Consider the following 56,940-nt stretch of genomic DNA (forward strand, 5'->3'; position numbering starts at 1 on the left):
ACATCCACCGCCGTGGCGGTCAGCGTGTGCCCGCCGCTGCCCAGGGTGGTGCTGATGATGCTCCAGCTTCCGCTGCCGTTCGCCGTGCCGCTGCCGACGGCGATGGTGCCGTCATACAGGGTGACGACGCTGCTGGCTTCCGCCGTGCCGGTGACCGTGGGCGCAACGACGTTGGTGATGCCGTCGCTGCCGCTCGCCCCGCTGTCGGAGCCCGAGGCCAACGCCAAGCCGGTCGGCGCCACGATCGTGCTGTCGATGGTGACGGTCAACGCCGTCGACGAGGTGGCCGTGTTGCCCGCCGTGCTCACGGCGGTTGCGGTCAGCGTGTGTGCGCCCTCGCTCAGCGTGCCGACAATCGACCAGGAACCGTTCGACGCGGCCGTGCCCGACGCCAGGACCGTTCCCCCTTCATACAGGGTGACGGTGCTGTCGGCCTCGGCCACGCCAGTCAGGGTCGGGGCCGTGACGTTGGTGATGCCGTCGCCGACGGTCCCCCCGTCGGAAGCGGCGTCGAGGAAGGGACCGGTCAGGGAGCTCTGGGTCAGCGTGATGCTGTCGCCGGACACAGAGAAATTGCCGGGAGTGTAGAGGCCGTCCAGCGTGATGATGCGGGTGGCGGCACCGGTGCCGGTGCCCGTGTTGATGTAGAGGGTGGTGGTGCCTCCGGAGGAGGAGAGCTGAATGGAACCCGCGGCAACGGCGCTTCCGGCACCGTTGGTGACCGGCCCGGTCAAGGTCGTGCCCTTGACGCGGATCACGTCTTCCTTGGCGAATCCGACGAGCGCGGTGGTCCCTTGGACACTGGAATCGAAGGCGAACACGTCGCTCCCGGCACCGCCGATCAGCGTTTCGATGCCGGATGCGAGGATCGTGTTGCCGGTGGTGCTCAGCGTGACGACGTCCACGCCGGCCCCTCCGACCAGCGTTTCGAGTCCCGACGCGGCAATCGTGTTGCCGCCGCCGCCCAGCGTCACGGCATCCGTGCCGACAGCGCCGATCACCGTTTCAAAGCCGATGGCCAGCATCGTGTTGCCGGCGCTGCCCAGCGTGACGACATCGAGGCCGGCGCTGCCGGTCAGCGTTTCCAGCGCCGATGCCAGGACCGTGTTCCCGCCCGACGACAGCGCCACCACGTCGATGCCGGCGCTGCCGATCAGGGTTTCGATCCCGCTGACCACGAGGCTGTTGCCCGCCGTTCCGGCGAGCGTGAGCGCATCGGCGGCGGAACTGCCGAACACCGTCTCGATGGCGCTGATCCGCAGCGTTCCGCCCGCAGCGCCGATCAGCAGCACGTCGGTGCCGCTGTCGCCGCTCACCGCCTCCAGACTGGACACCGACACGGTGTTGCCCGCCGCCCCCTGGAGAGCGATCACGTCGCTGCCGGCGGCGCCAATCAGCGTTTCGAAGCCGACCGCCAGCATGGTGTTGCCGGCGCTGCCCAGCATGACGACGTCCGTGCCGGTGCCGCCGAACAGCGTCTCGAGCCACGACGCGAACACGCTGTTGGAGGATTCGGTCAGGATGACGACGTCCGTGCCGACGCCAAGCCCCTGGATCGTCTCGATCAGCGACAGCGAGGTGTTCCCACCCGTCATCAGGCCGATCTGATCGACGCCCGCGCCGCCCGTCAGCGTCTCGATCCCGCCGACGGCGACGGTAACTCCGCTGATGGACGTCAGCACGTCGGTGCCGATGCCGCCGACGATCGTCTCCAGGCCGCTCACCAGCATCGTCGTGCCGATGCTGCCCAACATGATCAGGTCGTTCCCCACATCGCCGACGAGGGTTTCGATCCCCGTCACCGTCATGGTCTCACCGGCGCCGAGGGTCAGCGCCCCCCCCAAGACCGCCATCGCCTTGTTCGAACCGTCGCCCATCAGGAAGATCAGGTCATCGGAGGCCGAACTGCCGATCAGCGTCTCGACCCCGCTGATGTAGGTCGATTGCCGGCGGAGCGTCGTGGTGTAGGTGCCGCTGGCGAGATTGATGTACGGGGCATCGCCGAGAGTGATGACGTCGTTTCCGGTGCTGCCCCACAGATGTTCAACCACATGAGCAGTGATCGTGGACCCGTTGGGATCCAGGATTTTCCAGTAATCGGAAGACCCGTAAAATCCCGTAGTCGTCAACCAATAATGGTCGCCCATGATCTCCTCGACCCCCAGGACGCCCTGGAGATCGGATGAGCCGTTGCTGTTGGAACCGACACCACCGGGGTACTGCGCCCGATTCGACTTGATGACGAAATCATGCCCGTCGGTCCCCACCACGGTGTCGAAGAAGGACGTGGCGATCGTATAGCCGGGGCCGTCCAAATAGAGGATGTCGGTCTGGTAGGCGCCGATGATGGTTTCCACATTGGAAACCCGCACCGTGGCTCCGACCTGGACCGTCCCCGACGGCAGGAAGAGGGACATGAGCCGGAAGGTGTCCTGCCCGCTGCTTCCGAGGATCGTCTCGATGTTGGCGAACCCGCCCCCCGCCGTGGCTCCATTCGTGAACAGTGGTGAAAAAGAGGGGTCCAGAGCCTGGAGGACATCAACGCCGGTGCTGCCGTAGATCGTATTGACCCCGATCAGCGCGGTTGTGCTGCCAGTCTGTCCAACCGTGTAATCGATGAAGTAGACATCTTGTGCATTAGAGCCAAGGATTGTCTCGATGCTGGTGATGTGCGCTGTGGTTGCGACACCCGAGCTGAATTTGATGCTGCCGACATCCTTGGTCACATCAATGACGTCGTTGCCGCTCGATCCGAAGATCGTGTCGACGGCACCGATGGCCATGGTGTTCCCGGAACTGCCCAGCATATAGAGGACGTCCCGGTTATCAAACAGCAGACCAAGAACCGCCTCGACGCCGGTCACGCCGGTGTTGAGCGGGCTGGGGCCGCCATAGGAATTGATGATGTCCAGGCCGCTGTTGCCGATCACCGTATCGATGAGCGACACGACCATCGTCGTGCCCTTGGTCGAACCGATCTGCGCGACATCGACGCCTGAACCGCCGAGCAGCGTGGAGATGTCCTGAACCGAGATCGTGCTGCTGGCATCGGCCAGGGAGATCACCTCCGTTCCGGCGCCGCCGATGATCGTTTCGACGAGCGACACCCGCAAGCTGCTGCCGGTGGTGTAGAGGGTGCCGGAAGGGACGGCGCCCGTGTAGAGGGTGTTGCTGCTGAGAGTGCCGGCAACAATGCCGTTGCCGATGTAGACGACGTCCTTCGCCGTGCTGCCGATAATGGTGTCGATCCAGTCCACCAGGATCGTGTTGCCGCCGGTCCCCACCAGAATGATGTCTTCGACGATAGCCTTCGTGGTGCCGGTCAGCGTCTCGATCAGCGACACCGCCATCGTCGTCCCGACGGTGCCGTTGCGGATCAGGTCCAGGCCGGAACCGCCGACGAGCGTCTCCAGCGACTGCACCAGGGTGGTGTTGCCGCCGCTGCTGAAGGTGATGACGTCGCTGCCGGTGCTGCCGAGGAGCGTCTCGAGCGCCCGCACGGTGGTGGTGTTGCCGCTGTTGCCGAGGGTGACGACGTCCACCGTCGTGCTGCCGATGATGGTGCTCGGCGACGTCGTCGTGGTGAGCGTTCCTGAAGCGGTAACGGTTCCAGCCATAATATCCTCGCACGCGGCAGATCGAGAGGTTCGGTGAAGACGACGACGGCAGGCCTGGGCAAGCGGGGCCTAACCGGGGACGAGGCTATCGGACGAGCGACATGGCAGGTTCTCTGACATACAGAAGCATGGATAGGACGCCGCAGCAGGTTTGGCTAAGCCAATGCCGGCTTCGATAGTGACTGGGCACGGATGGGAAATCATTGCTTGAGAAGAAGAATGCAGAGCGTCTTATGAAAAGAAATATCGAGAAGCCGCGCACATCCACAGCGGCGCCTGATCGTATGGCTCTGCTTACTGGCAGGAAATTATACTGTTGTCTCGCCATGCCAATCCTCGGATCGATTCTCTTTTCTTATTCGGATTAAATCAACGCGGCCGATTTCCGCATAGGTTGCGTCACATTACGAAAGTAGTACTCCAAATGATACGGGCATATTAGCGTGGAAACAATCAACGAATTCCCTCGGGAATCCCCTACCCAATGTGGCTTTTGGTCACTTTTGGCGGCCGGTCACTCCACCGGCCCTGACGCATCGGCGCACGCGGTGTAGAGTGGGTTGGGCTGCTCCAACTTTGTCTGCGATGGCCAGCTTCCGGAGATCCTATGCGCGACACGCGGATCCGACCGCCCGCCCACCCGGCGACATCCTCCGTGCGGCGCTCGCTCGCCGACGCGCCTGCAAACGCAGAGGCGTTGCGCCTGTTGTGCGCGCTGCGTTGCGATGCCGGTGCGCTGGAGGACGCCCTGGTTTTCCTGCGACGCGCTATGGCGGTCGGTCCGGCAAGCGACGATGCTCACCACCGTGACGCGACCGCGCGCCTCCACAACGCCGGCGTGGCGCTGTTGCGCCATGACGAGCCCATGCGCGCCGCGGGGATCTTCAAGGCGCTGGTCGCGCTGGTGCCCGATCAGGAACCGTCGCGCCAAGCCTATCAGGCCGCGCTGACCCGGATTCATGCCCAGGCCTTCGGGTGCGTCGCCAGCGGCCAGCCGCGCGACGCCTTGCGCCGCTACGCCGCGCTTCTGGCGATAGCACCGGCGGCGCCCTCCATCCGCCAGGGGTTCGCCGGCCTCACGGCGCGCATTCTGGCCGACATCCCGCAGTTCGTCCAAAAGCGCGGCATGGCCGAGGCGCGGCGGCTCGTCGAAGCCGTGCTGGAGATCGAGCCGGCGCACGGCCGCGCCCTTATGTCGGAGGCCGCGCTGGTTCTCCAGGCCGACCGGGTCGGCGGCTGGACGCGGGCCCTGCGGCTGGCCCGCCGGGTCGCGGTGCTCGACCCGCAGAACAACGCCCTGATCCAACAACTGCGGCACTGGTGCCTGGAGGCGGCCGAATGCGCGCTCGCCCGCATCGGCGAGGGCGACCACGGCGCCGCCGCCGCCATTCTCGACGCCATCATCGTCGCCACGCCCGACCGGCATGCCGCCGCGCACCTCCAGGCCCTGCGCGCCGATGCCCGGACCGGCGCCGGATCGGCGAACACCGCGGTGGAGGTGCTGCGCTGGCTCGCCGCCCGCCACCGCGAGGGGGAACGCTACCGGGACGCCACCGACTGCCTGGAGCGCGCCCGCCAGCTGTCGCCGGACGTGGCCATCCTGGCGGAGCTGGCCGACGCGCTGAGACACCGCACCGTGCAGGACGCGACGGCCGCCGCCTGGACCTACGCCCAGCTCGTCATCCAGGGGCGACCGGCGCCGGCCGGCCCGGCGGAGCCGTTCCACACGCTGTCACGCTGCGCCGAAGCGCTGATCGCCAGCGAGAACATCGACCACGCGGCCCGCACCCGCTGCTGGGCGACCCTGCTCGGCGCCCGCGCCCTGGTGGGCTACACCGAAGCGTTCGGGCAGAACCCGCTGAACCCGCCGGCGGCGCCCAATCCCTTCCTGGTCCCCGCCGCGCCGCGCCAGACCCAGGGCCGGCGTCGGGTCTTCGACGGCTTCACCTTCTTCGACGAGGTCGAGTTGCTGGAGATCCGGTTGCACGAACTGCACCCGGTGGTGGAGGCGTTCATCGTGGTCGAGGCCACCCACACCCACACCGGCGCCCCCAAGCCGCTGGTGTTCCAGCAGTGCCGGGAGCGGTTCGCCGCCTACGCCGACCGGATCGTCCATGTCGTCACCGACCTGGGCGCCGGTTCGGGGGAGCCGGCGTTTGCGTGGCAGCGCGAAGCACGCCAGCGCGAGGCCATCCTGGGCGGCCTGACCGGGTGCCGCGACGACGACCTGATCATCGTGTCCGATCTGGACGAAATCCTGCGCCGCAGCGTCGTCGAACGGCTGCGCGAGGGCGAGGCGGCGGTGGATGGCGTGCTGCGGCCGGAACTGGAGCTGTTCTTCCACCGCCTCAACCGCCGCGCCCGGCGGACCTGGCTCGGGGCCGCCGTCGCGCCCTACCGCATCGTCCGCCGCCTCGGCACCAACCTGATGCGCTACCTGGCCAAACAGCAGGTCGGCCATGTGATCCCGGACGCCGGCTGGCATTTCACCTGGATGGGCGGGGCCACCCGTGTCCTCGCCAAGGCCGAGGCCTACGCCCACGAGGAAAACCGCACCGGCATGGTCCTTGCGCTCACCCGGGACGGCACCTTGCCGCATGGCGCTCCGGGGGTGGGCGAGCCGTGCGACATCGTCCCGGTCGACGACCGCTTCCCCGCCCTGGTCCGCGCCGAGGCCGACCGCCTGCGCGCCATGGGCTGGATCGCCTGAGCCGCCGCCTCCCCCGCGGTCAGCGGACGGCGACGTCCCCGTCCACCGGGATGGCGACGAGGGCCCTGTGGTGGGCGTGGATGCTGTCGATGATGCCCTGCCCGCGCTCCAGCAGGTAGCGTCGCAACTGCGCGTGCACCGGCAGCAGCGGCAGGCTGCGCCGGTGGGCGATGTACCAGGAGCGCATCAGCGGCAGCCCCTCCACGTTCAACTCCCGCAGCAGCCCCAGCGCCAGTTCCAGACCGATGGTGTGGCGGGACAGCAGCGCCACGCCGATGCCGGCCATCACCGCCTGCTTGATCGTCTCGTTGCTGCTGGACGTCATGACGACGCGCGGCGTCAAGCCCCCGGCCTGGAAGAACCCGTCCATCAGCGCCCGCGTGCCGGCGCCTTCCTCGCGGGTGATGAAGTCGCTGCCGGCGAGATCCGGCAGGCGCAGCCCGGTCGCGCCGGCCAGCGGGTGGGTGGGGGCGCAGATGATGACGCTGGGATGGCGGGCGAAGGGCTCGGCCAGCACCTCCGCGTCGTCCAGCGGGCGGCCCATGATGGCGAGGTCGACCTCGCCCTTCGCCACCATCGCGTTGACCTCGCGCCGGTTGCCGTCCCGCAGGTGGATGGACACGCCCGGCCGTTCCGCCTGGAAGCGGGACACCATGTGCGGCGCGATGAATTTGGCCGTGCTGACCAGACCGATGGTGACGTTGCCGCCGGTGACATCCTTCAGCGCCTGCATCCGCCGGTCCGCGTCGTCGAGCGCCTTGAGGATGACCGCCGCGTGCTCCTGCAGGTCGTGCCCGGCCTGCGTCAGGACGACGCCCCGCCCCACCCGCTCGAACAGCGGAAAGCCGCAATGGCCCTCCACCTGCCGGATCTGGAAGGACACCGCGCCCGGCGTCAGGCCGAACTGCTCGGCCACCCGGGCGAAGGAGAGCGTCCGGGCGGCGGCGGCAAAGATCTGAAGCTGCCGCAGCGTGGCGTGCTGGATGGTCATCGGCCGCACCTGTCACGAGGAATCCCTATCCATAACCTGCTGTATATTTGAATTTTCCTCAACAGTTTATGCGGCTAGCGTTTTCACCGGAAACGAACCAACCGGCACCGGCGAGGTGAAGACGATGAATTACGTATCCGCACCCCCCTCCACTGAGCTTCAAACGGCCGATCTCAAGCCGGGCGACCTGAAGGCCCGCTACAAGCCCGGCGTCCTGAAGTACCGGCAGATGGGCTATTGGGAGCCCGACTACGAGCCGAAGGACACCGACGTGCTCGCCCTGTTCCGCATCACGCCGCAAGACGGCGTCGATCCGGAGGAGGCCGCCGCGGCGGTCGCCGGCGAAAGCTCCACCGCCACCTGGACCGTGGTGTGGACCGACCGGCTGACCGACTTCGAACGCTACCGGGCGAAGGCCTACCGCGTCGACCCGGTGCCCGGCACCCCCGGCCAGTATTTCGCCTACATCGCCTACGAACTGGACCTGTTCGAGGAAGGCTCCATCGCCAACCTCACCGCGTCGATCATCGGCAACGTCTTCGGTTTCAAGCCGCTGAAGGGGCTGCGGCTGGAGGACATGCGGATCCCCGTCGCCTACCTGAAGACCTTCCAGGGGCCGGCCACCGGCATCGTGGTGGAGCGCGAACGGCTGAACAGCTTCGGGCGGCCGCTGCTGGGCGCCACCATGAAGCCCAAGCTGGGCCTGTCCGGCCGCAACTACGGCCGCGTGGTCTACGAGGCGCTGAAGGGCGGGCTGGACTTCACCAAGGACGACGAGAACATCAACTCCCAGCCCTTCATGCATTGGCGCGACCGCTACCTCTACTGCATGGAGGGGGTGAACCGCGCCATCGCCGAGACCGGCGAGATCAAGGGCACCTACCTGAACGTCACCGCCGCCACCATGGAGGACATGTACGAGCGGGCGGAGTTCGCCAAGGAACTCGGCAGCGTCGTCATCATGATCGATCTGGTCATCGGCTACACCGCCATCCAGTCGATGGCGAAATGGGCACGCCGCAACGACATGATCCTGCACCTGCACCGGGCCGGCCATTCCACCTACACCCGGCAGAAGAGCCACGGCGTGTCGTTCCGGGTGATCGCCAAGTGGATGCGCATGGCCGGCGTCGACCACATCCACGCCGGCACCGTGGTCGGCAAGCTGGAAGGCGACCCCAACGTCATCCGCGGCATCTACGACACCTGCCGCGAGACGCATGTCCCGCAGAACCTGCAGCACGGCATCTTCTTCGACCAGCCCTGGGCGGGGCTGAAGCGGCTGATGCCGGTGGCGTCGGGCGGCATCCACGCCGGCCAGATGCACCAGCTCCTGACCTATCTGGGCGAGGACGTCGTCCTCCAGTTCGGCGGCGGCACCATCGGCCATCCCGACGGCATCCAGGCCGGGGCGACCGCCAACCGCGTGGCGCTGGAAGTGATGGTCAAGGCGCGCAACGAGGGCCGCGACATCTGGAACGAGGGGCCGGAGATCCTGCGCGACGCCGCGCGCTGGTGCGCGCCGCTGCGGGCGGCGCTCGACACCTGGAAGGACGTCACCTTCGACTACGCCTCGACCGACAGCGTCGACTACGTCCCCACCCCCACTGCGGCGATGTGAGAAGGAGAGCACCCGATGCATGCGACCCCGATGAAGCTGACACAGGGCCAGTTCTCCTTCCTGCCCGACCTGACCGACGAGGAGATCACCAAGCAGGTGCAATACGCCCTCGACCAGGGCTGGGCCGTGGCGGTGGAGTTCACTGACGACCCGCACCCGCGCAACAGCTATTGGACGATGTGGGGCAACCCCATGTTCGACCTGCGCGACGCCAAGGGCGTGATGATGGAGATCGACGCCTGCCGCAAGGCCAACCCAGACCTCTATGTGAAGGTCCTCGCCTTCGACAGTTCGCAGGGGTTCGAGACGGTGCGGATGTCGTTCCTGATCAACCGCCCGGCGGTGGAGCCCGGCTTCGAACTGGTGCGGTCGGAGGGGCCGGGGCGGCGCATCGACTACACCGTGCGCAGCTACGCCACCGCCCTGCCGCCCGGCCGGCGCTATGGCGGGGAGGCGGGCCATGGAGCGTGAGCAGCGCGAGGCCGGGGATGAGGGCGGCTGTCTGCTTGCCCCGTCCATCCTCTCCGCCGACTTCGCCCGCCTGGGCGAGGAGGTGGAGCGGGTGGTGGAGGCCGGCTGCGAGGTCATCCACATCGACGTGATGGACAACCATTACGTTCCCAACCTGACCATCGGCCCGCTGGTCTGCGCGGCGATCCGGCCGCGGACGCGCGCCACGCTCGACGTCCATCTGATGGTGCGGCCGGTCGACGCGCTGATCCCCCTGTTCGCCAAGGCCGGCGCCGACATCATCAGCTTCCACCCCGAGGCGTCGGACCATGTCGACCGCAGCCTCGCCCTGATCCGCGAGCAGGGATGCCGCGCCGGGCTGGCGCTGAACCCGGCGACGCCGCTGGATCACCTCGACCACGTGATGGACCGGCTGGACCTGATCGTCGTGATGTCGGTCAACCCCGGCTTCGGCGGCCAGTCCTTCATCCCCTCGGCGCTCGACAAGATCGCCGAGATCCGCCGCCGCATCGACCGTCATCGGGAGCGCACCGGCCGCACCATCCGGCTGGAGGTGGACGGCGGCATCAAGCCCGGCAACATCCGCGCGGTCGCCGATGCCGGCGCCGATGTCTTCGTCGCCGGCTCCGCCATCTTCGGCGCCCCCGATGCCGACGGCGGCTACCGCGATGTCGTCGGCCGGATGCGCGCGGCCCTGGCCGCGACGGCGGAAACGGCGACGGCAACGCCGGAATGGAGGGCGGCATGAGCGACGTCACCGACACCCTCGACCGGCCGGCCGACGACGCTTCGGTGGATTTGGACGCGCTCTACCGCGACTCCGGCATCGCCGAGATGCTGGCCGGCATGGACCGCGAATTGGTCGGGCTGACGCCGGTGAAGACCCGCGTCCGCGAGATCGCCGCCCTGCTGCTGGTGGAACGCGCACGCCGTACCCTGGGCCTGCGGGCGGAGCCGCCGTCGCTGCACATGTGCTTCACCGGCAATCCCGGCACCGGCAAGACCACCATGGCGCGGCGCATGGCGGCGCTCCTCCACGGGCTGGGCTACATCCGGCGCGACCATGTCGTCAGCGTCACCCGCGACGATCTGGTCGGCCAGTACATCGGCCACACCGCGCCCAAGACGAAGGAGGTGCTGAAGCGCGCCATGGGCGGCGTGCTGTTCATCGACGAGGCCTATTACCTCTACCGGCCGGAGAACGAGCGCGACTACGGCCAGGAGGCGATCGAGATCCTGTTGCAGGTGATGGAGGACAACCGGGACGACCTCGTCGTGATCCTGGCCGGCTACCGCGACCGCATGGACGTGTTCTTCAAGTCCAACCCCGGCATGGCGTCGCGCATCGCCCACCATGTGGACTTCCCGGATTACCAGTCGGACGAGCTGCTGGAGATCGCCCGGCTGATGGTGGCGGGGATGCAGTACCGCCTTGCCCCGGAGGCCGAGCGGGCGATGGGCGACTACATCACCCAGCGCATGGCCCAGCCGCGCTTCGCCAACGCCCGCTCCATCCGCAACGCGCTCGACCGCGCCCGCCTGCGCCAGGCCAACCGTCTGTTCGAGGCGCGCGGGACCGCCATCGGCACCCGCGAGCTGCTGACCATCACCGAGGAGGACATCCGCAAGAGCCGCGTCTTCACCCAGTAGTTCCGCGAGACGCGGATCCACAAAAGGCAGACTGGCAAAAAGCCGGCCGCACAACAACGAGAGAGGGGGACCGCTATGCCACACCGTCGCACGACCTTCAGCAAATTCATCATCGAGGACCAGCGCCGCCACGGCGGCCCCGACACCGACCTGACGGCCTTGCTCAACGACGTCCAGACCGCGTGCAAGTTCATCGCCAGCGCGGTCGCCCGCGGCGCGCTGAAGCCGCCCGCCGGCCAGCCCGCCGCCCCGGTCCCCACCCCCGGCGTCAACGTCCACGGCGAGGTTCAGAAGCCGCTGGACCTGATCGCCAACGACATCATGCTGCGCACCTGCGAATACGGCGGCAAGCTCTGCGGCATGGCGTCGGAGGAGATGGAGGAGCCCTATCGCATCCCCCAGGAGTATCCGCGCGGCCGTTACCTGCTGACCTTCGACCCGCTGGACGGCTCGTCGAACGTCGACGTCAACCTGACGGTGGGCACCATCTTCTCCATCCTCAAGGCGCCCGACGGCGTCGAGGAGCCGGAGGTGGAGCATTTCCTCCAGCCCGGCACGCAGCAGGTGGCGGCGGGCTTCGCCCTCTACGGACCGACGGACATGATCATCGCGACCCTCGGCAAGGGCGTGCACGGCTTCACGCTCGACCGCGAGATCGGCGCCTACACCCTGACCCACCCCGACATGCGCATTCCCGACCGGGTCTGCGAGTTCGCCATCAACAGCTCCAACGAACGCTTCTGGGAACCGCCGGTGCGCCTCTACGTCGAGGAGTGCATCAAGGGCAGCTCCGGCCCGCGCGAGGCGGATTTCAACATGCGCTGGATCGCCTCGCTGGTGGCAGAGGTCTACCGCATCCTGATCCGCGGCGGCGTCTTCCTCTACCCGCGCGACGCCCGTCCCTCGCACAAGCCGGGCCGGCTGCGCCTGCTCTACGAGGCGAACCCGGTCGCCATGCTGGTGGAGCAGGCGGGCGGCGCGGCCAGCACCGGGCGCGAGCGCATCCTCGACATCCAGCCGCAGAGCCTGCACCAGCGGGTGCCGGTGATCCTGGGATCCAAGACGGAGGTGGAGCGGCTGGCCGCCTACCACGCGGCCTACGACCGCGGCGAGGATTTGAGATTCCACGCCCCGCTGTTCGGCACCCGCTCGCTGTTCCTGACGCCCGAATCCGCCACCCTGGCCTGAGGAGGGCCGTCCCATGTCAGCCCGGCATCCGATCATCGTCGTCACCGGCTCCTCGGGAGCGGGAACGACCACCGTCACCCGCACCTTCCAGCAGATTTTCCGCCGCGAGGGCATCAGCGCCGCCATCGTCGAAGGCGACAGCTTCCACCGCTACGACCGCAAGGAGATGCGCGCCAAGGTCCAGGAGGCGCAGGAGAGCCGCCACTCCACCTTCAGCCATTTCGGCCCCGACGCGAACCTGTTCGAGGAGCTGGAGGACCTGTTCCGCAGCTATGGCGAAACCGGCAGCGGCCGCAGCCGCAAATACCTGCACGACGAGAAGGAGGCCGAGCCCTACGGCCAGGAGCCCGGCACCTTCACCCCCTGGGAAACCATCGAGCCGGACACCGACCTGCTGTTCTACGAGGGCCTGCACGGCTGCGTGCGCACCGACACCGTCGACATCGCCCGCCACGCCGACCTGAAGATCGGCGTCGTGCCGATCGTGAACCTGGAGTGGATCCAGAAGATCCACCGCGACCGCAACCTGCGCGGCTATTCGGAGGAGGCGATCGTCGACACCATCCTGCGCCGCATGCCGGACTACGTGAAGTACATCTGCCCGCAGTTCAGCAGCACCGACGTCAATTTCCAGCGCGTGCCGACGGTGGACACCAGCAATCCCTTCATCGCCCGCGACATCCCGACCTCGGACGAGAGCATGCTGGTCATCCGCTTCACCCGGCCGAAGGGGATCGACTTCCCCTATCTGCTGTCGATGCTGAAGGACAGCTTCATGACGCGCCCCAACACCATCGTCTGCCCGGGCGACAAGATGGCGCTCGCCATGCAGCTGATCTTCACGCCGATGATCTGGCAACTCGCCGACCGCAAGAAGAAGGCGTTCTGAGGGACGCCCGAACACCAACACCGGGGAGGACACCAACCATGACCGCGAGCATGATCGCGACCGTCGAGGTCCGCGAACAGGACCCCCTTGCCGTGCCGCCGGCCGACCTGATCTCCAGGCACGGCCCCGAACGCCGCATGCTGGCGAACGCGCTGCGCGTGCTGGCCATCGACGCGGTGGAGGCCGCGAACTCCGGACACCCCGGCATGCCGATGGGCATGGCCGACATCGCGGAGGCGCTGTGGCGGCACCATCTGCGCCACAACCCGGCCGACCCGCTGTGGCCCGACCGCGACCGCTTCGTGCTGTCGAACGGGCATGGTTCCATGCTGCTCTACGCCCTGCTCCACCTGACCGGCTACGACCTTCCCATGGATGAGTTGCGGCGGTTCCGGCAGTTGGGCTCCCGCACGCCGGGGCATCCCGAATACGGCGTCACGCCGGGGGTGGAAACCACCACCGGGCCGCTGGGCCAGGGCATCGCCAACGCCGTCGGCATGGCGCTGGCGGAACGGCTGCTGGCGACCGAGTTCAACCGGCCGGGACACCGGATCGTCGACCACCGCACCTTCTGCTTCGTCGGCGACGGCTGCCTGATGGAGGGGATCAGCCACGAGGCCTGCTCGCTGGCCGGCTCGCTCGGGCTGGAAAAGCTGGTGGTGTTCTACGACGACAACGGCATCTCGATCGACGGCCCGGTCTCCGGCTGGTTCACCGACGACACGCCGCAGCGGTTCGAGGCCTATGGCTGGCGGGTGATCCGCGACGTCGACGGCCATGCCCCGCAAGCCCTGGACGCCGCCATCGCGCAAGCGTTGCAACCCGGCGGCAAGCCGACCCTGGTCTGCTGCAAGACGGTGATCGGCTATGGCTCCCCCAGCCGGGCCGGGACGCACGAGGTACACGGCGCGCCGCTCGGCGCCACCGAGGCCGCGGCGGCCAAGGCCACGCTCGGCTGGACGGCGCCGCCGTTCGAGGTGCCGGACGACGTGCGCGCCGCCTGGGACGCCCGCGGCCGCGGTGCCACGGCCCAGGCCGACTGGCAGGCCCGCTTCGACCGCTACGCCGACGCCCACCCGCAGGCCGCGGCCGAGTTCCGCCGGCGGATGCGCGACGACCTGCCGGACGGCTTCGCCCAGGCGGCCGACGCCTGGATCGCCGGGGTGGCGGAGCGGACCGACGCCATCGCCACGCGCAAGGCGTCGCAGCAGTCGATCCAGGCGCTGGCGGCCCTGCTGCCGGAGATGCTCGGCGGCTCGGCGGACCTCACCGGCTCCAACCTCACCGACTGGCCGGGCTGCGGCGAGCGCCACCGCCATTACGGCGTGCGCGAGTTCGGCATGACCGCGCTGATGAACGGGATGGCGCTGCACGGCGGCTTCCTGCCCTTCGGCGGCACCTTCCTGGTCTTTTCCGACTACGCCCGCAACGGTTTGCGCCTGTCCGCCCTGATGGGCCTGCGGGTGGTCTACGTCTTCACCCACGACAGCATCGGCCTGGGCGAGGACGGCCCCACCCACCAGCCGGTCGAGCACGCCGCCAGCCTGCGGCTGATGCCCAACCTCGACGTCTGGCGCCCGTGCGACGCGCTGGAAACCGCGGTCGCCTGGCGCGCCGCGGTCGAGCGGGCCGACGGCCCGACCGCCCTGCTGCTGTCGCGCCAGAGCCTGCCGGCGTTGGCGGACAGCGACCGGGCGCACGCCGCCGCCCGCGGCGGCTATCCGCTGGCGGATGCGGATGGACCCGACGTCGTGCTGATCGCCACCGGGTCGGAGGTCGCCATCGCGATGGAGGCCCGGCGGCTGCTCGCCGGACGCGGGATCGGCGCCCGCGTGGTGTCGATGCCCTGCTGCGAGGCCTTCGACCGGCAGGACCCGGCATGGCGCAGGGCGGTGCTGCCCGACGATGTGCCCCGGCTGGCGGTGGAGGCCGGAGCGACCGGGCTGTGGCACCGCTACACCGGGCTGACCGGCGCCGTCGTCGGCCTCGACCGTTACGGCGAGTCGGCGCCCGCCGGCGACCTCTACCGCCATTTCGGCATCACCGCCGAGGCGGTGGCGGAGCGCGCGCAGGCGCTTTGCATCCCCCGTTCCTCCCTGTCCTGATCCGGAGGCGTTCCGATGGCCCTGATCTCCCTTCGCCAGCTCCTCGACCACGCCGCCGAGCACGACTACGGCGTGCCGGCCTTCAACATCAACAACATGGAACAGATCCAGGCGATCATGCAGGCGGCGGACGACTGCGCCAGCCCGGTGATCCTCCAGGCCTCCGCCGGGGCGCGCAAATACGCCGGCGAGCCGTTCCTGCGCCATCTGGTGCAGGCGGCGGTAGAGATGTGGCCGCACATCCCGGTCTGCCTGCACCAGGACCACGGCGCCAGCCCGACCGTCTGCCAGCAGGCCATCCGCTCCGGCTTCACCAGCGTGATGATGGACGGCTCGCTGCTGGAGGACATGAAGACGCCCGCCACCTACGACTACAACGTCCAGGTCACCCGGCGGGTGGTCGAGCAGGCCCACGCCGTCGGCGTGTCGGTGGAGGGAGAGCTGGGCTGCCTCGGCTCGCTGGAAACCGGCCGGGCGGGCGAGGAGGACGGCTCCGGCGCCGCCGGCACCCTGTCGCGCGACCAGCTGCTGACCGATCCGGAACAGGCGGCCGATTTCGTGCGGCAGACCGGGGTGGACGCGCTCGCCATCGCCATCGGCACCAGCCATGGCGCCTACAAGTTCACCCGGCGGCCGACCGGCGACGTGCTCGCCATCGACCGCATCCGCGCCATCCACGAGCGCATCCCCGACACCCATCTGGTGATGCACGGCTCGTCCTGCGTGCCGCAGGAGTGGCTGGAGATCATCCGCGCCCACGGCGGCAGCATCCGGGAAACCTACGGCGTGCCGGTCGCCGAGATCCAGGAGGGCATCCGCAACGGGGTGCGCAAGGTCAACATCGACACCGACATCCGCCTCGCCATGAGCGGCAGCCTGCGCCGCGTGATGATGACGCGGGCCGAGGAGTTCGACCCGCGCAAGTTCCTGGCCGAAGCGACCAAGGCCGCCCGCGAGCTCTGCCGCGACCGCTTCGAGGCGTTCGGATCGGCCGGCCAGGCGGAGCGCATCACCCCGCTGCCGCTGGAGCGCATGGCGGCGCGCGCCGCCGCCATCGACTTCGCCGCGATCGAACGGCGGTCCCCGGTGCCGCCAGTGGTTCTGGCACCGGCCTGATGGTGGGGGATGCCATGCCGGCGCCGGTGATCTTCGACCTGGACGGCACGCTGATCGACAGCGCGCCCGACCTCGGCCTCGCCCTCAACCGCCTGCTCGGCGAGTGGGGGCGGCGGGCGGTGACGGACGCCATGGTCCGCAGCTTCATCGGCGACGGCGCCCCCCGGCTGGTGGCGCGCGGCTTCGCCGCCACCGGGGGGGCCCTGCCGGCGGCGGAGAGCGGGGCGGCGCTGGCGCGCTTCCTCGACCTCTACGCCGCCCTGCCCGCCGATCCGGCCTGCGTCTATCCGGGCGTGCCGGAGACGCTGGATCGGCTGGCCGGCGCCGGCCACCCCATCGGCCTGTGCACCAACAAACCGCTGGCGATCACCCGCACCCTGTTGGCCGACCTCGGGCTGCTGCCGGTCTTCGGCGCCATCGTCGGCGGCGACAGCCTGCCCCAGCGCAAGCCGGCGCCGGAGCCGCTGCTGGCGGTTCTCGCGGCGCTTGGACGACCGCCCGCCGGAGCGGCGATGGTGGGCGACGGTCCCAACGACGTGGCCGCCGCCCGCGCCGCCGGGCTGTTGTCGATCGCCGTGTCCTACGGCTACCCGCAAGGCGACCCGGCCGACCTGCCCGCCGACCGCGTGATCGACCGCTTCACCGACCTGCCGGGCGCGCTGGAGGCGCTGGTTCAGAGCAGAATCTCGGCGTCCCAGGGATCGTAGGGCACCAGCGCGCCGCGGTCGCGGTCCGGGCGCACGAACCGCCGGGCGGTCCGGTTCAGCAGGCTGGCCGCGAAGGAAAAGGTGCTGTTGGAGATCGCCACCACGTCGGCGACGCACAGCGCGTGGAAATCGGTGAAGAACTCGGCGCCGGCCAGCGGCTCGCCGAGATCGGGCGCGAGGATCGGGGCGAACGGGGCGAAGGCGCCGGCCAGCTCCGGCGCGTCGGTCGCCAGATAGAGGACGGGCGCGTCCAGCTCGGGCCACAGCCGTTCCAGCCATTCCCGGTACCACGCCTCCGGCGCGATCCAGAACCGCCCCCAGCCATAGTCACCGCGCCGCAGATGCAGCGCGACGACCGTCCGTCCCCGCGCCCGCAAACGGTGCTCGATCGCGGCGGCCCGCGGCCACAGATGCCGGCCAGGGACGAAGAGCGCGCGGAACTCCGCCCGGTGGGGCGCCAGCGGGGCGGTGTGGCGGCAGAAATAGCCGGTGACGTCGCACTCCGCCCGGACCGGCGCCGCGTCCGACAGCGCGGCGAAGAAGTCATGGTCCTCTTCCGAGACACGGGGAAGGGGCGTGCCGGGCAGCGGGTCGTCGCAATCGTACAGATACCGCCCCACCCAGTCCGGCACCTCCAGATCCAGGTCGTGGCGGGCGGCGTAGAGGTGCAGGACACCGTATTGCAGCAGCTGGTTGCCGAACCGGCCGTTGCACCCCAGCTCCGTCGCGGCAAGGCGCCGGCCGGGACGACCGGCCGCGGGACGCGGCGGCGGCGCGCGCCAGCTCTGCCGCAGGTGCAGGGTGGCGCGCCGGGTGAACGCCTCGCCGAAGCCGGGGTGGCAGCGCACCGCGCGCTCATACGCGGTGAGCGCCTCGGCGGTCCGGCCTTCAGCCTCGGCCGCGGCGCCGAGCACCAGGTGAACGTCGTAACGCTCCGGGATCAGCGCCGCCGCCCGCCGGCCGTGGCGGATGACACCCTCCCACCGGCCGCAGTCCCGCAGCGCCAGAGCCAATTCCGCCCCGATCTCGGCCATGGCGGGCGAGTCCGCCGGCTCCAGCCGGGCCGCCCGGTCGAGGAGCCGGCAGGCCGCCGCCGCCCGGCCGGTCCGCCGCGCCACCCGGCCGAGTTGAAACAGCGCATAGCCGCGCGCCGGTTCCAGCGCCAGGGCGAGCCGCAAGCTCGCCTCGGCCGGCGGCCAGCGACCGGCGTCGAACAGCACGTTGCCCAGGTTGACGTGGGCGGATGCCACGTCCGGCAGCAGGCGCGCTAATCGCCGGAACGCCGCGACCGACGCCGCCGGTCCCTGCGCGGCGTGGATCGCCATGGCGAGCGCGCTCCACCCCTCGACGCTGCCGGGGGCGAGCGCCAGCGCCGCGCGCAGCGCCGTGGCGGCCCGGTCGGGCTGGCCGTCATGGGCGCAGAGCCGGCCGAGATCCAGAACGACCCGGCCGAGGTCGGGCGCCAGCGCCGCGGCACGGGCGAACAGCGCGATGGCGGGACCGAGCGCCCCACGCCGCAGCGCGACGTGACCGAGGCCGAGCGGACCCGCCGGCTCCCCGGGGCAGAGCGCGGCGAAGCGGCGGAACAGCGCCGCGGCGACGTCGATCCGGCCGCTTCCGAGCGTCCGGTGCGCGTCGGCCAGGACATTCACCGGGTTTGGGGCCACCCCCTGCCCCGCCATCACAGCTCGATCATCCGCCCGCCCCGGTCGGGGAGAATCGGCGGGCCGTCCCAGCGCAGCCCGCGCTTGGCCTCCAGGGCGTAGAGCCGGCGGCGGATCAGAAGCTCCGCCGCCATGTGGACGGGTTCCGGCGGCGCCCCCTGGCCGGGCGGGCGGCCGGTCAGCATGTCCGCCTTCAGCCGGTCGAGGACATTCCCGTCGCGAAGCGTGTAGCACACCGTCGGTTCGGCGGTCTTCGCCCCGGCGAACAGGCTTTGCAGGGCTCGGCTGTAGGCGACGTCCTCCGGTCCGGCGGGATTGAACGGCTCCTCGTCGGGGAAGCCGCCGATCAGGTCGTGGCAGGCGCGGCGCACCGCCAGATTGCAGGGGTAGGTCGCTTCGGAGGCCGCGCGCCAGACCGGGGTGATGTCGCGGTCGATGCGGTCGAAGCGGATGCCGGTGCGCACGAAGCCGATGTCCGGATGGCGGTCGAGCGCCGTCGCCGTCACCCAGAGATGGCGGTCGAGGAACCAGTCGTCGGCGTCGAGGAACCACAGATACGGCCCCATCGCCAAGGACGCCCCGAGATTGCGCGACCGCCCCGCCCCGCCGTTGCGGCTGTTGGCGATCAGCGACAGGCTGTGGTCGGGATGGGCCCGCGACCATTCCCGGACCACCTCGACGGTGCCGTCCGGCGAGTGGTCGTCGACCACGCAGAGATGGACGCGGGCGTGCCGGTTGCCGCTGGCCTGCCGGTAACAGCGCACCGCGGCGTCCACGCTGTCGAGGGCACGCCCGATGCAATCCTCCACGCGATAGGCCGGGATCACCACGGTGCCGACGACGTCATGATCCTCGCGCCGCCGCTCCAGCGCGCGCAGGGCGCGCTCCAGCCCGGCCTCCGGCACCGGGGCGGCACCGGCCAAGCCGGACGCCTGGGCGAGCAACGCTCCGGCCTCGGCGTCGGCGCCCTGGATGAAGCGGGCCAGCGCCAGGATGCGCAGCAGGGCACGGTGCGGCGGCAGAGCCGCCACCAGCCGGGCGAGCGCCGCGCCGGCCTGATCGACCGCCCCGTTCTCCAGTTGGACCGAGAGCCGCTGCGCGGTCACCGACAGCATGACCTCGCGCAGCCGTTCGAAGGCGGCATCGCCGGTGGACAGACGGGCGACCCTGGGCAGCCAGCGGACGGAGCCACCGTCCTGCGCCTCGGCCAATGCGATCAGCAGCACCACCCCCGGGTCGTCCGGGGTCAGGCACAGCAGTCCGGCATAGCCGCGCATCGCCTCGGCAAGGCGCCCCTGCCGATGGGCGTCGATCGCCCGGCGAAGGGCGGCCTGGGCACCGGCCTGGGCACCGGTTGGAGCGTCTGGCATCACGCGGGAACTCGACGGGTCGGAAAAGCGGCGCAAGGGGCGCGCGGCGCCACTCTACAGCAGGAGGCCCACCGATGGGACCATCTTGCGGCCGCGCCCGTCCCGGCTAGGATGGCGGGACGCCAACCGGTGGCACCCCGACGACGGAAAGCCCATGCCCGCCCTCCCCGACGACCCGGCGACGGCCCCCCAGCAAAGCCCGGAGTTCCTGGCCGGCCTGCTCGCCTCGCAAAAGGGCGACCGGACGGCGGCCTTCGCGGCGTTCGCCCGGGCGGCCGCGCGTTTCCCGGCGCATGGCCCGATCCACGGCAACCTGGGCACCCTGGCGGGCCAGCTTGGGCACGGTGCCCTGGCCGCGCGCTGCTTCCGCCGCGGACTGGCGGTCGACCCCGGCCATGCCGAACTCTGGTCCAATTTCGGCAGCCAACTCCGCCGAACCCACCGCGACGTCGAGGCGGTCGCGGCGCTCAAGCGCGCGTTGTGTCTGGCGCCCCGCCACGCCAACGCCCTGTGCAACCTCGGCGCCATCCTGTTCGAGGCCGGCCACAGCGCCAGGGCGGAGGCCTGTTTCCGTCAGGCGCTGGCGCTGGCCCCCCATCTGGCGGAGGCGGCCAAGAATCTCGGCTTCGCGCTGCTGCGCCGGGGCGAGCTGCGCGCCGGGTTCGGCTGGTACGAGCAGCGGCATGCGGTCGCGCCGCTGCCGCCGCCCGCGCTCGACACCCCCGTTCCCCGCTGGCAGGGCGGGTCGCTGGACGGCCTCTCCCTGCTGGCGGTCGCCGAGCAGGGCGAAGGCGACACCATCCAGTTCGTCCGCTACGCCAAGCTGGTGGAACGCGGCGGCGGTGCGCTGACCCTGCTCTGCTCGCCGGCGCTGAAGCGCCTGATGACGCGCGCCGAGGGGGTGCGCCGGGTGGCGCTGGAGGGGGAACGGGTGGCGGGGGTCGACGCCTGGGTCCCCCTGCTGAGCCTGCCGCACCTGCTGGGCACCGACCGCGGCAGCGTGCCCGGCGGCATCCCCTATCTGCACCCCGCGCCGGAGGATGCGGCGGCGTGGCGCGCGCGGCTGTCCGGCGCCGCCGGCCTCAAGGTCGGGCTGGTGTGGGCCGGCAACCCCGCCTTCGACGGCGATCATCGGCGGTCGCCGCGCTTTGCCGCCGTCGCGCCGCTGCTCGACCTGCCGGGCGTGCACATGGTCTGCCTGCAGGTGGGGGACGGGCGGCGGGACCTCGTGGGGCGTGGGTTGGCCGGGAACGCCACCGACCTCGGTGCCGAGATCCACGACTTCGCCGACACGGCGGCGATCATGGCCGGCCTCGACCTGGTCATCACCTCCTGCACGGCGCCGGCGCATCTAGCCGGCGCGCTGGGACGGCCGGTCTGGATCATGCTGCCGTTCGCCGCCGACTGGCGCTGGATGGAAGGACGGACGGACAGCCCCTGGTACCCGACGGCAAGGCTGTTCCGCCAGCCGGCCCCGGGGGACTGGACCAGCGTCGTCGCCGCCCTGTCCGCCGAGCTGCAGGCGGTCGTCGCCGGCCGCCGCCCGCTGGATGGGCTGGTGTGATCCGGGCCGCCGGCGGGTTTCGATTAGCAAAAGGTTAAGCCTGGGCACGCTAGTCTTTGCGTCCTGGCCGATGGCCGTCGTTTGGGTTTGCCTGGGAACACACCGCTTTGAACGCGAGCAGCGAGACGCCGGGGACCGGTCACGCGCAGCCGGGATGGCCCGCCAGCCCCCCCACCGGCAGCCTTCTCAAGAGCGGCATCACCTCCCACCGCGGCGGTCGCCTGACCGAGGCGGCCGGGATCTATCACGCGTTGCTCGCCCTCGAACCGGCCCACGCCGACGGCTGGCACCTGCTGGGCCTGACCGAGCTGCAATCGCAGCGGGAAGCCGGCGCGCGGGCGCTGTTCGACCGGGCGTTGCAGGTGACGCGCGACCGCGCCGAATACCACAACAGCGTCGGCGAGGGGCTGCGCACGCAGGGCGACATGGCGGCGGCGGCGGCCAGCTACCGCCGGGCGGTGGCGTTGCGCCCGGACTACGCCGAGCCGGTCATCAACCTCGCCCGCGCCCTGCAACTCCTCGGGCAGCCGGACCAAGCGCACACCAGCGGCCGCCGCGCCATCCTCCTGGCGCCGGAGCGGATCGAGAGTGCGCTCAACCTTGCCCACGCCCTGCTCGACCTCGGCCGTTTCACCGAGGCGCAAGCGCTCTACCGCCGGGTGCTGGTGCTTCAGCCCGACCATGCGGAAGCCATCAGCCACCTGAGCCGGGTTGCGCGCGGGTCCGGCGACGCCGGCACGGTCGAGACCACCCTGCGCCGCGCTATGCGCATGGAGCCGCTCAACATCGATCACCCCCAGGCGCTGGGCGACCTCCACATCCAGCGGCAGGATCTCGCCACGGCGGAGCTGTTCTACCGGCGCGTCATCGCGCTGAAGCCCGAGCATCCGGAGGCTTTGAACGGGCTGGGCAGCGCCTGTCTGATGCAGAAGCGGTTCGCGGCGGCGAAGCCGCTCTACCGCCGGGCCATGCTGCTGCGGCCCGATTATCCAAGCCCTCACAACAATCTGGCCAACGCGCTGTGGGAACTGGGGGACGCCGCCGCCGCCCGCGCCCGCTACCGCCAGGCGATCGCGCTGAAGCCGGATCACCCCGACGCCTACGCCAATCTCGGCCACGCGATCCGCACCCGCGCCACGCGGATGGCCGACTATGACGAGGCCGAGACCGAGTGCCGACGCGCCCTGCGCCTTGCGCCGGGCAACGTCGCGGCCGGCAACAATCTCGGCATCGTGCACCTGTCCCGCAACGAACTCGACGCGGCGCAGCGCTGCTTTCGTCAGGTCCTGGCCCGCAGCGCCGAGAATGCGGACGCCCACTTCAACCTGTCGCTGACTCTGCTGAAGGCCGGCGCCCTGGCGGAGGGCTGGGAGCAGTACGAGTGGCGGTGGCGCACCGGCCAGCTTCCGCTGCCGAGCCTGTCCCGCCCGCGCTGGCAGGGGGAGCCGCTGGACGGCCGGACCATCCTGGTCTACGCCGAGCAGGGTCACGGCGACACCCTGCATTTCGTGCGCTACGCGCCGATGCTTGCCCAGCGCGGGGCGCGGGTGATGCTGGTCGCCCAGCCGGGGCTGGTCCGTCTCTTGGAGCGCATGCCCGGCATCGCGTCGGTGCACGCCATCAACGACCCGGTCGCGGATTTCGACATCCACACCCCGCTGCTGAGCCTGCCGGGCGCCTTCGGCACGACGCTGGAGACGATCCCGGCGGACACTCCGTACCTTGCCGCCGACCCGGCCGACGTGGAAACGTGGCAGCGGCGGAATCCGGTCCATGGCGGGATCCGCATCGGTCTGGTGTGGGCGGGCGATCCGCGGCCCCACATGCTCCACGCCAACGCGACGGATCAGCGACGCAGCATGACGCTGGCGCGGCTGGCCCCCCTGGCCGCGGTGCCCGGCGCCGTCTTCTTCAGCCTGCAGAAGGGGGCGGCGGGCGAGCAGGCGCGCAGGCCGCCGCCGGGCATGGCGGTGGTCGACCTGATGGACGCGGTGAACGACTTCGCCGACACCGCGGCGCTGATCGCCACCCTGGACCTCGTCATCTGCGTCGACACCTCGGTGGCGCATCTGGCGGGCGCGCTGGGCAAGCCGGTGTGGGTGCTGTCGCGTTTCGACGGGTGCTGGCGCTGGCTGACCGGACGCCAGACCACCCCCTGGTACCCGACCATGCGCCTGTTCCACCAGACCGAGCCGGGCGATTGGGCCCCGGTGGTGGAGCAGGTCGCCGACGCGCTCCGGGTCTTTGTCGACGAACGTCTCGCGGCGCTGCGCTGACAAGCCCCTTGCGGTCCGGCCACAGGACCGGTGGCGCCATTTCGCGCTTGCACGAAACGTAATGATATAACATTACTTATGCGGTTCCTCCGTCCTCAGAGGCCGCATGCACAGCCTTCCCACCCTTTCCGTCCGCGCACGCCCCCGCTCGCCGCTGGCCGCCTCCGCCCTGGCGCGGGTCGCCGTCGCCGCCCTGCTGTGCGTCGGCCTGTGGCTGACCGTGGCCTGGGCGCTGGATTGGGGGGCCGTGGATTGACCCCGGCATTCCCCGATGCAGCGGCGGAGACGCTGGTCCGCCTGACCGACCTGACGCTGGGCTACCGGCGGCATCCGGCGGTCCATCACCTGTCCGGCGGCTTCCGCGACGGCTCGCTCACCGCGGTGGTCGGCCCGAACGGCGCCGGCAAGAGCACGCTGCTGAAGGCGGTCGTCGGCGCCCTGGCGCCGTTCGGCGGGCGGGTGACCCTGCATGGCCTCGGCGCCGGCGACATCGCCTACCTGCCGCAGCAGGCCGAGGTGGAGCGCGATTTCCCCATCGACGTGCTCGACACCGTGCTGCTCGGCCACTGGCGCCGGGTCGGCCTGTTCCGCGCCGTCGGCCGCGCCCTGACCCGGCAGGCGGAGGAGGCGCTGGCGGCGGTCGGCCTGTCCGGTTTCGAGCGGCGCCCGATCGCCGCCCTGTCGGCCGGCCAGTTCCAGCGCGTGCTGTTCGCCCGCATGCTGGTGCAGGACGCCCGCCTGATCCTGCTCGACGAGCCCTTCACCGCCATCGACGCGCGGACCACCGCCGACCTGCTCGACGTCGTGCGGCGCTGGCATGGCGAGCGGCGCACCGTGGTCGCCGTGCTGCACGACCTGGAGCAGGTCCGCGCCCATTTCCCCGACACGCTGTTGCTGGCGCGCGAGCCGATCGCCTGGGGCCGCACCGCCGACACGCTGACCGCCGCCAACCTCGACCGCGCCCGCGCGATGGCCGAGGCGTGGGACGACAGCGCCGCCCCCTGCCGGAGGGCCGCGTCATGACCGCCTTCGACGCGCTTGCCGGTCCCTTCCTGGAGTTCGCCTTCATGCGCCGGGCGCTGGCCGCCTGTCTGGCCCTGTCGCTGGGCTGCGGCCCGGTGGGGGTGCTGCTGGTGCTGCGGCGGATGAGCCTGATGGGCGACGCCATGTCCCACGCCGTGCTGCCCGGCGCCGCCATCGGCTTCCTGGCCGCCGGCCTGTCCCTGTGGGCGATGAGCATCGGCGGCTTTCTCGCCGGGCTGGCGGTGGCGCTGCTCGCCGGGCTGGTGTCGCGGGTCACGACCCTGCGCGAGGATGCCAGCTTCGCCGCCTTCTACCTGATCTCGCTGGCCGGCGGGGTGCTGATCGTGTCGCTGCGCGGCAGCAACGTCGACCTGATGCATGTGCTGTTCGGCACCATCCTGGCGGTGGACGACGGCGGCCTGCTGCTGGTCGCCGGCATCGCGACCGTCACGCTGCTGACGCTGGCGCTGCTCTACCGCCCGCTGGTGGTGGAGTGCTTCGACCCCGGTTTCCTGCGCGCGGTCGGCGGGTCGGCTCGCGGCGGGTCGGCCGGCGGCGGGCTGGGCAGCCGGCTGGGCGCGGCCTGCCACCTGATCTTCCTGGTGCTGGTGGTCCTCAACCTCGTCGGCGGCTTCCAGGCGCTCGGCACGCTGATGGCGGTCGGGCTGATGATGCTGCCGGCGGCCTCCGCGCGCTTCTGGGCGGAGCGGGTCGCCACCCTGGCGCTGACCGCGATGACCATCGCCTTCGCCTCGGGCGTCGGCGGGCTGCTGCTGTCCTTCCACCTCAACCTGCCGTCGGGACCGGCGATCGTGCTGGTCGCCGGAACCGTCCACCTGCTGTCGCTCGCCCTCGGGCCGGTCGGCAGCCTGCGGACGCGCTGGTTCCCCGGCCGGCACCTGACCGCCTGACCAACAGCGTTTTCCCAAGGAGACCCACCCATGAAACGCAGATTCGCCGCCGCGCTGGCGGCGGCGCTGGCGCTCGTCGCGCTGCCGGCCCTGGCCGAGCCGGTGACGGTGGTCGCCACCTTCACCATCCTCGGCGACATGGTCCGCCAGATCGGCGGCGACGAGGTCGCGGTGACCACCCTGGTCGGCCCCGATGGCGATGCCCACGTCTACGAACCGACCCCGGCCGACGCCCGCGCGCTGGGTGCCGCCAAGCTCGTCGTCGTCAACGGGCTGGGGATGGAGGGCTGGATCGACCGTCTGGTCAAGGCGTCGGGCTACAAGGGGCCGGTCACCGTCACCAGCGCCGGCATCACGCCGATCGCCGGCGAGGAGGAGCATGGCGGCCACGACCCGCACGCCTGGCAATCGGTCGCCAACGCCAAACTCTACGCCGACAACATCCTGAAGGGCCTCATCGCCGTCGATCCGGCCAAGGCCGATGCCCTGCGCGCCAACCACGCCGCCTACCGGGCCAAGCTCGACGCGGTGGAGGCCGAGATCAAGGCGGCGCTGGCGCCGATCCCGCGCAAGGACCGCAAGATCGTCACCTCGCACGACGCCTTCGGCTATTACGGCAAGGCCTACGGCGTGACCTTCCTGGCCCCGGTCGGCCTGTCCACCGACGCCGAGGCCTCGGCCGGCGACATCGCCAGGATGATCCGCCAGATCAAGAAGGAGAAGATCAAGGCGGTCTTCGTCGAAACCATCGCCGATCCACGCCTGCTGGAGCAGATCACCCGCGAAACCGGCGCCCGCATCGGCGGCCGGGTCTATTCCGACGCGCTGTCGGCGGCGGGCGGGCCGGCGTCGACCTACATCGGCATGATGCGCCACAACCTGGCCCAGTTCACCAAGGCGCTGGCCCCGGCCTCCTGAACCCCGCGCCGGGCGGGAGGTCCCCCCTCCCGCCCGGCGATCCGGTTCATTGCAGGACGCGGGGCGAGGGCGGGCCGTACATCTCCCGGACCAGACCTTCGAGCAGGCGCCCCATGCGCGCCCGCCCATGCAGAGCGGTCAGCCGGTCCACCGCTTCGATCATCATGGCCCAGGCGATGACGCTTTCCGGGATGTCCGGCTGGCTCCACAGGCCGCGCACCAGGGCCAAGGCATTTACAAACGCGGCGGAATCGCCCGCGTCATTGACGTCGCTGTCGTCGATGCTCATCAATCGCCCCGGTGCCTCGTCCCTAATGTGTAACGGTATAACATATCTTTCTTGCCGTATGCACCCGTCTTGCGGCCTCCAATGCTATGTTATAACGTTCTTCATCGCTTCGAAGGTCGGACCATCAACCATCACGGGGCAGAGGACGGGACATGGATACGGAGATGCGACCGGCGGGCTTGCGGCGCCGGGATGTGCTGTACGGTCTCGCCGCGGCCGGGGTCTGTCTGGCGGCGGGCACGACGGCGCAGGCCTTCACCGCGCAATCCTCGTCGGATTACGGCGCCATGCTGGACAATGCCTGCGGCGCGTCGCTCGACCACAAGCGCCAGATCGCGACGATCGAGCGGACGCTCGGCATGCCGCTGTCCGACGACCGTCTGGTCAAGCTGCTGCAACGGACGACCTGCCCGGCCTGCGGCTGCCCGCTGATGCCGCCGGGGACCGCCTCCGCCGCCTTCTGACGGCGCTGCCTACACCAACGGCCGCCGCCGCCAGAATCCGGCGTCGGGCCAGCGGTCTTCCCGGCCGTAGAGATGCTGGCGCAGGCGCAGGTAGTCGGTGAAGCGCGCGAAGACACCGTCCTGGTAGGCCAGCAGCGGCGCCTCCCCGGCACCGCCGAGCGTCTCCGCCACCGCCTGCCCGGCGGCGGCGCCGTCGGTCAGCGCCTTGATGATGCCCTGCGCGGTGATCGGGTCGTAGCTGGACGCGGCGTCGCCGACCGCCAGCCAGCCCGGCCCGGCGACCCGGCTCAGGATCGCGGAAGGGGCGGCGACGGTCCGCAGGACCGGCGGTCGGGCCGGCGTGCCGGCGCGGTCGAGCAGGGCCGCGACATGGCGGGTGGCCCGCAGGGCGGCGGTCCAGGCGGCGGGATCGGTCAGGCCACGCTCCGCCACCTCCTGCCGGTCGGTCGACAGCGCCACGATCAGCCGGTCCTGCGGCAGCTTGGCGGCGTACCACCAGCCGGCCTCCGCCCCCTCCAGCAGGGTCTGGGCGGCGATGGCGCCGGGGCGCTCCAGGTCGAGAAGCGCGTAGACGACGGTCAGGCAATCGACCTCGTTGCGGGCGACCCCCAGCCGCCGGGCCGCACCGGCTGCCACCCCGCTGGCGTCGACCAGGACATCGGCCCGCAAAGTGCGTTCGTCACCCGCCGCCGGGGCCAGCGTCAGGGCGAAGCCACCGCCCGTCCGCGGCTCCACGCCGGCAAGCCGCAGGTCGCGCCGCAGCGGCACGCCCATGGCCTGCGTCCGCTCCGCCACCATGCCGTCGAAGCGGGCGCGGTCGAGGTGCCAGCCGTGCCCGTGCGGGTCGAACAGGAAGTCGTTGTGGCCCAGCTCCGCCTTGCCCCAACTGGCGGCGCTGCCGGGACAGGGCTCGTGCCCCTGGGCGGTGAACGCCTCCCACAGCCCGAGCTGGCGGAGCAGCAGCCCGGTGGCGGGAGGCACGGTTTCCCCGACCCGGAAGGCGGGGGTGTGCCCCGCCTCCACGATCACGGCGTCGCGCACGCCGCGCTGCGCCAGGGCGATGGCCGTGGCGCAGCCGGCGACGCCGCCGCCGATGATGGCGACGGCCACCCGGTCCGGAACCGGCATCGCCGCGATCAGGTGGCCGGGGCGACGGGCGCCGCCGGGACGTTGGCGGTCGGCCAGGGCTGCACCAGCGGCCCATCCTCGGTGAACAGGCTCTGCACCTCCAGGAACAGGTCGGGACCGTAGGACGGCTTGTCGCCGCTGGCGATCTGGGTGCCCTGGATGACGAAGCCCACCCGGTGCCAGTTCTTCACATAGTCGCTGTAGGACTGGTAGCGGCCGGCGTTGGCGGGATAGTCGGTCGCCGTCCCGTCGCCGCGCACCGAGAAGGTCTGGCCGCCCAGGGTCCAGGTGCCGGCGTCCGCGTCGTAGCGGCACAGCCGGGCCGGATGGACCTGCACCGGCCGCTCCGCCGGCCAGGACCAGAACAGCGTGTTGTTCGGGTAGCTGGTCGGCGTGCCGTCGGGGTTGGTGCCGCCGGTCGGCAGGTTGGGGTTGGGGTCGGGCAGATGCACGGCGCACGAGTTGTAGTCGGTGTGCCAGGGCACCGACATGAACTTCGACACGTCGCCCGGCTCCACCATCGCGTCGCGCTGCGGGGTGTAGCCGGCGGTCAGGAAGGGCCGGTCGGCCACCGCCGTGGCGTAGTCCAGCGGCTTGGCGTTGATGCGGAACGGGCCGCAGCCCGACGTCCGCCAGTCGGTGGCGTAGAGGTGGGTGTCGCGCACCGGGAAGGACACCTCGATGCCCGGGCTGTAGCGTCCGCCCAGGCAGTTGGCCAGCGAGACGTAGTCGAGCCGCTCGCCGGGACCCAGCGCCGGGCCGGGGCCGGGCTGGTAGGCCTTGGCGTGCCACTGCGTCAGGAAGAAATACTGGGTCTGGCTGACCGTCAGGAAGCTCTTCTGCATGTCGCCGAGCGACAGCGGCATCAGCGGCGAACCGGTCTGGATTTCCTCCGCGCTGCCGTTGGGGTTGCGGATCAGCCGGGTCAGGTCGGGGATCTTCATGGTGGGATCGTCGGTCGGCTTGATCGACCCGATCATCGTGTGCGCCTTGATGGCGCCCTGCGGCAGGTTGGTGTTCCAGCGCTGCAGCATCGCCGCGTGGAAGATCGGCAGCACGTCGTCGCTGAAGGACGGCCGGTAGCCGGTGTTGAAGCCGCCGCCGTCATACAGCGCGGGCAGCAGGTTCAGCGACCGCACCCAGACGTCGAACACGTCGTCCCAGGCCGACACCACGTTGCGGGTCTGCGGGGCGTAGCCGGGATCGCCGGTGACGACCCAGGCGCCATGCACCGCCAGCCGGCTGTAGGCTCCGGTCGCCTCGTCGCGCAGCACCAGCACCGCGTCGACCGGCCCGTCGGAGGTGTCGTCGAACCACAGCCCGTTCTCGGTCGCCTCGTTCAGCGGCGGCGGGTTGCCGTCGGTGAGGACGCCGGCCGTCTTGCCGAAGCCGCCGGCGACGATCAGCCGGCCGGTCTCCGGTTCAACCACGACGTCGCCCAGGCTGTCGAGGGGGCCGAGCGGTTCGTACAGCGCGTGATGGTCGGCGGGGAAGCTCTTGGGGTAGGCCGGGACCGGGACGATCTCGCCGTTCGCGTCGGCGCAGGTCGCCGGCGTCGCGGCGTCGAAGGCGACCGGCGCGCCGGCCATCCGGGCGGCCGAAACCGCCCGCGGTCCCGGATCGATCACCAGTTCGGTCCGGCGGGTCGGGTCGTTCAGGTCGTTGGGCGTGTTGCTGTAGTTCTGGTTGCGGATTGCCGGCAGGGCCGGCGGGGTGTAGCCGTCCAGCCCAAAATCGTTGATCGCGTAGTTGTTCAGCTTCTTGTTGGCGAGATGGACCGTCCAGACGATGTCGACCACCCTCTTGCCGTCGACCATGCTGTTCAGCGTGACCTCGGTCCCCTGGCCGTTGGGGTAGGCGGCGGCGCTGTCGGCCGGGTACTGGTAGATGCGGAAACGGGCCGCCTGCCGCTTGACCTTCTGGTCGGCGTCGCGGAAGTCGGCGTCGGTGATGCCGGTGTCCTCCGTCCCCGCCTTGATCGGCAGGCCGCCCATCAGCCCGTCGCTGCCGACCGGCTCACCGGCCGCCGTCTCCGGCGCCAGATAATATTCGGGGCTGTTGCCGACGCGCGCGATGCCCACCGCCGGATGAACGCGGAAAATGCTGCTGCTCATGACTGTCTCTCCCCAAGAATCCCGATTGCCTGGAATGCCGGCTGACCGTCCCGGTCACTTCTGTTGAAGGCGGAAATACAGGTTGTTGAAGATGTGGCTGATGTTGGCGTCCTTGCCGGGCAGCGGGTTCTGGGACGGGTCGGCGGGGAAGCGCTGCAGGGTGTGGTGGCAGCTGAAGCAGCTGTCCATCGTGCTCTGCGACTGGGTGAAGGTCTCGATCACGCTGTTGGACAGGTGGGTGGAACCGGTGATGACGACGCCGCAGCGCAGCGATCCCGGCTGGAAGTTGCAGTTGGGCTGAAGCGGTTCGCCGCCCCCGTCGCTCTTGTTGGTGTTGAACCAGGTCGAGCCCAGCTCGAAATAGTTCTTCCACACGCCCGCGTCCTGCGACTGGACCGAGGCGTTCAGCGACTTGATGTTGTCGGCGTTGGCCTGCTTGTCGGGGCCGCTGCCGTAGGGGTAGAGGCGGCAGACCTGGGTGACCGGCGACATCCGCTGGGTCGCCTCGTCCAACGTCTGGGTGGGCGAGCCGGCCGGGTTCACGTTGCAGTCCTTGAACGGGGTCTTGGCCTTGTAGAAGGTCCAGTTCCGCTCGGACACCACGTCGGCCGGCTGCACGCCGGACAGGTTGGCGACGTCGGGGGCGTTGTCGTTGTGCTCGAACGACGCCCAGATCATTTCGGCATGGTTGGCGACGGTGCCGGCGATGTGGAAGCCGACCAGCGCCACCGTCACCTCTTCCGTCCGCGACGGGTCGATGACGAACTTGCCGTCCTTCTTGACCAGCGGGTTGATCTTGGCCTTGCGGCTGTAGAAGCCCGCCGGGTTGTCACCGGCGCCGACGATCTTCCAGGCCGCCTTCAGCGACAGGGTGCCGGGCGGGAACGGCGTGTTGGGATCGAGCGCCAGGATGTTGGCGGCGCTGGTCAGGTTGTTCCTGGCGAAGAAGCCGCTGAACACATCGTTGATGTACATCGAGTAATAGACGATGCGACCATTCTGGTCGACCAGGATGCCGTCCGGCCCGGCCTGCAGATACTCGTTGATCGCCTTGCTGTCGGTCAGCTTCAGCCCCGGCAGCAGCGCTCCCGGCGTGACCCCGGTGGAGGCGGTCGGCGTCAGGCTTTCCGGACCGGGAAAGGTCTCGAACCGCAGGAGGCCGGTCTTGGCATCCGGCTCCATCAGCCAGAGGAACATCTGCCAGGACCACAGATGGAAGTCGCAGTTGCTGGCATCCGGCTTGAAGGCCATCGGGTCGGGCATCGTCACCGGCTGGGAGAACCATTCCTTCGGTGCGACGCAGCCGTCCGCCAGCGCCGGCGTGGCGCTGAGCGCGCACAATGCGACGGCGGCGGCCCCCACCGTCCTGGCAATCGCGGCGGCGGCTCTCCTGACCATGGCTGTCATGCAATTCTCCTAAAGAGGGATGTGGTTTCAATCGTCATCCGTGGGTCGGGATTTGTGGCCGCTGGATGTTATGAATGCGTGTGCGACGAACAGTATTATCAACCGTCCTAAATTTCAACTTATATGCCTTTTCCCCGATGACCCATGGCACGGGGCGGTCATCACACGCCACCATGATGCCGTTGTATAATTGCATTTTCCGCATTGATCTCAACCAAGATAATCCGCGCGGCTGACCCGTAGGCCGACTCGGCGGGCGCGTGTGGGCGTCGCACCGACGCGGACAGCGATCACAAGCCAGCGCCGCCACCCGGCCCCTTCAAGCGGCCGAGTGGCGACGAGCGGGAGCAGCCCGGAAAATTTTCGATGCGGTCCGAATAGGGCGCCGACCTCGGGTGTTCTCCGCGCGCTTTCCCATCCCAAGCCGCCAGGAAACCGCTCATGACCACCCGCAACGCCCTGTTCGTCTCGCTGCTCGCCGCCAACCTCGGCGCCGGGCTGCTGTGCTCCGCCCCGGCCTTCGCGCTCGGCAGCGACAGCGACACCACCCCGACCTGCAAGGCCGGCGAGGTCTATGACAAGAAGACCAAGACCTGTGTGAAGCAGAGCAGCGCCAACCTCAGCGACGCCGACCTCGCCGCCTACGCCTACTCGCTGGCGAAGGCCGACCGTCATCAGGAGGCGTTGGCCGTCCTCGACACGGTGAAGAACCAGAACGACCCGGTGGTCCTGAACTACCGCGGCTACGCCACCCGCAAGCTGGGCCGGACCGACGAGGGCATTTCCTACTACCTGCGCTCCGTCGCCGCCGATCCTTCCTACGCCAAGGTCCGCGAATATCTGGGCGAAGCCTATGTCATCAAGGGCCGCCTCGACCTCGCCCGTGAACAGCTGGCCGCCATCCAGGCGATCTGCGGCACCGGTTGCGAGGAGTATCAGGACCTGAAGGAGGCCATCGGCGCCCCCGCCAAGGGCTGAATAGACGGCCGACGGGGCCGGCACGCCGCGGCGCGTCGGCCCTGCCCTCACCCTTGGGGAAGACGGAACATGGCTATCCTCCAGGATGCCGGTCCGGCGTATGGTTGGTCACGGCCGGCGGCGCGCGCGGCCGGCCGGGCACCGGTCACGGGAGGCGGCACCATCGCCAGCGAAGCAGAGGTCAGGCAAGGGCTGTCCGCCAATCTGGCGCGTCTCTGGCGCTATGGGCTGGTCCTGTCGCGCCAGCGCGACGTGGCCGACGATTTGGTGCAGCAGACCTGCCTGCGGGCGCTGGAACGGCACGCGCAGTTCAAGCCGGGCTCGCGGCTCGACAACTGGCTGTTCGCCATCCTGAATTCGATCTGGCTGAACGAGGTCCGCTCCCGGCGTGTCCGCCTCGGCCAGGGATTCGTGGAGGCCGAGACGATCCTGGAGATCGACGGCGCGCAGGCGGCCGAGTCCCGTGTGATGGCGAACCAGCTGTTGCGGCGGGTCAACGACCTGCCGGAGGCGCAGCGCACCGCCGTGTTCCTGGCCTATGTCGAGGAACTGTCCTATCGCGAGGTCGCGACGATCCTCGACATCCCGATCGGGACGGTGATGAGCCGGCTGGCCGCCGCCCGGGCCAAGCTTGCACAGGCGACGGCCGAAGGAGTGGCACGATGACCGACGACACCCCGACACCAACCGCACAGCCGTCGGATGAGGAACTGACCGCCTTCATCGACGGCCAACTGGGCCCGGAGGACGAGGCCCGCCTGATCGCGCGGATGGAGCACGACCCGACGGTTGCCGAACGGGTCGAGTTCCTGTCCCGCGCCAGCCTGCCCTACCGCGACGCCTTCCAGCCCCTGCTCGACACCGCGCCGGAGGCCGCGTTGCAGCGCATGCTGGCCGGCATCGCCCCGCCATCGGTGCAAGAGCCGCCGCGGGCCCTGCCGCGCCGCCGTCTGTTCGGCGCGTTGGCGGCCTCGCTGGCGGTCGGCGTGGTCGGCGACCGGCTGTGGCTCGCCCTGCGCGACCGCGAGGGGGATGACGACGAGGAACGCCGCTGGCGGACGGTGGTCGCGCAGTACATGGCGCTCTACACGCCCGCGACCCTGGAGGGCACGGCACCGGACCATGACCAGCAGACGGCCCAACTGTCCGTGCTCAACCACCAGCTCGGCCTGTCCCTGACACCGGAGGCGGTGGCCATCGCCGGGGCTGAGTTCCGGCGCGCCCAGATCCTGGCCTATGATGGACAGCCATTGGCCCAGATCGCCTATCTCGACCCGCGGACCGGGCCGCTGGCGCTGTGCATCCTGCGCCGGCCCGGTGCCCCGGCCGGTGTGGCGCAGGAGGAACGGCAAGGCCTGAGGATCGCCTTCTGGTCGGGCCGCGACCATGCCGCCCTGCTGATCGGCTCCACACCGGCGCGGCAGCTTTCGGCACTGGCGGACAGCGTGCAGCAGCGCGTCCGGATCTGAGCGGCGCCGCCGGCAGGCCCGGCGGAGCGTCAGGCGATGTGCTTCTGGTCGTCGCCGTCGTCCTTCAGGCCGGCCTTGAAGGACTTGATGCCCTTGGCAAAATCGCCCATCACGCTCGGCAGCTTGCCGGCGCCGAACAGCAGCAGGACGATCAGCAGAACGACGGTCCAATGCAACAGGCTGAAGCTTCCCATGACGATGTCCCAAACTTTCGATCAGAGAGTGACGAGGATCAGGCCGGCAGCCGCAGGACGCGGCCGTCGCGGTGGGTGAAACGGGCGGTGACGCCCGGATAGGCGGCGAGGATGCCCGGCACCCGGTCCTCCGGCACCACCGACAGGGCAGTGGACAGGGCGTCGGCGGTGGTGGCGTCGGCGGCCTCGACCGTCACCGCCAACCACTGCGCGGCGCAGGCGCCGCTTGCCGGGTCGAACAGGTGGGTGAAGCGGCCGGCCGGATCGAATTGGGTGCCGTAGCCGCCGGAGGTCGCCAGCGCGCGGTCCGCCAACCCCACCGTTTCCGCCGTGCGCTCGGGCGCAGTCGGATCGGTCAGCCCGACCGTCCAGGGCCGGCCCGACGGATGATGGCCGAGCGCGCGCAGCTCGCCCATGTCGACCAGCACGCGCCCCATCCCCTCCGCCTTCAGCCGCTCGGCCACCCGGTCGGTGATGTAGCCTTGGGCGATGCCGTTGAGCGTCACCGCCATGCCGCGCCGGGCGAAACCGATGCGCTCGGGGTCGACCCGCAGCGCCCGGACATCGACCAACTCGCGCGCCGCCCGCACCGCGGCGGCCGGAGGACCGGCGGGATCGGCGCCGGGCCGGTCGAAATGCCCGGCGTAGAGCTGCCACAGCGGCTGCACCGTCGGGTCGAAGGCGCCGCCGGTGGCGTGGGCGACCGCCACCGTCTCGGCCAGCAGGCGCACCAGATCGGTCGGTGGCCCGTCGAGCGCACCGTCGCGGTTGAGCCGGCGGAGGGCGCTGTCGGCCTGGTACAGGCTGAACACCCGCTCCAGCCGCGCCACCTCCTCCAGGCTGAGCGCGATCAGGCGGTCGGCCTCGGCCGGGTCGGGATGGGCGATGGTCAGACTGGCGTCCGCCCCCAGCGCCACGCCGCGCCACGTGCGAAGCGGCACGCCATCCGCCCGCAGGGCGGCGGGCAGCAGCGACAGTCCGGCGGCCGCGGCGCCGATGGCGAGAAAACGACGGCGGGAGAAGGGCGCGATCATCAGTGGACTCCCTGGCCATGCCCGTCATGGCCCGACGGTGGCGGCTCCTCGGCCAGCGCTGCGGAGGCCGGCGGCGTCAGGATCTGGTCCTCATGCACGTCGGCGAAGCGCACCACCGTTCCGCCGTTCACCGCGGCGAAGCCCCGCGCCGCCGCTTCCTCGGCGAAGGGGAAGGGCTCCGCGTCGCCCATGCCACCACGCTGGCGGCTGCCCAGCACGTACCAGGCCCGCCGCGCCTCCACCCAGGCCGACAGGTTGGGCGACGCCGGGTCGGCGGCCTTGCCCATGTCGGTGACGTAGATGGCGCGGATGTCCTTCGGCTCTTCCGGCAGCATGGTGAAGGCGAAGGTGTCGCGCACCGACGACAGCCAGATCGGCCGTGCCTCGCCCGCCACCAGGATTTGCCCCTTCGGGCCGGGATGGTCGGCGAGGACCATGCCGCAATAGTGACCGACCGCGTCGGCGGTCAGCGCGACGGGCGGCGGCGGGGCGACCTCCGCCCGCTCCTGCTTGCAGGCGGACAGCGGCAGCAGCAGGGCAGTGGCGAGCAGCGCCGCGCGGGTGACGATGAGGGTTCGCATCAGATCTGCTTCCTCGAAAAGAGGGCGGTGGCGAGCGCCAGCGGGGCCGCCACCCAGGCGGCCAGCACGGCCAGCAGCAGCGGGACCGAGACGTTGGCGTGGGCCGCCAGCCCGGCGGTTCCGGCGAAGGCGCTGACGCTCTTGAAGCCGGTCAGGTTGAACAGGCGGTAGGCGTCGGCCGGGTTGGCGAGCAGCAGCCAGTTCAGCGCCTCGACGCCGATGCCGCTGCCGCCGCCGGCGACCAGCATGCCGAGCAGCGCCATGTCGTAGAGCAGCACGAAGCCCAGCCAGATCGCCACCGCGATGCCCGCCGCCGTGCCGCGGTCGCGCACCAGGGTGGAGGCGAGGTAGCCGAGCGCGGTGAAGGCCGCGCCCAGCAGCACGCTCGACCCGATCATCGAGGCGAAGGCGCGCCAGCTTTCCTCCGCGATCGGCGTCCCGCCGCTCGCCAGCGCCACGCCGGCGGCGCCATAGCCGACCACGGTCGCCAGCGCGATCACCGCGGCGTGGCCCAGGAACTTGCCGAACAGCACCTGCCAGCGCGCCACCGGGTAGGACAGCAGCAGGGTCATGGTGCCGCGGTCGATCTCCCCCACCACCGCGTCGAAGGACAGCAGCAGGGCGATCAGCGGCAGCAGGAAGATGGTCAGGCTCGACAGGCTGACGATGGTGACCTCCACCGGGCCGACGCCGACCGTGCCGGTCGGGGCCGCCCCCAGGAAGCTCAGCGTCAGGGCGAGCGCCGCCATCAGCAGGGTGGTGGCGACGACCCAGCGGTTGCGGACGGCCTCGCGCACCTCCTTGGAGGCGATGATGAGCAGCGTGTTCATTCCGCAGCCTCCCGGCGCAGGAAGTGGGCGTACATCTCGTCCAGGCTGGGCTGGACGATCTCGATGTCGTCGACGGCGGGGCCGTCGCAGGCGATGCGGCGGACCAGATCGACCTTGTCGTCGTTGGCGCAGGCCAGCTCGACCACGCCACCGGCCAGGCGGGTCAGCGCCGCGCCCTCGCCGACGCGACGGGCGAGGTCGGCGATGTCGTCGGTCGGCAGGGTCAGGCGGATGCGCACCGGCAGCCGGGCGAGGCTGCGCAGGGTGGCGAGCGACCCGTCGGCGACCTTGCGGCCGCGGTTCATCACCACGACGCGGTCGGCCTGCCCCTCCAGCTCGGTCAGGGCATGGCTGCACAGCAGCACCGTGGTGCCGGCGTCGCGCAGGGCGGCGACGATGGCGTAGAAGCTCTGGCGCAGCGCCGGGTCGAGGCCGGTGGTCGGCTCGTCGAGGAACAGCACCTTCGGGCCGCCGAGCAGCGCCTGGGCCAGGGCCAGACGCTGGCGCATGCCCTTGGAGTAGGTGCCGACGCGGCGCTTGACGGCGGCGGGCTCCAGCCCGACCCGCTCGAACAGGGCGTCGTTGTCGCGGCGTGGCGCGCCCTTCAGCCGGGCGTAGAAGTCCAGCGTCTCGCGCCCGGTCATGTTGGGATGGAAGGCGACGTTCTCGGGCAGGAAGCCGACCTGCCGGCGGATGTGCGAGGCGGCGGCGCTGGACGGATCGCCGCCCAGCAGGCGGATGCGGCCGGAGGTCGGCGTGGTCAATCCCAGCATCAGCTTGATCAGCGAGCTTTTGCCGGCGCCGTTGTGGCCGACCATCGCCACGCATTCGCCCGGCGCCATCGTCAGGTCGACTCCGCGCACCGCCTCGGTCTCGCCGTAGCGTTTGGTCACGTTTTCAACGCGGATGGTGGCCTCGGTCATGGCTGTGTCCTTTCGGCCGTCCGGATGCCCGCCGCCACAGGCGGCGGGGTCATCAGGGGGGCGCTGTCGATCACGCCGCCGGGATGCAGCGACGGAAATTGCTTCTGGGCCCAGCGGATCACCTGGACGCCGGGGCTGTTCATCAGCAGCTTGGCCGCCGGGTACGCCCACATCACGCGGTCGACCACGTCATTGGGCCGGTAGGGTTCGTCGGCGACGCCGTCGCCGTTCAGGTCGAAGGCGGCGTTGTCCGACCAGTAGTTGCCGCGCCCGTTCTCCGACCAGTCGAGGAAGCGGGTGCCGACATACTTGACCTGGGTGCGGTTGCCGATGAAGGCGTTGCCGGTCAGGCTGTTGCGCTCCGACCCGGCGGTGAAGTGCACGCCGATCTCGCAGCCCTCGAACCGGTTGCCGGTGAAGCGGTTCTTGTTGGCGTTGTAGATGAAGACGCATTTCCAGGTGCCGCTGCGCAGCCGGTCGCCAACCGATTCGCTGTCGCGCGGGATGTCGGCGTCGACGACGGTCTCCGCCGCCTCGCCCTCGCCGGTCGCGAAGCGGCCCTCGATCACGTTGCCTTCGATGCGCGAGCCGTTGGCGTTGTTCAGCATCAGCCCATGCTCGCGGTCGGCCCGGGAGCGGTTGTTGCGGATCACCAGATTGTGGGACGACATCACCGCGTAGCCGACGGTGTTGCCGATCGAGACGTTGTCGGTCAGCTCGGAGTCGTTCGTGTACATGTAATGGACGGCGAACCGAACATGCTCGAACCGGTTGCCGGAGAAGACGTTCTTGCGGGACGAGGTGGTGAACAGCCCATCGCGCCCCTCGCGCACGCTGTTGTCGAGCACGCGGGTCCCCGGCGCGTTCCACAGCTGGATGCCGTTGCCGCGCTCCGACACGCGCAGGTCGGTGCGGCCGACGATGTCGTTGCGGCGGACCAGGCTGTCGGCGGCGCCCCAGACATAGACGCCGATCAAATTGTCGCGCAGCCGGTTGTCCTCGACCGTCGCACCGCGCGCCTCCTTGCCCAGGAAGATCCCGGCGTTCTGGTCGATCAGGCTGAGGCCGGAGTTGCGGATCTCAAGGCCTCGCACCGTGACGTCCGGGGCAAGCACGGTCAGGGTGCTGGCCTCGCCGCGGCCGTCGATCACCGCCCCCGGTTCCCCGGTCAGGGTGACCGGGGTGCGGACCGTCAGCGGACCGGGATGGACGCCGGCGGCCAGCACCAGCGTGTCCCCCGGCGCCGCCGCGTCCAGCGCCGCCGCCAGCCCGCCGGGCGCCACCGTCACCGTGGCGGCAGCCAGCGGACCGGACGCCAGGGCGAGGGCGGTGGCAAGGACTGTCGCGGTGGGGAAACGCATGGCGGGACCTTTGGTTGAGAGTTCCCCCTCACCCCGACCCTCTCCCCAGGGGGAGAGGGGGGGTTAGGGGAGATGGACTCAGGTGGACGACGGCTCGACGATCATGCGGCCGGCCATCTCCATGTGCAGCGCGTGGCAGAACCACTGGCAATAGTACCAGTGCACGCCCGGCCGGTCAGCGGTGAAGGTCACCGACGCGGTGGCCTGCGGTCCGACTTCCATGCAGATGCCGTGGTTGGTGACGCTGAAGCCATGGGTCAGGTCGTCGATGTCATCCATGTTGGTCGCATAGATGGTGACCTCGTCGCCCTGCTTGACCGTGAAGTCCTCCAGGCCGAAGGTCGGCGCGCGCAGCCACATGTAGACGCGCACCTTCTTGCCGTCGCGGATGACCTTGGCGTCCTCCTCCAGCGAGACACCGTCCTTCTTCGCCTGCTGCCGGGCCTCTTCCCACATCGGGTCGTTGCGGTCGTAGACCGACTTCGGGTTCACCTTGGACCGGTGGACGATCAGCGTGTCGTGCGGCTCGGCGAAGGTGGGGCCGTCATGCACCAGCTTCATCACGTCGCCGGAGATGTCGATCAGCTGGTCGTTCTCCGGCTTCAGCGGGCCGACGTTGAGGAAGCGGTCCTTGGAGAACTTGTTCAGCGAGATCAGCCACTTGCCGTCGGCTTCCTTGGTCTCGCCCATCGAGGTGTGGTTGTGGCCGGGCTGGTAGTGGACGTCCAGCTTCTGGACGATCGGGTCGACCTTCTCGCCCTTGAACGCCCGGCGGGCCTTGTCGATGTTCCACTTCACCAGCTGGCTGTCGAGGAACAGCGTGGTGTAGGCGTTGCCGCGGCCGTCATAGGCGGTGTGCAACGGGCCGAGGCCGAGCTGCGGCTCGGCGACGACGACGTCGCGCGGCTTGATCTTGTCGTCGAACAGGTCGTCCAGCAGGCGCACGTCGAACACGGTGACGGTCGGCGACAGCTTGCCGTTCACGGTGACGTGGATGCCGTCGGGAGCGGCGTTGATGCCGTGCGGGTTGGCGGGCACCGGGATGTAGCGGGTGTAGGCGCTGCCGTGACGGCCGTCGACCACCGGCACACCGTTCACCACCTCGACCTTGCCGGCCTTCACCGCCTCTTCGATGCGCTTCAGGTTGAAGACGACGATCCAGTCCTGCTCGGCGCTGGTCATCTCCGCCGCGGTGACGCCCTCTTCGGAGTCGTAGCAGGTGGAGAAGGCGTATTTGCCCTGATAGTCGGCGTCGGTGTTGTCCAGGTTGCCGTCGACCCAGACCTGCCAAGCGATCTTCATCGTGTCGCCGTCGACCGCGGTGAAGTGCGACTTGTACTTCTTCGGGTTGGTCAGGTCGCGGCCGTCGTTGGGGGTCGGCACGCGCTGTTCGCCGTTGGCGAAGACGTAGCCGGTGCGCGGGTAGCGCTGCGGGCGCAGACCGTGGATGGCGGCGGCGTTCGGGATCTCGATGATCGTGTCGGTCTTCATGATGTCGCAGCGGATGCGCGCGACGCGGGTGTTGGCCTTGTCGTTGATGAAGATGTAACGGCCGTCATAGGTGCCGTCGGTGAAGGACATGTGCGGGTGGTGGGCGTCGCCGTTCAGGTAGATGCCACCGCGCGACGCCAGGAACTTCTTGGTTTCCGGCAGCATGTGCTCGGTCAGGATCTTCCGGCTCTCGTTGGTCAGACCCCAACCGGTGGCGGAGCAGCGGTTGAACACCGGAATACGCATCAGCTCGCGCATCGACGGCAGGCCCAGGATGCGGACCTCGCCGGAATGCCCGCCGGAATGGAAGGCGTAATACTCGTCGAGGTCGCCGGGCTTCACCTCGGTGCTCTGGTTGCCGGGCTGCGAGGTTGCAGCCTGGGCGGTAGCGGCGCCGAACAGCGCGTTTCCGGCGATCCCGCCAGCCGCACCGCCACCGACGGTCCCGGCGAGACCGGCAAGCGCCGCCGCCTTGGCCGTACCACCCAGAAGCGCACGGCGGTTGACGCCCTCCGGATTCATCTCGTTCGACATGCTCTGCTCCTTCGATGACCCCCGTTCAGGGGGCTTACAGGGACCCACGGCGACGGGGGTCCGGTGATGGGGGGAAGACGGTGGCGGTCAGGATCCGTGCGGCCGGAGGCTCAGCGTGCCGGTGACCGGATCGGCGGTCGCCGTGGCGGCGCGGGGCTTGGCTTCGGCAGCGGGGGCGGCGGTGGCGCCGGCCTCGCGGCGTTCGCGCTTCAGCCGCTTCTGGATCACGACCGGGCATTTCTGATCGTGGTGGTAGAGCACCTGGCAATGCAGGCACTGGATGCATTCGTTGGGATTGATCGCCCCGTCGGGGTGGATCGCCTGCACCGGGCATTCGTTGGCGCAGCGCCGGCACGGGTTGCCGCATTCCTTGTAGCGCAGCAGCCAGTCGAACATCCGCATCCGGCCGGGGATCGCCAGCGCCGCCCCCAGCGGGCAGAGGTAGCGGCAGAAGAAGCGCTCGATGAACAGCCCGGCGGCCAGCAGCGCCACCGCGAACAGCACGAACCACCAGTCGCGGACGAAATGCAGGATGATGGCGGTCTTGAACGGCTCGATCTCCGCCGCCTTCTCGGCCGTCGCCAGCGAATAGAGCGACAGGCCGAACAGCAGCAAGAAGATCATGTACTTGATCGGCCACAGCCGCTGGTGCAGGCCGAACGGCACCGTGATCTGGCGGATGCCGAGCTTCTTCGCCACCTTCGAGGCCAGCTCCTGCAGGGCGCCGAACGGGCACAGCCAGCCGCAGAAGGCGCCGCGTCCCCAGAACAGCAGCGACGCCGCCACCGAGAACCACAGGATGAACACCAGCGGGTCCATCAGGAAATAGTCCCAGCGGAAGTCGGTGCGCAGCGCGTTGGCGAAGGTCAGGACGTTGACGACCGACAGCTGCGCCGTCGCCCACCAGCCGAGCCACAGCGTCGTGAACAGCAGGAAGCCCAGCCGCACCCGCTCGTAGAGCTTCGGCCGCCGCACCAGCTGGTCCTGGAAGAAGAAGATCCCGGTCAGCAGCAGCAGGGCGGTGGACAGTACGGCGATGTCGACCAGCCGGTTCTGCCAGATGCGCTGCCACAGCGGGGTCTCGCCCGTCTCGGCCGGCTCCACCGGGTCGGCGGCGACCGTTGCGGAAGCCGGGGCGGCGGTCTGGCTCGCGGTGGGCGCCGGGGCGGCGACGCGCTCGATCTTCAGGAACTTGTCGGGCGGCTGGTAGCCGAGGTCGAAGGTGACGAACACCTTGTCGAGCGCGGCAATGGCCCGCTGCACCAGCAGTTGCAGGCGCCACGGCTCGGCCGGGTCGAACTCCGCGTTGTCCGGCAGGACGAACAGGCCCACTTCCGGGAAATCCGGCGCGCCGGCGGCGGCGACGCCACCCATCCGCTTGTGCATCTTGTCGCGGAAGCGGACCGAGGACTCGTGCTGCACCAGTTCGATGCGGTCGAAGATGCCGCCACGGACATAGCCCGAGCCCTTGAAGGAATAGCGCCCCTGCCCGGCGACCAGGACGGCCTGCTGCCCCGGCTTCAGCCGCGCGGCCAGCGTCTCGTACTCGGCGTCGCCCAGCAGCGAGCGGCCGATGGTCGGGATCGTCACCAGCGCGGCGTAGAGGTCGATGAAGGTGTCGTCGGGATTGCCGGGCTCGGCGCGGGCGATCGCCTCAGCCTTGCCGGTGCGTTCGAAGGCGGCGTTGACCTCGCCGACCGTCAGCGTCAGGCGGCGGACGGAGCCGTCGCCGATCAGGGTCGCCCAGTCCTCCACGCCGGTCTTCGACAGGTTGATGCTCTTGCTCACCGTCGGCGCGGCCTCAGCGGCGGCGCTGCTGCCCAGCGCCTGCATCACCTTCTTGCCGGAACGGATGATCGAGTCGCCGATGACCATCACCGTCACCGTCGCGCCCGACACGATGTCGACCGGCGGGCTGGCGGCGCTCTGCGAGGCCAGCTCCAGCACGTTCTTGCCGACGTAGCCGTTGATGAAGCCGTTGATCCGGGCGGGCGGAATGCCGATCAGGACGATCGGCTCATGGTGGTCCATCAGCTTGGCGCCAGCCACCACGCCGTCCGGCTTCAGCCCGACCAGCACATCGATGGGGCGGCCCGAATAGCCGGTGGTGTTGACGAAATCCGAGGTCAGGTAGGCGTGGCCCAGCAGGGCGTCACCCTTGTAGACCGGCACCACCGGAGCGGTCGGTGGAACGGCGCCGAAGCGGTCGGCACCGGGAACCAGATCAGCCGGCTGAACTGCAGACAGATATTGCTGCAGCTTGGTACTGCCGCCCGCCGCCTCCGCCCCGGCCGCGCCGGCGAGCAGAAGAACAACGGCCAGCGTGACCGAGCGTACCCATCCATGAAAGCGTCCTGGCATCACCGCTGCGTCCCCGCATCCGACCTTGACGTCGATGCCGGGATGAAAGCGCGTCGCGGCCGGGAGCGTCTTGATCTCGATCAAGCCGAGTGGAGTCGATAGCGGATTATTATCCGTGCACGATAAAAAAGCCTCTGCTCCAAAGACCTTGCCAAAAACGACCCGACGCGGGTCGGTCATCTCAAACACGCCGGAAGGGGATCGGTCATGCCGCTGCTGACGCACGAACCATTGCACCCGGTCACCACCGCGGACGAGCTTCTCGGCATCGCCCTGGCGCTGGAGGAGGAGGCGGTGCGCCGCTACACCCAGTTGGCCGCCCTGATGGACCGGCGGGGCGAAACCGGTGTCGCCGCCACCTTCCGCGCGCTGATCCTGGAAGAGGAAGGCCACGCGGTGGCCGTGCGGCACTGGGGAGCGTCGCTCGGCCTGCCGGAGGCCGACCCCAGCCGCTTCGTCTGGCGCCTGCCGCCGGACATCGCCGCCTCGTGGGACGAGCTGACCGACCGGACCAGCCTGTCACCCTATCAGGCGCTGTCACTGGCCGTGCTGAACGAGCAGCGGGCCTTCGCCTTCTACAGCTACATCGCCGCCCACGCCGAGGCCGAGCCGGTCCGCCGCAACGCCGAGTCGCTGGCCGGGGAGGAGTTGCGCCACGCCGCCCTGCTGCGGCGCGAGCGCCGCGCCGCCTTCCGCCGGGAGCGCGGTCACGGTGCCGGCCAGCCCGAGCGGGTGACCAGCGTGGAGGATCTGCAACGGGTGACCGACGCCCTGCTGTCGGCCGCGGCGGCGGAGCTGGCCGGCCTCGCGGCGCGCCTGCGGGCGCTGGGCGATGCCGACGGCGCCGCCCTGACCGACCGGATCGCCGAGGCCGCGCAATGGGCGGTGACACCATCCGCCGCCATCACGCCCGCCCCAAGCCCGGCAGGCTCCATCCCGGCCGGCCACTCCAGCGCCACCGACGCGCTGCGGGCCGCGCTGGCGGTGACGGAGCGGGTGGCGGAACGCTTCTCCGACATCGCCGCGCAGGCCGACGACGAGGCGGTGCTGACCGAGGCGCTGCGCCTTCAGGAACTGGTGGTCGGCCACCTCGCCCTGCTGGCCGAACGGCTGCACGGCCGGAGCTGACGGCGTTCCCCGCCGTCAGTCCTCGGCCAGATTGGTGTAAATCTGCTCCAGCGTGGCGTTCAGCTTGGAGATTTGCGTCTCGGTCAATCCCTCGAAGCTGCGGGTGAACAGCTTTTCGGTGGCCTCCTGGATGCGCTGGACCATGTCGTGGCCGGCCGGGGTGATCGTCACCTCGGTCACGCGGCCGTCCTCGGCGTGGGTGCTGGTGTCGACCAGCCCCTCCGCCTTCATGCGGTAGACGATGCGCGTCATCGTCGACAGCTTGACGATGGCGTGGGTCGAGATCTCCGAAATGCTCGATTTGCCGTGGGTCTTCAGGATGAACAGGACACGCCAGCTGGGAATGTCGGTGCCGACCCGCTTCAGCGCCTTTTCCATGTGCTGCAGATAGACGCCCTGGACGCGGGCGAGCCAGTAGAAGGGAAACTCCTCGTACCGGAACTCTTCGCTGGAGGGGATGTAGCGACGCAGCTTCTTCGCGATGGCCATGGTGCGCGTGTGTCCGTGTGCGGTCCGCAAGAGCAGGGCACCGTCCTCCGCCCCACCGCCAGGGTGGCCAGGGCGGGCGATGCGATCCCGGACCGCACTTGTAGCAACCCTACGGTTGTTTGCCAAACGGCTTGGGCTCACCAGCCGGGGCCGCGCGCCGCGCGCATCTTGCGCACCATGGCGCTGAAGAACTTTTCGGCGAAGCCGTCGTCGCGGATCAGCATCGCCGTCAGGTCGGCGCATCTGGTCCGCACCTCGTCCGACAGCGGGGTGTCCTCGCCGCGCATGGAATCGGCCAGGCACTGGATTTCCGCCGCGCGCTGCACCGTCCACAGCAGGAAGACCGTCTTGGCGATGCTGGCCTCGCCGACCGCGATGCCGTGGTTGCGCAGCACCAGGATGTGCTTGTCGCCCAGGCTTTCCAGCATGCGCGGCTTCTCGTCGGCGAACAGGGTGATGCCTTCGAAGGCGTGATAGCCGACCCGGCCGAACAGCTGCGCCCCGTAGAAGTCGTTGTGCGAGAAGGCGCCCTTCTTCTGGACGATGGCCGACACCTGGGTGGTGTGGGTGTGGATGACGCAATGGATGTCGTCGCGCGCCTCGTGGATGGCGCTGTGCAGGGCGAAACCGGCGGGGTTGGCGTCGTAGGGCGACGGCTCCAGCTTTTCGCCGGTCAGCCCGACCTTCAGCAGGTTGGCCGGCGTCACCTCGGTGTAGTTCAGCCCGAAGGGGTTGACGAGGTAATGGTGCGCCGGCCCCGGCAGGCGGGCCGAGATGTGGTTGAAGATGGTCTCCGTCCAGCCGAGGTAATCGACCAGATGGTAGCAATCGGCCAGCTGGCAGCGCAGCGCCCATTCCTCGTCGCTGCACCAGTCGGGCTGCCCGTCACGGAGCTGAGCCCGATCGGGCTGGGTGACGCGGGCGGCGGACATCGCGGTCATGCTCATCGGGCACCTGTCTCCTGGATTGGTTGGCCGGCCGCCTGCGCGCTCTTGAAACGGGCGAGGCTGGCGATGGTCTTGGTCAGCGGCATCGGCAGGTTGTGAAGCTCGGCCAGCTCGATCACCGCGTCGCAGATCGACGACAGCTCCAGCGGCAGGCCCTTTTCGAAATCCTGGAGCATGGAGGTCTTCACCGCCCCCATCCCCGCCCCCATCGCCAGGAAGGCGGCGGGATCCAGCTCGACCCGCGCGCCGTGCGCCGCGGCGGTCAGCAGCGCCTCGTCCAGCAGTTGGCGGGCGATGTGCGACAGCTCGGCCGCGCCGTAGATGTCGCGCAGGGTGGCCCCGGCGACGACCGACAGCGGGTTGGAGGTGAGGTTGGCGATCACCTTGGTCCACAGCGGGTCGCGCAGCCGGTCGCTGACCTGGGTGGCGATGCCGCAGCGGCCCAGCGCCGCGCCCAGCCGCTCGGCGCGGGCGGTGCGGTCGTGGGTGATCTCGCCGATGATCATGCGCAGCGGGTTGGCGGTGTGCGCCACGCCGGGGGCCAGCCGCTCCGCCGTGATGAAGGCAACGGCGCCGATCACCCGGTCGAGCGGCAGCAGCGCCTTCAACCGGCCGTCGGGGTCGACCGCCTGGACGGTCCGGCCGCCGTTGCGCCCGCCCACCCCCTCGAAATACCACCAGGGGATGCCGTTGACGATGGGGACGACCAGGGTGTCCGGCCCGATCATGCCGCCGGCCGCGGTGGCGAGCGGCGCCAGATCCTGGGCCTTGGCGCAGAGAAACACCACGTCGCGTTCACCCAGCTCCCCCGGCCCGCCGGCCTCGACCCGGACCTCGTGGGTGCCGTCGAGGTCGGTCAGCCGCAGCCCGTTCCGGCGAATGACGTCGAGCGTGCCCCCGCGCGCCAGCACCCCCACGGCGTGGCCGCTCAGCGCCAGCCGCACCGCCAGGGTGGTGCCGATGGCGCCCGCACCGGCGATGCCGATGCGCCAGGAGGGGTCGGTCATGACGCCAACATCTCCTGATGCTTGCCGCCCATGCCGAGATAGGCGGCAACCACCCGGGGATCGTGGGCGAGCGTGGAGGCCGGCCCCTCCATCGCCACCTTGCCGAGTTCCAGCACATAGGCGTAGTCGGCGACGCGCAACGCTGCGCGGGCGTTCTGTTCGACCAGCAGGATCGACACGCCGGCACGCCGCAGCTCGGCGATGATGCGGAACACTTCGCGGACGATCAGCGGGGCCAGCCCCAGGCTGGGCTCGTCGAGCAGCAGCAGCTTCGGCCGCGCCATCAGCGCGCGGGCAAGCGCCAGCATCTGCCGCTCGCCGCCCGACAGCGTCGCGGCGGTCTGGGCGCGGCGCTCCTTCAGGCGGGGGAACAGGGCGTACATCTCCTCCAGCGCCGCATCCTGCTCGCGCCGGGGCCTGGCGTGGAAGCGGAAGCCGCCCAGGCGCAGATTGTCCTCGACGCTCATGGTGGCGAACAGGGCGCGGGTCTCCGGCACCAGCCCCATCCCGCGGCCGATCATGTCGGCGATGGCGGGCGAGCGTTCCTCGACCCCGGCGAAGCGGATGGTCCCGCGCGACGGCAGGATGCCGGCGATGGCCGACAGCAGCGTCGTCTTGCCCGCCCCGTTGGGGCCGATCACGGTGACGATCCTGCCCTGGTCCACCCGGATGGCGGCGTTGCTCAGTGCCTCGATCTTGCCGTAGGACACGCAGAGATCGCGGACTTCCAGCAACGGCGCGGCACCGGCGGTGATGGTGGCGTTCCCGCTCATTCGACGCCTCCCAGATAGGCCTCAAGGACGGCCGGGTTGGTTTGGATGGTTTCGGGCAGGCCCTCGGCGATGCGCTGGCCGAACTCCATGACGAAGACGCGGTCGACCAGCCCCATGACGAAGTCCATGTCATGCTCGACCAGCAGGATCGCCATGCCCTCGTCCCGCAGGGTTTCCAGCAGGGTGGCGAGCGCCTGCTTTTCCAGATGGCGCAGCCCGGCGGCCGGCTCGTCCAGCAGCAACAGGCAGGGGTCCGAACACAGCGCGCGGGCGATCTCCAGGATGCGCTGCTGGCCGAGCGCCAGACTGCCCGCCTCGACGTGCAGCAGGTCGCCCAAGCCCACCCGGATCAGCTGCCGCCGGGCCTCCGCCAGCAGGCGGGCCTCCTCGTCGCGGTCGAGCCGCAGGGCGGCGGCCACCACCCCCTTGGTCCCGCGCCGATGGGCGCCGATGGCGACATTCTCCAGCACGGTCATGGTCGGCAGCAGCTTCACGTGCTGGAAGGTCCGGCTGAGGCCGGCGCCGGCCATGTCGCGGGCGGTCAGCCCGTTGATTGCGTGGCCGCGGAAGCGGATCTCGCCGGAGGTCGGCGTGTCGACGCGGGAAAGCTGGTTGAACAGCGTGCTCTTGCCCGCCCCGTTGGGGCCGATCACCCCGAGGATTTCGCCGGCCTTCACGGTGAAGCTGATGTTGTTGTTGGCCGTCAGGCCGCCGAACTTGCGGGTGACGCGCTGGACCTCCAGCACCAGCTCGCCCGGTTTGGGCAGGGTGCGGCGGGGCAGCGGGTCGGCCGCGGCCGGCACCGCCGGGGCGTTCCGGCGGCGGTGCGAGCCGAGGCGGCCGGCCAGCCAGCCGGCGATGCCGCCCGGCGCCCACTGCATCAGCGCGACGATCAGCAGGCCGAAGACGATGCTTTCGAAATTGCCGGTGCGGCCCAGCAGATGCGGCAGCCAGTCCTGCAAGCCCTGCTTCAGGACGGTGACCGCGGTGGCGCCGATCACCGCGCCCCAGACATGGCCGACGCCGCCGATCAGCGCCATGAACATGAAGTCGATGCCGGCCTGCAGGCTGAAGGGCGCCGGGCTGACGAAGCGCTGGGTGTAGGCGTAGAGCCAGCCGGCGACCGAAGCGAAGGCCGCGGCGACCAGAAAGGCGGTCATCTTGGCACGGAAGCTGTTCACCCCCATCGATTCCGACATGCGCTGGCCGCCGCGCAGCGCGCGGATGGCGCGGCCCTCGCGGGAATCCAGCAGGTTCAGCGTCACCAGCACGGCGACCAGCAGCACCGCCCAGATCAGGTAGAACAGCCCTTCGGCGCGGTCCAGGGCGATGCCGAACAGCGACAGCGCCGGCATGCCCGACAGGCCGGTGTGGCCGCCCAAGAACTCCAGATTGCCGAACAGGTAGGACAGCGACAGCCCCCAGGCGATGGTGCCGAGCGGCAGGTAATGGCCCGACAGCCGCAGCGTCAGCGCCCCCAGCAGCGCGGCGACCGCCAGCGTCAGCGCCAGCCCGACCAGCAGCCCGCTCCACGGCGACCCGCCGAGCCAGGCCAGCACCGGCGGCAGATCGACGCCGACGGCGAAATAGGCGGTGGTGTAGGCGCCGATGCCGACGAAGGCGGCCTGCCCGAAGCTGGTCATCCCGCCGACCCCGGTCAGCAGGATCAGCCCGAGCGTCGCCAGCGAGAAGATGCCGATGTTGTTGGCCAGCGTGATCTGGTAGGTCGGCAGCACCAGCGGCAGCGCCGCCAGGACCGGAACCAGCGCCAGGAGGATGCGCGCGGTGTTGGACAGCTTGGCCATGGTCATTCCTCGTCCTCCGCGCCTTTGTGGGACACCGACCGCCAGAGCAGGACGGGAAGGATCAGCGTGAAGACGATCACCTCCTTGTAGCTGCTGGCCCAGAAGGTGGAGAAGGATTCGGCCTGCCCGATGAACAGCGCGCCCAGCGCCGCCAGCGGGTAGCTCGCCAGCCCGCCGATGATGGCGCCGACGAAGCCCTTCAGGCTGATGATGAAGCCGGAGTCGAAGTAGATGGTGGTGATCGGCGCGATCAGGATGCCCGACAGGCTGCCGATCAGCGCGGCGAGCGCGAAGCTGGCCTTGCCCGCCAATTCCGGCGAGATGCCGACCAGCTCCGCCCCCAGCCGGTTGACCGCCGCCGCCCGCAACGCCTTGCCGTACAGGCTCTTGCCGAAGAACAGGTAGAGCGCCACGATCAGCAGCAGCGACACCGCGACCACCCACAGCGTCTGGCTGTTCAGCATCACGCTGCCGAGCTGGAGGCCGCTGTCGGAAAAGGGCTCCGTCCGCGCGCCCTCCGGCCCGAACATCAGCAGCCCGACGCCGACCAGCACGACGTGCACGGCGATCGACACGATCAGCAGCACCAGGGAATGGGCGCCGGCGATCGGCTGGTAGAAGACACGGTAGAGCGTCAGCCCCAGCGGCACGATCAGCGCCACCGTCAGCGCCGCCTGCGCCGCCGCGCCGATGCCGTCCAGCGGCAGCAGGGTCGTCGCCGCGGCCAGCACCGCCGCATAGACCGGCATGACCAGCGCCCGCGCCGCGAAACGCCGCCGCCCGCCGGGCCGGTAGGCCGCGTAGAGGTCCATCACGACCCCGCCCAGCGCCAGTGCCAGCAGCAGCCAGCCCAGCCGCACCGGCGTTCCTCCCTGCATCGCCGCCATGGTCAGCGCGGCGAAGGACACGAATTCGCCCTGCGGGATCAGCAGGATGCGGGTCACGGTGAAGACCAGCAGGATGGACAGGGCCAGCAGCGCGTAGATGGCGCCGTTGGTCAGGCCGTCCTGTCCCAGCAGCATGACGATCTGAAGGTTCATTCCCGGTCTCCGTGCGCCGCGCCGGGGGCGGCGGGGCCGCTCCGGCATGGCCGGGATGGGGCGGGCACGGTGGCCCGCCGCCAAAGGTGAGAGGATGTCATGGTCGGAACGATGCCCCGGCGGCGGTAGGGATGGGGTCGGCGGTTCGGCCCGGCGCTTACTTCACCAGCGCCCACTTGCCGCCGGACACGGTGATCAGCTCGCGCCCGCGCTCGTCGAAGCCGCTGTGGTCGGCGGCGGTCAGGTTGTAGACGCCCTGGGTCGCCGGCAGCTCCTTCACCTGCTCCAGCGCGTCGCGCAGGGCGGAGCGGAAGGCGGGCGACCCGGGTTCGCCGCCCTTCAGCGCGACCGGGATGGCGCGCTCCAGCAGCAGGCCGGCGTCGAAGACGTTGGCGCCGAAGGTGGCGGGCTTGGAGCCGTTCAGCTTTTCGTAGGCCGCCACATAGTCGGTCGCCGCCTTCTTGGACGGGTGGCTGTCGCTGACCTGATCGAGCACCAGCATCAGGCTGGCGGCCAGGATGGTACCCTCGACCTTCTTGCCGCCCAGCTTCAGGAAGTCGGGCAGCGCCGCGCCGTGGGTCTGGTAGATCTTGCCGCGATAGCCCTGGTCGTACAGCGTTATCTGCGGCAGCACCGAGGAGCTGCCCGGCGCCGCGATCAGCACCGCGTCCGGCGCCGCCGACAGGATCTTCAGCCCCTGCGCGGTCAGCGAGGTGTCCTGGCGCTGGAACCGCTCGCTGCCGACCAGCTTGATGTTCCTCTTGGCCGCGCCCTCGCCGAACACCTTCAGCCAGTTGTCGCCGTAGGGATCGGCGGTGCCGATGAAGCCGACGGTCTTGATGCCGGTCTTCGCCATGTGGTCGATCAGCGCCGCGGCGATCAGGTCGTCGTTCTGGGTGGTCTTGAACACCCATTTCTTCTGCTCGGTCATCGGCAGCACGACGGCGGCGGTGCCGACCGGGGCCAGCATGGGCACGCCGGCCTCGGCGACGAACTGGATCACGCCCATCGCGTTGGGCGAGCCCGACGGCCCGATGATGGCGTCGACCTTGTCCTCGGTGATCAGCTTCTTGAAGGCCGACACGGTCGCCGTCGGATCGCTGCCGTCGTCGAGGGGGATGTATTGGATGGTCTGTCCGGCGACGCTGGTGGGCAGCAGCGGCACGCTGTTCTTCTGGGGAATGCCGACCAGCGCGATCGGACCGGTCGAGGAGGAGACCACGCCGATCTTCACCTGGGCCAGCGCCTGGGTCGAGGCGCCACCGGCCATGAAGGCGCCGAGAAGCAGCGAGACCGCAAGATTCTTTGCAAACACGACAACCTCCGTGGGAATGGGCTGGTCACGGGATTCCAAGGGGGAATCCCAAGCAAGGCCGAACGACGTTCCGCCGAAATCAAGCAAGCCCCAAGCCAGTCGAAACCCCGCACCGGATCGGCAAACGGCGGCAGCCGCCGGGATTGCGCACGGATTGGGGAAGCACGACGGCATTTCATGGCGACCGGGGCATCGGACCTCCGCGAGGGGCTGGTCTTGCGCATCCCGGCATGGCGGATGAACCGCAACGATCCTGGCCGGGTAACGCAGCGTCCTTGTCGCCCATTAAGCCAGAACTCCTTGAAGGTGCAATCAATTTCTCGAGGCTTTTTGCCCATTTTTTGATGCCATCCTGCCCGTCTATTGAGCGTTTCAAGCGATGTTGCAGCAGCGAACAGCTTCCACAACTTTCTTGCTGCAGCGCGCAAGATGTCGGAAAAGCCTTTGATTTGCTTGAACCTATGTGTCTGAAACCGCTGCTTTGGACCCGGCGCCGTTCGTGTTGCAGCGCAGAAAACCCTGCCCTCATTTTCAGCATTTCGCGCAAAAATTATTTTGCCGAACTCAATTGACTATTCACGTATTTTGCCGCTAGGTTTTTAGCGTCTCATCCACCCGCCACACGCTTCCGACGCCGCCCGCCCATCGCTGGACGCGTCGCTTGCGATGGTTGTCCGGCACGGCCGGAATAAGGGGTTGCCATGACCATCTTCGTGCAAAATCTGGACATCGCCGGCGTCGGCGGACAGCGCGGGCCGGCTGGTGCCGTGCCGGCCTCCGTCACGCCGGCTCACGTCATGCCGACCGTCGCGATCAAGGACACCATCGACATCGCCGGCTGCCCCACCCGCGCCGGCAGCCGAGCCCTGGCCGACACCGCCCCCGCCGGGGAGCATGCGGAGGTCGTGGCGGCCCTGCTGGCCAAGGGCTGGCGCATCGTCGGCAAGACGACGATGCACGAGCTGGCCTTCGGCACCACCGGCATCAACCAATGGGCCGGCACCCCGACCAACCCGCATTTCCCCGCCTTCGTGCCGGGCGGCTCGTCGAGCGGGTCCGCCGCCGCCGTCGCCGCCGGGCTGGCCGACGCGGCGCTGGGCACCGACACCGGTGGTTCGGTGCGGATTCCCGCCGCCTGCTGCGGCGTCTTCGGGCTGAAACCCAGCTTCGGCCGGGTCAGCCGCAAGGGCGTGCTGCCGGGGCGGACGACGCTGGACTGCGTCGGCCCCTTCGCCGCGACGATGGAGCGTCTGGTCGCCTGCATGGCCGCCATCGACCCCGGCTTCGGCACCCTGCCGGACCCGTCCGGCCTGACCATCGGCCTGGTCGCGGTGGACGCCGATCCGGCGATCGCCGCCGCGGTGCGCCGGGCGGTGGAGGCCTGCGGCCTGCCGGTGCGCGCGGTCCGGCTGACCGGCATGGCGGCGGCCTACGACGCCGGGCTGTCGGTCATCAACGCCGAAACCTGGGCGGCCTGTGGGTCGCTGGTTGCCGGCGGGCTGGTGGGTCCGGACGTGGCGCAACGGCTGCTCGCCGCCTCGCGTACCACCCAGGATGCGCTGGACGCCGCCGAAGCCGTGCGCACGTCCTTCACCGCCGAGGTCGACGCCCTGCTGGAAACGACGCCGATCCTGGCGCTGCCGACCATGGCCGGCCCGCCGCCGCAAATCGACAACGCCGCCGACACCAGCCGGCTGGTCGGCATGACCACGCTGGTGCGGCCCTTCAACCTGTCCGGGCACCCGGCCATCGCCATTCCGCTGCCCGCCATCGACGGCGCCCCGGTCAGCCTGCAGCTCGTCGCCGCCAAGGGCGCGGACGAGCGGCTGTGCGCGGTGGCGGCGCTGGTGGCGGCCTCCCTTCCGGCGACGGCGGTCGCCTCATGAATCCGGTCGCAACGGAGATCCTCATGCACCAGTCACCACCCATCGACGATGCCCTGCTGCGCGACCTGCTGGCCGAGATCCGCAGCCGCCGCGCCGAATTCGAGGCGCAGCAGTTCATCTCCCAGGACATCGTCGAGCGGTTCCGCACGCTCGGCGTCTACCGGGCGCTGGTGGCCCGCCGTTTCGGTGGCGACGAACGCTCCCCGGCGGAGTTCTGCCGGCTGGTGGAAACCATCGCCCAGGCCGACGGCTCGGCGGGCTGGGTCTCCAGCTTCGGCATCGGCGCGGTCTACCTGTCGGCCCTGCCGGTCGACACGCTGCACCAGCTTTATGAACGGTCGCCCGACGTCGTCTTCGCCGGCGGCATCTTCCCGCCGCGCCCGGCGCAGGTCGTCGATGGCGGGTTGAAGGTGAACGGGCGCTGGAGCTGGGCCAGCGGTTGCATGGGCGCCGACGTGGTCGGCGTCGGCGTGGCGCCGAAGGACGGCGACACGGTCGGCCTGCCGCGGATGGCGGTGATGCCGCGCGCCGCCGCCCGCGTCGAACGCAACTGGGACGTCGTCGGCCTGCTCGGCACCGGCAGCCATGATCTGGTCGTCGAGGATGTCATCGTCCCCGAGTCCTGGACCTTCGTGCGCGGCGGCAAGTCGGCGCTGGACGAGCCGCTCTACCGCTACCCGACGCTGGCCTTCGCCGCCCAGGTGCTGAGCGTGGTCGGGCTGGGCATTGCGCGGGCCGCGCTGGACGAGGTCGAGACGATGGGCGGGCGCCAGTCCGTCACCGGCGCCCCCAAGCTGGGCGACCGTGTCGCCGCGCAGCTGGACATCGCCAAGGCCGAGGCCGACCTGCGCTCCGCCCGCTCGTGGTTCTACGAGGCGATCGACACCGTCTGGCAGGTCCTGCTGTCCGGCGGCGAGCCGGCGCCGCATCAGGTCAGCCTGCTGCGCCTGTCCTCCACCCACGCGACCCGCGTGTCGGCCGAGGTGACGCGCCGGGCCCAGATGCTGACCGGCATGACCGGCGTCTATGAAAGCAGTCCGCTCGCCCGCCAGGTGCGCGACGCGCAGATGATCACCCAGCACGCCTTCATGGGCGACGTCACCTACCAGAACGCCGGGGCCATGCTGTTCGGCCTGTCGCCGCAACCCGGCTACCTCTGACCCCCTCTCACCGGAGTGTCCACGATGACCGACAAGAAGCCCCTGCGCACCCTGTTCTGCATCGGCGTCAACCAGAACTTCTTCGACGCCACCGCCGAGGAGGCCAAGCAGGTCTGGGCCGCCTTTTCCAGCATGATGAACGGCATCGGCGCCCTGCCCGGCGTGCGGGTGCTGGGCAACATGGACGACGACCAGATCATGGTCGGCCCGTCGACCAACTGGCCCTGGACGACCTACGTGCTGGCCGACGTGCCCGACATCGAGACGGTGACCGCCGCCTGCAACCTGTTCCGCGCCACCCCGGTCGGCGACGGCACCTACAAGCTGTGGAAATACTGCCGTGTCGAGGCCCGTGTCGGCCGCGAGCTGGTGATCCCGCAGCAATAACCCCCGACACAACCGCCGCCGACGGACGCCGACCATGACCGACACCCCTGCCGACATCGCCGACCTGAGGGCCCGCCTGTCCCGCCTGGAGGCGGAGGCGGCGATCCGCGCCTGCATGAACCGCTACATGGCGCTGTGCGACGCGCTGAGCCCGGCGACGCCGCTCGACGAGCTGGCCGGCCTGTTCACCGAGGACGCCGTCTGGGAGGGCATCGGCGACAAATACCGCCGGACCTTCGGACGCATCGTCGGCCGTCCGGCGCTGCGGGCGATGTTCGCCCGATACATGGTCGAGCCGTCGCACTTCGCGCTGAACGTCCATTTCCTGACCTCGGAGCTGATCCAGCCCGCCTCGCCGGTCTTCGCGACGGGGTGTTGGATCATGCTGCAGACCTCCACCTTCGCGGCCGGGGCGTCGCATCTGAACGCCGCCCGGCTGACGGTCGATTTCCGCGCCGCGGACGGGGCGTGGCGGATGAGCCATTTCCGCACCGAGAACCTGTTCAGCCGCCCCGTCGATGCCTGGAACCGCCCCGATCCGGTTCCGGTGCCCGAATAGGCGTCCCCCGGCCGCCCCCCGAACGACAGAAAGACCAGCCCCATGACCACCGCTTCGCAAGCCCCCGGCGCCCGCGACCTGTCCGATCTGGTGCGGGCCGACCGGGTCCACACCTCGCTCTACACCGACCCCGCCATCTTCGATGAGGAGATGGACCGCATCTTCAACAACTGCTGGGTCTGGGTCGCCCATGCCAGCGAGGTGAAGGAGCCGGGCGACTTCAAATCCACCTATGTCGGCCGCCAGCCGGTGGTGGTGGTGCGCGACCGCAAGCAGAAGATCCACGTCCTGCTGAACCGCTGCCGCCACCGCGCCGCCACCGTGTGCGAGGAGAAGAAGGGCCGGACCAACAGCTTCGTCTGCCCCTATCACGGCTGGAGCTACGGCCTCGACGGCTCGCTGCGCGGCGTGCCGCACCCCGAGAGCTACGGCCAGTGCCTCGACAAGGGCGAATTCCCGCTGAAGAGCCTGCGCGTCGAGGAATATGCCGGGATG

General features: G+C 69.9%; 48 protein-coding genes and 1 pseudogene (1 of these 49 running past the window's edge). 26 read left to right on the plus strand and 23 right to left on the minus strand.

Features of this window, described 5'->3' with window-relative positions; all coding sequences use genetic code 11:
* Positions 1–3,617, minus strand: a 3,617-nt coding sequence (locus TSO352_RS04435; RefSeq protein ID WP_247871897.1) for an Ig-like domain-containing protein, incomplete at its 3' end; no start/stop codon positions are given.
* Positions 3,618–4,224: 607 nt separating this feature from the next.
* Here TSO352_RS04435 and TSO352_RS04440 point away from each other — a divergent pair.
* Positions 4,225–6,327, plus strand: a complete 2,103-nt coding sequence (locus TSO352_RS04440) for a hypothetical protein (protein WP_109106126.1) — start codon at positions 4,225–4,227, stop codon at positions 6,325–6,327.
* A 19-nt stretch (positions 6,328–6,346) separates the two neighbouring features.
* Here TSO352_RS04440 and TSO352_RS04445 read toward each other — a convergent pair whose 3' ends face one another.
* Positions 6,347–7,318 (minus strand): LysR family transcriptional regulator, encoded by a 972-nt coding sequence (locus tag TSO352_RS04445; RefSeq protein WP_109106127.1) that lies wholly within the window; start codon positions 7,316–7,318, stop codon positions 6,347–6,349.
* Positions 7,319–7,442: 124 nt separating this feature from the next.
* On the opposite strand from TSO352_RS04445, the gene TSO352_RS04450 reads away from it, so the two are divergent.
* From TSO352_RS04450 to gph, 9 genes are all read left to right on the plus strand, one after another.
* Entirely contained in the window at positions 7,443–8,939 is a 1,497-nt protein-coding gene (locus TSO352_RS04450) for a form I ribulose bisphosphate carboxylase large subunit (RefSeq protein ID WP_282183825.1), read from the plus strand.
* Between the two features lie 15 nt (positions 8,940–8,954).
* A complete protein-coding gene (locus TSO352_RS04455) occupies positions 8,955–9,410 on the plus strand; it encodes a ribulose bisphosphate carboxylase small subunit (protein ID WP_247871898.1) in 456 nt (151 codons plus the stop codon).
* Positions 9,400–10,158: a ribulose-phosphate 3-epimerase gene (gene rpe / locus TSO352_RS04460; RefSeq protein ID WP_109106128.1), complete on the plus strand. Its 759-nt coding sequence runs from the start codon at positions 9,400–9,402 to the stop codon at positions 10,156–10,158. Before TSO352_RS04455 ends, rpe begins: the two co-directional genes overlap by 11 nt.
* Positions 10,155–11,060: a CbbX protein gene (gene cbbX / locus TSO352_RS04465; RefSeq protein WP_109106677.1), complete on the plus strand. Its 906-nt coding sequence runs from the start codon at positions 10,155–10,157 to the stop codon at positions 11,058–11,060. Before rpe ends, cbbX begins: the two co-directional genes overlap by 4 nt.
* Before the next feature lie 75 nt (positions 11,061–11,135).
* Positions 11,136–12,248, plus strand: a complete 1,113-nt coding sequence (locus tag TSO352_RS04470; protein ID WP_109106129.1) for a class 1 fructose-bisphosphatase — start codon at positions 11,136–11,138, stop codon at positions 12,246–12,248.
* A 13-nt stretch (positions 12,249–12,261) separates the two neighbouring features.
* Positions 12,262–13,137, plus strand: a complete 876-nt coding sequence (locus tag TSO352_RS04475) for a phosphoribulokinase (RefSeq protein ID WP_109106130.1) — start codon at positions 12,262–12,264, stop codon at positions 13,135–13,137.
* 38 nt (positions 13,138–13,175) lie between these two features.
* A complete protein-coding gene (tkt, locus tag TSO352_RS04480) occupies positions 13,176–15,242 on the plus strand; it encodes a transketolase (protein ID WP_109106131.1) in 2,067 nt (688 codons plus the stop codon).
* A gap of 15 nt (positions 15,243–15,257) precedes the next feature.
* Positions 15,258–16,358 (plus strand): class II fructose-bisphosphate aldolase, encoded by a 1,101-nt coding sequence (gene fba / locus TSO352_RS04485; protein ID WP_109106132.1) that lies wholly within the window; start codon positions 15,258–15,260, stop codon positions 16,356–16,358.
* A complete protein-coding gene (gene gph / locus TSO352_RS04490; RefSeq protein WP_247871899.1) occupies positions 16,358–17,065 on the plus strand; it encodes a phosphoglycolate phosphatase in 708 nt (235 codons plus the stop codon). The genes fba and gph overlap by 1 nt, the downstream gene beginning before the upstream one ends.
* On the opposite strand, the gene TSO352_RS04495 is transcribed toward gph, so the two are convergent.
* Positions 17,032–18,747 carry a tetratricopeptide repeat protein gene (locus TSO352_RS04495; RefSeq protein ID WP_109106134.1) on the minus strand — a complete coding sequence of 572 codons (1,716 nt, stop codon included), beginning with the start codon at positions 18,745–18,747 and terminating at the stop codon, positions 17,032–17,034. The two genes, gph and TSO352_RS04495, sit on opposite strands and share 34 nt — an antisense overlap.
* A complete protein-coding gene (locus TSO352_RS04500; protein ID WP_109106135.1) occupies positions 18,747–20,099 on the minus strand; it encodes a glycosyltransferase family 2 protein in 1,353 nt (450 codons plus the stop codon). The genes TSO352_RS04495 and TSO352_RS04500 overlap by 1 nt, the downstream gene beginning before the upstream one ends.
* 154 nt (positions 20,100–20,253) lie before the next feature.
* Here TSO352_RS04500 and TSO352_RS04505 point away from each other — a divergent pair, with 154 nt between their 5' ends.
* The 6 genes from TSO352_RS04505 to TSO352_RS04525 all read left to right on the plus strand — a co-directional run bounded on the left by TSO352_RS04505 (position 20,254) and on the right by TSO352_RS04525 (position 26,791).
* Complete coding sequence (locus TSO352_RS04505; protein WP_109106136.1) at positions 20,254–21,663, plus strand: tetratricopeptide repeat protein; 1,410 nt, start codon at positions 20,254–20,256, stop codon at positions 21,661–21,663.
* A 107-nt stretch (positions 21,664–21,770) separates the two neighbouring features.
* Complete coding sequence (locus tag TSO352_RS04510) at positions 21,771–23,939, plus strand: tetratricopeptide repeat protein (protein WP_158284519.1); 2,169 nt, start codon at positions 21,771–21,773, stop codon at positions 23,937–23,939.
* Positions 23,940–24,045: 106 nt separating this feature from the next.
* The gene (locus TSO352_RS33140; RefSeq protein ID WP_158284520.1) at positions 24,046–24,195 is read left to right on the plus strand and encodes a hypothetical protein; all 150 of its coding nucleotides are present in this window, start codon (positions 24,046–24,048) and stop codon (positions 24,193–24,195) included.
* Positions 24,192–24,962 (plus strand): ABC transporter ATP-binding protein, encoded by a 771-nt coding sequence (locus tag TSO352_RS04515; protein ID WP_109106138.1) that lies wholly within the window; start codon positions 24,192–24,194, stop codon positions 24,960–24,962. Before TSO352_RS33140 ends, TSO352_RS04515 begins: the two co-directional genes overlap by 4 nt.
* Complete coding sequence (locus TSO352_RS04520; protein ID WP_109106139.1) at positions 24,959–25,873, plus strand: metal ABC transporter permease; 915 nt, start codon at positions 24,959–24,961, stop codon at positions 25,871–25,873. Before TSO352_RS04515 ends, TSO352_RS04520 begins: the two co-directional genes overlap by 4 nt.
* 30 nt (positions 25,874–25,903) lie before the next feature.
* On the plus strand, positions 25,904–26,791 hold the full coding sequence (locus tag TSO352_RS04525; protein WP_109106140.1) for a metal ABC transporter substrate-binding protein: 888 nt from the start codon (positions 25,904–25,906) through the stop codon (positions 26,789–26,791).
* A gap of 46 nt (positions 26,792–26,837) precedes the next feature.
* Here the strand turns inward: TSO352_RS04525 and TSO352_RS04530 are convergent, their stop codons facing one another.
* Positions 26,838–27,080, minus strand: coding sequence for a hypothetical protein (locus TSO352_RS04530; RefSeq protein ID WP_109106141.1), 243 nt, complete (start codon positions 27,078–27,080; stop codon positions 26,838–26,840).
* A gap of 152 nt (positions 27,081–27,232) precedes the next feature.
* Between TSO352_RS04530 and TSO352_RS04535 the strand changes: the two genes are divergently transcribed.
* Positions 27,233–27,544, plus strand: coding sequence for a twin-arginine translocation signal domain-containing protein (locus TSO352_RS04535; protein ID WP_109106142.1), 312 nt, complete (start codon positions 27,233–27,235; stop codon positions 27,542–27,544).
* Between the two features lie 9 nt (positions 27,545–27,553).
* On the opposite strand, the gene TSO352_RS04540 is transcribed toward TSO352_RS04535, so the two are convergent.
* The 3 genes from TSO352_RS04540 to TSO352_RS04550 are packed head-to-tail and all read right to left on the minus strand — an operon-like array spanning position 27,554 to position 32,193.
* Complete coding sequence (locus TSO352_RS04540; protein WP_109106143.1) at positions 27,554–28,672, minus strand: FAD-dependent monooxygenase; 1,119 nt, start codon at positions 28,670–28,672, stop codon at positions 27,554–27,556.
* An 8-nt stretch (positions 28,673–28,680) separates the two neighbouring features.
* Complete coding sequence (locus TSO352_RS04545) at positions 28,681–30,786, minus strand: LodA/GoxA family CTQ-dependent oxidase (protein ID WP_109106144.1); 2,106 nt, start codon at positions 30,784–30,786, stop codon at positions 28,681–28,683.
* A gap of 54 nt (positions 30,787–30,840) precedes the next feature.
* Positions 30,841–32,193 carry a hypothetical protein gene (locus TSO352_RS04550; protein WP_146210705.1) on the minus strand — a complete coding sequence of 451 codons (1,353 nt, stop codon included), beginning with the start codon at positions 32,191–32,193 and terminating at the stop codon, positions 30,841–30,843.
* Between the two features lie 441 nt (positions 32,194–32,634).
* On the opposite strand from TSO352_RS04550, the gene TSO352_RS04560 reads away from it, so the two are divergent.
* From TSO352_RS04560 to TSO352_RS04570, 3 genes are all read left to right on the plus strand, one after another.
* The gene (locus tag TSO352_RS04560; protein ID WP_109106147.1) at positions 32,635–33,171 is read left to right on the plus strand and encodes a hypothetical protein; all 537 of its coding nucleotides are present in this window, start codon (positions 32,635–32,637) and stop codon (positions 33,169–33,171) included.
* Positions 33,172–33,240: 69 nt separating this feature from the next.
* Positions 33,241–33,837 carry an RNA polymerase sigma factor gene (locus TSO352_RS04565; RefSeq protein ID WP_109106148.1) on the plus strand — a complete coding sequence of 199 codons (597 nt, stop codon included), beginning with the start codon at positions 33,241–33,243 and terminating at the stop codon, positions 33,835–33,837.
* Positions 33,834–34,640 (plus strand): Fis family transcriptional regulator, encoded by an 807-nt coding sequence (locus tag TSO352_RS04570; protein WP_109106149.1) that lies wholly within the window; start codon positions 33,834–33,836, stop codon positions 34,638–34,640. The genes TSO352_RS04565 and TSO352_RS04570 overlap by 4 nt, the downstream gene beginning before the upstream one ends.
* A gap of 44 nt (positions 34,641–34,684) precedes the next feature.
* On the opposite strand, the pseudogene tatA reads toward TSO352_RS04570, so the two are convergent.
* From tatA to TSO352_RS04610, 8 genes and pseudogenes are all read right to left on the minus strand, one after another.
* A pseudogene (tatA, locus tag TSO352_RS04575) lies at positions 34,685–34,834 on the minus strand (twin-arginine translocase TatA/TatE family subunit); the annotation flags it as partial.
* Positions 34,835–34,872: 38 nt separating this feature from the next.
* The gene (locus TSO352_RS04580) at positions 34,873–35,868 is read right to left on the minus strand and encodes an FAD:protein FMN transferase (protein ID WP_109106151.1); all 996 of its coding nucleotides are present in this window, start codon (positions 35,866–35,868) and stop codon (positions 34,873–34,875) included.
* Entirely contained in the window at positions 35,868–36,449 is a 582-nt protein-coding gene (locus TSO352_RS04585; RefSeq protein ID WP_109106152.1) for a nitrous oxide reductase accessory protein NosL, read from the minus strand. Before TSO352_RS04585 ends, TSO352_RS04580 begins: the two co-directional genes overlap by 1 nt.
* A complete protein-coding gene (locus TSO352_RS04590) occupies positions 36,449–37,279 on the minus strand; it encodes an ABC transporter permease subunit (RefSeq protein WP_109106153.1) in 831 nt (276 codons plus the stop codon). The genes TSO352_RS04585 and TSO352_RS04590 overlap by 1 nt, the downstream gene beginning before the upstream one ends.
* Complete coding sequence (locus TSO352_RS04595) at positions 37,276–38,202, minus strand: ABC transporter ATP-binding protein (RefSeq protein ID WP_109106154.1); 927 nt, start codon at positions 38,200–38,202, stop codon at positions 37,276–37,278. The genes TSO352_RS04590 and TSO352_RS04595 overlap by 4 nt, the downstream gene beginning before the upstream one ends.
* On the minus strand, positions 38,199–39,563 hold the full coding sequence (locus TSO352_RS04600) for a nitrous oxide reductase family maturation protein NosD (RefSeq protein WP_109106155.1): 1,365 nt from the start codon (positions 39,561–39,563) through the stop codon (positions 38,199–38,201). Before TSO352_RS04600 ends, TSO352_RS04595 begins: the two co-directional genes overlap by 4 nt.
* 78 nt (positions 39,564–39,641) lie before the next feature.
* Positions 39,642–41,588: a TAT-dependent nitrous-oxide reductase gene (gene nosZ, locus TSO352_RS04605; RefSeq protein WP_109106156.1), complete on the minus strand. Its 1,947-nt coding sequence runs from the start codon at positions 41,586–41,588 to the stop codon at positions 39,642–39,644.
* 87 nt (positions 41,589–41,675) lie between these two features.
* Positions 41,676–43,949, minus strand: a complete 2,274-nt coding sequence (locus TSO352_RS04610; protein ID WP_109106678.1) for a NosR/NirI family protein — start codon at positions 43,947–43,949, stop codon at positions 41,676–41,678.
* 207 nt (positions 43,950–44,156) lie between these two features.
* Here TSO352_RS04610 and TSO352_RS04615 point away from each other — a divergent pair, with 207 nt between their 5' ends.
* Positions 44,157–45,077: a ferritin family protein gene (locus tag TSO352_RS04615; protein WP_109106157.1), complete on the plus strand. Its 921-nt coding sequence runs from the start codon at positions 44,157–44,159 to the stop codon at positions 45,075–45,077.
* A 15-nt stretch (positions 45,078–45,092) separates the two neighbouring features.
* On the opposite strand, the gene TSO352_RS04620 is transcribed toward TSO352_RS04615, so the two are convergent.
* The 7 genes from TSO352_RS04620 to TSO352_RS04650 all read right to left on the minus strand — a co-directional run bounded on the left by TSO352_RS04620 (position 45,093) and on the right by TSO352_RS04650 (position 52,453).
* Positions 45,093–45,566: a MarR family winged helix-turn-helix transcriptional regulator gene (locus TSO352_RS04620; RefSeq protein ID WP_109106158.1), complete on the minus strand. Its 474-nt coding sequence runs from the start codon at positions 45,564–45,566 to the stop codon at positions 45,093–45,095.
* A gap of 137 nt (positions 45,567–45,703) precedes the next feature.
* Positions 45,704–46,513 carry a class II aldolase/adducin family protein gene (locus tag TSO352_RS04625; protein ID WP_247871900.1) on the minus strand — a complete coding sequence of 270 codons (810 nt, stop codon included), beginning with the start codon at positions 46,511–46,513 and terminating at the stop codon, positions 45,704–45,706.
* Positions 46,510–47,520, minus strand: coding sequence for a 2-dehydropantoate 2-reductase (locus TSO352_RS04630; RefSeq protein ID WP_109106159.1), 1,011 nt, complete (start codon positions 47,518–47,520; stop codon positions 46,510–46,512). The genes TSO352_RS04625 and TSO352_RS04630 overlap by 4 nt, the downstream gene beginning before the upstream one ends.
* Entirely contained in the window at positions 47,517–48,293 is a 777-nt protein-coding gene (locus TSO352_RS04635) for an ABC transporter ATP-binding protein (RefSeq protein WP_109106160.1), read from the minus strand. Before TSO352_RS04635 ends, TSO352_RS04630 begins: the two co-directional genes overlap by 4 nt.
* Complete coding sequence (locus tag TSO352_RS04640; RefSeq protein WP_109106161.1) at positions 48,290–50,104, minus strand: branched-chain amino acid ABC transporter ATP-binding protein/permease; 1,815 nt, start codon at positions 50,102–50,104, stop codon at positions 48,290–48,292. Before TSO352_RS04640 ends, TSO352_RS04635 begins: the two co-directional genes overlap by 4 nt.
* Positions 50,101–51,138: a branched-chain amino acid ABC transporter permease gene (locus TSO352_RS04645; protein ID WP_109106162.1), complete on the minus strand. Its 1,038-nt coding sequence runs from the start codon at positions 51,136–51,138 to the stop codon at positions 50,101–50,103. The genes TSO352_RS04640 and TSO352_RS04645 overlap by 4 nt, the downstream gene beginning before the upstream one ends.
* 157 nt (positions 51,139–51,295) lie before the next feature.
* The gene (locus tag TSO352_RS04650) at positions 51,296–52,453 is read right to left on the minus strand and encodes an ABC transporter substrate-binding protein (protein WP_199231481.1); all 1,158 of its coding nucleotides are present in this window, start codon (positions 52,451–52,453) and stop codon (positions 51,296–51,298) included.
* A 701-nt stretch (positions 52,454–53,154) separates the two neighbouring features.
* Between TSO352_RS04650 and TSO352_RS04655 the strand changes: the two genes are divergently transcribed.
* The 5 genes from TSO352_RS04655 to TSO352_RS04675 form a co-directional block, all read left to right on the plus strand.
* Positions 53,155–54,339, plus strand: coding sequence for an amidase (locus tag TSO352_RS04655; protein ID WP_109106163.1), 1,185 nt, complete (start codon positions 53,155–53,157; stop codon positions 54,337–54,339).
* Between the two features lie 23 nt (positions 54,340–54,362).
* Positions 54,363–55,499 (plus strand): acyl-CoA dehydrogenase family protein, encoded by a 1,137-nt coding sequence (locus tag TSO352_RS04660; RefSeq protein WP_199231482.1) that lies wholly within the window; start codon positions 54,363–54,365, stop codon positions 55,497–55,499.
* 24 nt (positions 55,500–55,523) lie between these two features.
* The gene (locus TSO352_RS04665; protein WP_109106165.1) at positions 55,524–55,886 is read left to right on the plus strand and encodes an IacB protein; all 363 of its coding nucleotides are present in this window, start codon (positions 55,524–55,526) and stop codon (positions 55,884–55,886) included.
* Positions 55,887–55,920: 34 nt separating this feature from the next.
* Positions 55,921–56,445 carry a nuclear transport factor 2 family protein gene (locus tag TSO352_RS04670; protein WP_109106166.1) on the plus strand — a complete coding sequence of 175 codons (525 nt, stop codon included), beginning with the start codon at positions 55,921–55,923 and terminating at the stop codon, positions 56,443–56,445.
* A 150-nt stretch (positions 56,446–56,595) separates the two neighbouring features.
* Positions 56,596–56,940: the beginning of an aromatic ring-hydroxylating dioxygenase subunit alpha gene (locus tag TSO352_RS04675; RefSeq protein WP_348770562.1), read on the plus strand. It continues 864 nt past the right edge of the window; the window shows 345 of its 1,209 coding nt (coding positions 1–345); the start codon lies at positions 56,596–56,598; its stop codon lies beyond the right edge, outside the window.

The organism is Azospirillum sp. TSO35-2 (genome assembly GCF_003116095.1).
In the GTDB taxonomy this organism is placed as follows: domain Bacteria; phylum Pseudomonadota; class Alphaproteobacteria; order Azospirillales; family Azospirillaceae; genus Azospirillum.

Bases quoted from the DNA above. Each gene is read 5' to 3' on its own strand.
- TSO352_RS04440 (WP_109106126.1), top strand. From the start codon at position 4,225: ATGCGCGACACGCGGATCCGACCGCCCGCCCACCCGGCGACATCCTCC.
- TSO352_RS04445 (WP_109106127.1), bottom strand. From the start codon at position 7,318: ATGACCATCCAGCACGCCACGCTGCGGCAGCTTCAGATCTTTGCCGCC.
- TSO352_RS04450 (WP_282183825.1), top strand. From the start codon at position 7,443: ATGAATTACGTATCCGCACCCCCCTCCACTGAGCTTCAAACGGCCGAT.
- TSO352_RS04455 (WP_247871898.1), top strand. From the start codon at position 8,955: ATGCATGCGACCCCGATGAAGCTGACACAGGGCCAGTTCTCCTTCCTG.
- rpe (WP_109106128.1), top strand. From the start codon at position 9,400: ATGGAGCGTGAGCAGCGCGAGGCCGGGGATGAGGGCGGCTGTCTGCTT.
- cbbX (WP_109106677.1), top strand. From the start codon at position 10,155: ATGAGCGACGTCACCGACACCCTCGACCGGCCGGCCGACGACGCTTCG.
- TSO352_RS04470 (WP_109106129.1), top strand. From the start codon at position 11,136: ATGCCACACCGTCGCACGACCTTCAGCAAATTCATCATCGAGGACCAG.
- TSO352_RS04475 (WP_109106130.1), top strand. From the start codon at position 12,262: ATGTCAGCCCGGCATCCGATCATCGTCGTCACCGGCTCCTCGGGAGCG.
- tkt (WP_109106131.1), top strand. From the start codon at position 13,176: ATGACCGCGAGCATGATCGCGACCGTCGAGGTCCGCGAACAGGACCCC.
- fba (WP_109106132.1), top strand. From the start codon at position 15,258: ATGGCCCTGATCTCCCTTCGCCAGCTCCTCGACCACGCCGCCGAGCAC.
- gph (WP_247871899.1), top strand. From the start codon at position 16,358: ATGGTGGGGGATGCCATGCCGGCGCCGGTGATCTTCGACCTGGACGGC.
- TSO352_RS04495 (WP_109106134.1), bottom strand. From the start codon at position 18,747: ATGGCGGGGCAGGGGGTGGCCCCAAACCCGGTGAATGTCCTGGCCGAC.
- TSO352_RS04500 (WP_109106135.1), bottom strand. From the start codon at position 20,099: ATGCCAGACGCTCCAACCGGTGCCCAGGCCGGTGCCCAGGCCGCCCTT.
- TSO352_RS04505 (WP_109106136.1), top strand. From the start codon at position 20,254: ATGCCCGCCCTCCCCGACGACCCGGCGACGGCCCCCCAGCAAAGCCCG.
- TSO352_RS33140 (WP_158284520.1), top strand. From the start codon at position 24,046: ATGCACAGCCTTCCCACCCTTTCCGTCCGCGCACGCCCCCGCTCGCCG.
- TSO352_RS04520 (WP_109106139.1), top strand. From the start codon at position 24,959: ATGACCGCCTTCGACGCGCTTGCCGGTCCCTTCCTGGAGTTCGCCTTC.
- TSO352_RS04525 (WP_109106140.1), top strand. From the start codon at position 25,904: ATGAAACGCAGATTCGCCGCCGCGCTGGCGGCGGCGCTGGCGCTCGTC.
- TSO352_RS04530 (WP_109106141.1), bottom strand. From the start codon at position 27,080: ATGAGCATCGACGACAGCGACGTCAATGACGCGGGCGATTCCGCCGCG.
- TSO352_RS04535 (WP_109106142.1), top strand. From the start codon at position 27,233: ATGGATACGGAGATGCGACCGGCGGGCTTGCGGCGCCGGGATGTGCTG.
- TSO352_RS04540 (WP_109106143.1), bottom strand. From the start codon at position 28,672: ATGCCGGTTCCGGACCGGGTGGCCGTCGCCATCATCGGCGGCGGCGTC.
- TSO352_RS04545 (WP_109106144.1), bottom strand. From the start codon at position 30,786: ATGAGCAGCAGCATTTTCCGCGTTCATCCGGCGGTGGGCATCGCGCGC.
- TSO352_RS04550 (WP_146210705.1), bottom strand. From the start codon at position 32,193: ATGACAGCCATGGTCAGGAGAGCCGCCGCCGCGATTGCCAGGACGGTG.
- TSO352_RS04560 (WP_109106147.1), top strand. From the start codon at position 32,635: ATGACCACCCGCAACGCCCTGTTCGTCTCGCTGCTCGCCGCCAACCTC.
- TSO352_RS04565 (WP_109106148.1), top strand. From the start codon at position 33,241: ATGGCTATCCTCCAGGATGCCGGTCCGGCGTATGGTTGGTCACGGCCG.
- TSO352_RS04570 (WP_109106149.1), top strand. From the start codon at position 33,834: ATGACCGACGACACCCCGACACCAACCGCACAGCCGTCGGATGAGGAA.
- TSO352_RS04580 (WP_109106151.1), bottom strand. From the start codon at position 35,868: ATGATCGCGCCCTTCTCCCGCCGTCGTTTTCTCGCCATCGGCGCCGCG.
- TSO352_RS04585 (WP_109106152.1), bottom strand. From the start codon at position 36,449: ATGCGAACCCTCATCGTCACCCGCGCGGCGCTGCTCGCCACTGCCCTG.
- TSO352_RS04590 (WP_109106153.1), bottom strand. From the start codon at position 37,279: ATGAACACGCTGCTCATCATCGCCTCCAAGGAGGTGCGCGAGGCCGTC.
- TSO352_RS04595 (WP_109106154.1), bottom strand. From the start codon at position 38,202: ATGACCGAGGCCACCATCCGCGTTGAAAACGTGACCAAACGCTACGGC.
- TSO352_RS04600 (WP_109106155.1), bottom strand. From the start codon at position 39,563: ATGCGTTTCCCCACCGCGACAGTCCTTGCCACCGCCCTCGCCCTGGCG.
- nosZ (WP_109106156.1), bottom strand. From the start codon at position 41,588: ATGTCGAACGAGATGAATCCGGAGGGCGTCAACCGCCGTGCGCTTCTG.
- TSO352_RS04610 (WP_109106678.1), bottom strand. From the start codon at position 43,949: ATGCCAGGACGCTTTCATGGATGGGTACGCTCGGTCACGCTGGCCGTT.
- TSO352_RS04615 (WP_109106157.1), top strand. From the start codon at position 44,157: ATGCCGCTGCTGACGCACGAACCATTGCACCCGGTCACCACCGCGGAC.
- TSO352_RS04620 (WP_109106158.1), bottom strand. From the start codon at position 45,566: ATGGCCATCGCGAAGAAGCTGCGTCGCTACATCCCCTCCAGCGAAGAG.
- TSO352_RS04625 (WP_247871900.1), bottom strand. From the start codon at position 46,513: ATGAGCATGACCGCGATGTCCGCCGCCCGCGTCACCCAGCCCGATCGG.
- TSO352_RS04630 (WP_109106159.1), bottom strand. From the start codon at position 47,520: ATGACCGACCCCTCCTGGCGCATCGGCATCGCCGGTGCGGGCGCCATC.
- TSO352_RS04635 (WP_109106160.1), bottom strand. From the start codon at position 48,293: ATGAGCGGGAACGCCACCATCACCGCCGGTGCCGCGCCGTTGCTGGAA.
- TSO352_RS04640 (WP_109106161.1), bottom strand. From the start codon at position 50,104: ATGACCATGGCCAAGCTGTCCAACACCGCGCGCATCCTCCTGGCGCTG.
- TSO352_RS04645 (WP_109106162.1), bottom strand. From the start codon at position 51,138: ATGAACCTTCAGATCGTCATGCTGCTGGGACAGGACGGCCTGACCAAC.
- TSO352_RS04655 (WP_109106163.1), top strand. From the start codon at position 53,155: ATGACCATCTTCGTGCAAAATCTGGACATCGCCGGCGTCGGCGGACAG.
- TSO352_RS04660 (WP_199231482.1), top strand. From the start codon at position 54,363: ATGCACCAGTCACCACCCATCGACGATGCCCTGCTGCGCGACCTGCTG.
- TSO352_RS04665 (WP_109106165.1), top strand. From the start codon at position 55,524: ATGACCGACAAGAAGCCCCTGCGCACCCTGTTCTGCATCGGCGTCAAC.
- TSO352_RS04670 (WP_109106166.1), top strand. From the start codon at position 55,921: ATGACCGACACCCCTGCCGACATCGCCGACCTGAGGGCCCGCCTGTCC.